This window comes from Enterobacter sp. UPMP2060 (genome assembly GCF_053709655.1).
The window spans coordinates 57,505-114,074 of sequence record NZ_JBSKJQ010000005.1; the positions used below are offsets into that span (position 1 = coordinate 57,505).

At 56.9% G+C, this 56,570-nt stretch carries 53 protein-coding genes, 1 other RNA gene, 1 pseudogene and 1 other annotated feature (2 of these 56 only partly in view); of the genes and pseudogenes, 25 read left to right on the plus strand and 30 right to left on the minus strand.

Annotated features, from left to right (window positions below; translation table 11 throughout):
* The 3 genes in view from tesA to ACWKXN_RS12610 are tightly spaced (at most 58 nt apart) and all read left to right on the plus strand, a layout consistent with a single transcriptional unit that may run on beyond the window.
* On the plus strand, positions 1-220 hold the end of the coding sequence (gene tesA / locus ACWKXN_RS12600) for a multifunctional acyl-CoA thioesterase I/protease I/lysophospholipase L1 (protein ID WP_032661743.1). The gene continues 404 nt to the left of window position 1, outside the view; 220 of the gene's 624 nt are visible here — the last part of the coding sequence; the start codon falls outside the window, past its left edge; its stop codon occupies positions 218-220.
* Positions 221-248: 28 nt separating this feature from the next.
* A complete protein-coding gene (locus ACWKXN_RS12605) occupies positions 249-1,019 on the plus strand; it encodes an SDR family oxidoreductase (RefSeq protein WP_014882827.1) in 771 nt (256 codons plus the stop codon).
* A 58-nt stretch (positions 1,020-1,077) separates the two neighbouring features.
* Positions 1,078-1,932 (plus strand): co-chaperone YbbN, encoded by an 855-nt coding sequence (locus ACWKXN_RS12610; protein ID WP_023310624.1) that lies wholly within the window; start codon positions 1,078-1,080, stop codon positions 1,930-1,932.
* A 49-nt stretch (positions 1,933-1,981) separates the two neighbouring features.
* Here ACWKXN_RS12610 and fetB read toward each other — a convergent pair whose 3' ends face one another.
* Both fetB and fetA read right to left on the minus strand, forming a co-directional pair.
* Entirely contained in the window at positions 1,982-2,764 is a 783-nt protein-coding gene (gene fetB, locus ACWKXN_RS12615; protein WP_023310623.1) for an iron efflux ABC transporter permease subunit FetB, read from the minus strand.
* Positions 2,757-3,428, minus strand: a complete 672-nt coding sequence (fetA, locus tag ACWKXN_RS12620) for an iron efflux ABC transporter ATP-binding subunit FetA (protein ID WP_094934739.1) — start codon at positions 3,426-3,428, stop codon at positions 2,757-2,759. The genes fetB and fetA overlap by 8 nt, the downstream gene beginning before the upstream one ends.
* A gap of 143 nt (positions 3,429-3,571) precedes the next feature.
* On the opposite strand from fetA, the gene ACWKXN_RS12625 reads away from it, so the two are divergent.
* From ACWKXN_RS12625 to ACWKXN_RS12635, 3 genes are read left to right on the plus strand one after another with little or no spacing between them, the layout of a single operon-like run.
* A complete protein-coding gene (locus tag ACWKXN_RS12625; RefSeq protein WP_033144808.1) occupies positions 3,572-4,423 on the plus strand; it encodes a hypothetical protein in 852 nt (283 codons plus the stop codon).
* Between the two features lie 44 nt (positions 4,424-4,467).
* Entirely contained in the window at positions 4,468-5,382 is a 915-nt protein-coding gene (locus tag ACWKXN_RS12630; RefSeq protein ID WP_023310620.1) for an SPFH domain-containing protein, read from the plus strand.
* Positions 5,379-5,831, plus strand: a complete 453-nt coding sequence (locus tag ACWKXN_RS12635) for an NfeD family protein (RefSeq protein WP_023310619.1) — start codon at positions 5,379-5,381, stop codon at positions 5,829-5,831. The genes ACWKXN_RS12630 and ACWKXN_RS12635 overlap by 4 nt, the downstream gene beginning before the upstream one ends.
* Here ACWKXN_RS12635 and cueR read toward each other — a convergent pair.
* Entirely contained in the window at positions 5,828-6,238 is a 411-nt protein-coding gene (gene cueR, locus ACWKXN_RS12640; protein WP_023310618.1) for a Cu(I)-responsive transcriptional regulator, read from the minus strand. The genes ACWKXN_RS12635 and cueR overlap by 4 nt on opposite strands.
* 108 nt (positions 6,239-6,346) lie before the next feature.
* On the opposite strand from cueR, the gene copA reads away from it, so the two are divergent.
* From copA to ybaK, 3 genes are all read left to right on the plus strand, one after another.
* A complete protein-coding gene (copA, locus tag ACWKXN_RS12645; protein WP_454543870.1) occupies positions 6,347-8,845 on the plus strand; it encodes a copper-exporting P-type ATPase CopA in 2,499 nt (832 codons plus the stop codon).
* A gap of 50 nt (positions 8,846-8,895) precedes the next feature.
* Entirely contained in the window at positions 8,896-9,690 is a 795-nt protein-coding gene (locus ACWKXN_RS12650) for a TraB/GumN family protein (protein ID WP_454543871.1), read from the plus strand.
* A gap of 199 nt (positions 9,691-9,889) precedes the next feature.
* A complete protein-coding gene (gene ybaK, locus ACWKXN_RS12655; RefSeq protein WP_023310615.1) occupies positions 9,890-10,369 on the plus strand; it encodes a Cys-tRNA(Pro)/Cys-tRNA(Cys) deacylase YbaK in 480 nt (159 codons plus the stop codon).
* Positions 10,370-10,490: 121 nt separating this feature from the next.
* Here ybaK and ushA read toward each other — a convergent pair whose 3' ends face one another.
* Entirely contained in the window at positions 10,491-12,143 is a 1,653-nt protein-coding gene (gene ushA, locus ACWKXN_RS12660) for a bifunctional UDP-sugar hydrolase/5'-nucleotidase UshA (protein ID WP_023310614.1), read from the minus strand.
* 169 nt (positions 12,144-12,312) lie between these two features.
* Here ushA and ACWKXN_RS12665 point away from each other — a divergent pair, with 169 nt between their 5' ends.
* Entirely contained in the window at positions 12,313-13,521 is a 1,209-nt protein-coding gene (locus ACWKXN_RS12665) for an MFS transporter (protein ID WP_064673428.1), read from the plus strand.
* Positions 13,522-13,750: 229 nt separating this feature from the next.
* Complete coding sequence (gene ybaL, locus ACWKXN_RS12670) at positions 13,751-15,427, plus strand: YbaL family putative K(+) efflux transporter (protein ID WP_087822111.1); 1,677 nt, start codon at positions 13,751-13,753, stop codon at positions 15,425-15,427.
* Positions 15,428-15,614: 187 nt separating this feature from the next.
* On the opposite strand, the gene ACWKXN_RS12675 is transcribed toward ybaL, so the two are convergent.
* The 9 genes from ACWKXN_RS12675 to ACWKXN_RS12715 form a co-directional block, all read right to left on the minus strand.
* Positions 15,615-16,919: an inosine/guanosine kinase gene (locus tag ACWKXN_RS12675; protein WP_029741032.1), complete on the minus strand. Its 1,305-nt coding sequence runs from the start codon at positions 16,917-16,919 to the stop codon at positions 15,615-15,617.
* A gap of 62 nt (positions 16,920-16,981) precedes the next feature.
* Positions 16,982-17,944 carry a ferrochelatase gene (gene hemH / locus ACWKXN_RS12680; protein ID WP_033144798.1) on the minus strand — a complete coding sequence of 321 codons (963 nt, stop codon included), beginning with the start codon at positions 17,942-17,944 and terminating at the stop codon, positions 16,982-16,984.
* 124 nt (positions 17,945-18,068) lie between these two features.
* On the minus strand, positions 18,069-18,713 hold the full coding sequence (adk, locus tag ACWKXN_RS12685) for an adenylate kinase (protein ID WP_454543872.1): 645 nt from the start codon (positions 18,711-18,713) through the stop codon (positions 18,069-18,071).
* 229 nt (positions 18,714-18,942) lie between these two features.
* Positions 18,943-20,817, minus strand: a complete 1,875-nt coding sequence (gene htpG, locus ACWKXN_RS12690) for a molecular chaperone HtpG (RefSeq protein WP_133550901.1) — start codon at positions 20,815-20,817, stop codon at positions 18,943-18,945.
* Positions 20,818-20,927: 110 nt separating this feature from the next.
* Complete coding sequence (recR, locus tag ACWKXN_RS12695; RefSeq protein WP_454543873.1) at positions 20,928-21,533, minus strand: recombination mediator RecR; 606 nt, start codon at positions 21,531-21,533, stop codon at positions 20,928-20,930.
* Positions 21,533-21,865: a YbaB/EbfC family nucleoid-associated protein gene (locus ACWKXN_RS12700; protein WP_003858972.1), complete on the minus strand. Its 333-nt coding sequence runs from the start codon at positions 21,863-21,865 to the stop codon at positions 21,533-21,535. The genes recR and ACWKXN_RS12700 overlap by 1 nt, the downstream gene beginning before the upstream one ends.
* Positions 21,866-21,919: 54 nt before the next feature.
* On the minus strand, positions 21,920-23,848 hold the full coding sequence (gene dnaX, locus ACWKXN_RS12705; protein ID WP_334753612.1) for a DNA polymerase III subunit gamma/tau: 1,929 nt from the start codon (positions 23,846-23,848) through the stop codon (positions 21,920-21,922).
* Positions 22,526-22,590, minus strand: a sequence feature (DnaX frameshifting element). (Overlaps the previous gene by 65 nt.)
* An 88-nt stretch (positions 23,849-23,936) precedes the next feature.
* Entirely contained in the window at positions 23,937-24,488 is a 552-nt protein-coding gene (apt, locus tag ACWKXN_RS12710; protein ID WP_104949238.1) for an adenine phosphoribosyltransferase, read from the minus strand.
* A 150-nt stretch (positions 24,489-24,638) separates the two neighbouring features.
* Positions 24,639-25,016: a DUF454 family protein gene (locus ACWKXN_RS12715; protein ID WP_454543874.1), complete on the minus strand. Its 378-nt coding sequence runs from the start codon at positions 25,014-25,016 to the stop codon at positions 24,639-24,641.
* Between the two features lie 50 nt (positions 25,017-25,066).
* Between ACWKXN_RS12715 and priC the strand changes: the two genes are divergently transcribed.
* Both priC and rsmS read left to right on the plus strand, forming a co-directional pair.
* A complete protein-coding gene (priC, locus tag ACWKXN_RS12720; RefSeq protein WP_047061255.1) occupies positions 25,067-25,594 on the plus strand; it encodes a primosomal replication protein N'' in 528 nt (175 codons plus the stop codon).
* Positions 25,595-25,608: 14 nt separating this feature from the next.
* Positions 25,609-25,807: pseudogene (gene rsmS / locus ACWKXN_RS12725) on the plus strand (pleiotropic regulatory protein RsmS).
* A gap of 11 nt (positions 25,808-25,818) precedes the next feature.
* Here rsmS and mscK read toward each other — a convergent pair.
* Together mscK and acrR are read right to left on the minus strand one after the other, a co-directional pair.
* Positions 25,819-29,166 (minus strand): mechanosensitive channel MscK, encoded by a 3,348-nt coding sequence (gene mscK / locus ACWKXN_RS12730; protein WP_096149980.1) that lies wholly within the window; start codon positions 29,164-29,166, stop codon positions 25,819-25,821.
* Positions 29,167-29,279: 113 nt separating this feature from the next.
* Positions 29,280-29,933 carry a multidrug efflux transporter transcriptional repressor AcrR gene (gene acrR / locus ACWKXN_RS12735; protein WP_033144791.1) on the minus strand — a complete coding sequence of 218 codons (654 nt, stop codon included), beginning with the start codon at positions 29,931-29,933 and terminating at the stop codon, positions 29,280-29,282.
* Between the two features lie 141 nt (positions 29,934-30,074).
* On the opposite strand from acrR, the gene acrA reads away from it, so the two are divergent.
* From acrA to ACWKXN_RS12765, 6 genes are all read left to right on the plus strand, one after another.
* Positions 30,075-31,268, plus strand: a complete 1,194-nt coding sequence (gene acrA, locus ACWKXN_RS12740) for a multidrug efflux RND transporter periplasmic adaptor subunit AcrA (protein WP_029741963.1) — start codon at positions 30,075-30,077, stop codon at positions 31,266-31,268.
* Positions 31,269-31,290: 22 nt separating this feature from the next.
* Complete coding sequence (gene acrB / locus ACWKXN_RS12745; RefSeq protein WP_029741964.1) at positions 31,291-34,437, plus strand: multidrug efflux RND transporter permease subunit AcrB; 3,147 nt, start codon at positions 31,291-31,293, stop codon at positions 34,435-34,437.
* 511 nt (positions 34,438-34,948) lie between these two features.
* Positions 34,949-35,323 carry an Hha toxicity modulator TomB gene (gene tomB / locus ACWKXN_RS12750; protein ID WP_320733236.1) on the plus strand — a complete coding sequence of 125 codons (375 nt, stop codon included), beginning with the start codon at positions 34,949-34,951 and terminating at the stop codon, positions 35,321-35,323.
* Between the two features lie 27 nt (positions 35,324-35,350).
* On the plus strand, positions 35,351-35,569 hold the full coding sequence (locus ACWKXN_RS12755; protein WP_008499287.1) for an HHA domain-containing protein: 219 nt from the start codon (positions 35,351-35,353) through the stop codon (positions 35,567-35,569).
* Between the two features lie 205 nt (positions 35,570-35,774).
* Complete coding sequence (gene maa / locus ACWKXN_RS12760) at positions 35,775-36,326, plus strand: maltose O-acetyltransferase (RefSeq protein ID WP_182071792.1); 552 nt, start codon at positions 35,775-35,777, stop codon at positions 36,324-36,326.
* A 117-nt stretch (positions 36,327-36,443) separates the two neighbouring features.
* Complete coding sequence (locus ACWKXN_RS12765; protein ID WP_045400719.1) at positions 36,444-36,911, plus strand: YlaC family protein; 468 nt, start codon at positions 36,444-36,446, stop codon at positions 36,909-36,911.
* On the opposite strand, the gene pdxR is transcribed toward ACWKXN_RS12765, so the two are convergent.
* Positions 36,883-38,343 (minus strand): MocR-like pyridoxine biosynthesis transcription factor PdxR, encoded by a 1,461-nt coding sequence (gene pdxR, locus ACWKXN_RS12770; RefSeq protein WP_454543875.1) that lies wholly within the window; start codon positions 38,341-38,343, stop codon positions 36,883-36,885. The two genes, ACWKXN_RS12765 and pdxR, sit on opposite strands and share 29 nt — an antisense overlap.
* A 101-nt stretch (positions 38,344-38,444) precedes the next feature.
* Here pdxR and ACWKXN_RS12775 point away from each other — a divergent pair, with 101 nt between their 5' ends.
* A complete protein-coding gene (locus ACWKXN_RS12775; RefSeq protein ID WP_048978929.1) occupies positions 38,445-39,155 on the plus strand; it encodes a GNAT family N-acetyltransferase in 711 nt (236 codons plus the stop codon).
* Here ACWKXN_RS12775 and ykgO read toward each other — a convergent pair.
* Positions 39,152-39,292 (minus strand): type B 50S ribosomal protein L36, encoded by a 141-nt coding sequence (gene ykgO / locus ACWKXN_RS12780; protein WP_003859006.1) that lies wholly within the window; start codon positions 39,290-39,292, stop codon positions 39,152-39,154. The two genes, ACWKXN_RS12775 and ykgO, sit on opposite strands and share 4 nt — an antisense overlap.
* Before the next feature lie 2 nt (positions 39,293-39,294).
* Positions 39,295-39,555, minus strand: coding sequence for a type B 50S ribosomal protein L31 (locus tag ACWKXN_RS12785; protein WP_010428154.1), 261 nt, complete (start codon positions 39,553-39,555; stop codon positions 39,295-39,297).
* A 219-nt stretch (positions 39,556-39,774) separates the two neighbouring features.
* On the opposite strand from ACWKXN_RS12785, the gene ACWKXN_RS12790 reads away from it, so the two are divergent.
* Entirely contained in the window at positions 39,775-41,340 is a 1,566-nt protein-coding gene (locus ACWKXN_RS12790; RefSeq protein WP_454543876.1) for an EAL domain-containing protein, read from the plus strand.
* Here ACWKXN_RS12790 and ACWKXN_RS12795 read toward each other — a convergent pair.
* Entirely contained in the window at positions 41,333-41,605 is a 273-nt protein-coding gene (locus tag ACWKXN_RS12795; RefSeq protein ID WP_023310594.1) for a metal-sensing transcriptional repressor, read from the minus strand. The two genes, ACWKXN_RS12790 and ACWKXN_RS12795, sit on opposite strands and share 8 nt — an antisense overlap.
* Positions 41,606-41,739: 134 nt before the next feature.
* On the opposite strand from ACWKXN_RS12795, the gene ACWKXN_RS12800 reads away from it, so the two are divergent.
* Positions 41,740-42,573: a nickel/cobalt efflux protein RcnA gene (locus ACWKXN_RS12800; protein ID WP_454543877.1), complete on the plus strand. Its 834-nt coding sequence runs from the start codon at positions 41,740-41,742 to the stop codon at positions 42,571-42,573.
* A 39-nt stretch (positions 42,574-42,612) separates the two neighbouring features.
* Here the strand turns inward: ACWKXN_RS12800 and ACWKXN_RS12805 are convergent, their stop codons facing one another.
* The 3 genes from ACWKXN_RS12805 to yczE form a co-directional block, all read right to left on the minus strand.
* Positions 42,613-45,702 carry a beta-galactosidase gene (locus ACWKXN_RS12805; RefSeq protein ID WP_454543878.1) on the minus strand — a complete coding sequence of 1,030 codons (3,090 nt, stop codon included), beginning with the start codon at positions 45,700-45,702 and terminating at the stop codon, positions 42,613-42,615.
* Positions 45,703-45,804: 102 nt separating this feature from the next.
* Positions 45,805-46,875 (minus strand): LacI family DNA-binding transcriptional regulator, encoded by a 1,071-nt coding sequence (locus ACWKXN_RS12810; RefSeq protein WP_211437686.1) that lies wholly within the window; start codon positions 46,873-46,875, stop codon positions 45,805-45,807.
* A 77-nt stretch (positions 46,876-46,952) separates the two neighbouring features.
* Positions 46,953-47,564 (minus strand): membrane protein YczE, encoded by a 612-nt coding sequence (yczE, locus tag ACWKXN_RS12815; protein WP_023310590.1) that lies wholly within the window; start codon positions 47,562-47,564, stop codon positions 46,953-46,955.
* A gap of 86 nt (positions 47,565-47,650) precedes the next feature.
* Between yczE and yczR the strand changes: the two genes are divergently transcribed.
* Positions 47,651-49,072 carry a MocR-like transcription factor YczR gene (yczR, locus tag ACWKXN_RS12820; protein WP_454543879.1) on the plus strand — a complete coding sequence of 474 codons (1,422 nt, stop codon included), beginning with the start codon at positions 47,651-47,653 and terminating at the stop codon, positions 49,070-49,072.
* A gap of 81 nt (positions 49,073-49,153) precedes the next feature.
* Here the strand turns inward: yczR and ACWKXN_RS12825 are convergent, their stop codons facing one another.
* From ACWKXN_RS12825 to ffs, 3 genes are all read right to left on the minus strand, one after another.
* Positions 49,154-49,369, minus strand: a complete 216-nt coding sequence (locus tag ACWKXN_RS12825) for a hypothetical protein (protein WP_023310588.1) — start codon at positions 49,367-49,369, stop codon at positions 49,154-49,156.
* On the minus strand, positions 49,366-49,617 hold the full coding sequence (locus tag ACWKXN_RS12830) for a hypothetical protein (RefSeq protein WP_023310587.1): 252 nt from the start codon (positions 49,615-49,617) through the stop codon (positions 49,366-49,368). The genes ACWKXN_RS12825 and ACWKXN_RS12830 overlap by 4 nt, the downstream gene beginning before the upstream one ends.
* A 260-nt stretch (positions 49,618-49,877) precedes the next feature.
* Positions 49,878-49,974: signal recognition particle sRNA small type (gene ffs, locus ACWKXN_RS12835), an RNA gene on the minus strand.
* Between the two features lie 170 nt (positions 49,975-50,144).
* Here ffs and ACWKXN_RS12840 point away from each other — a divergent pair.
* Entirely contained in the window at positions 50,145-50,456 is a 312-nt protein-coding gene (locus ACWKXN_RS12840) for an MGMT family protein (protein WP_029741631.1), read from the plus strand.
* Positions 50,457-50,489: 33 nt separating this feature from the next.
* Here ACWKXN_RS12840 and ACWKXN_RS12845 read toward each other — a convergent pair whose 3' ends face one another.
* Positions 50,490-51,017 (minus strand): YbaY family lipoprotein, encoded by a 528-nt coding sequence (locus ACWKXN_RS12845; RefSeq protein ID WP_008503301.1) that lies wholly within the window; start codon positions 51,015-51,017, stop codon positions 50,490-50,492.
* A 200-nt stretch (positions 51,018-51,217) separates the two neighbouring features.
* Between ACWKXN_RS12845 and tesB the strand changes: the two genes are divergently transcribed.
* On the plus strand, positions 51,218-52,078 hold the full coding sequence (gene tesB / locus ACWKXN_RS12850; RefSeq protein ID WP_058841181.1) for an acyl-CoA thioesterase II: 861 nt from the start codon (positions 51,218-51,220) through the stop codon (positions 52,076-52,078).
* A gap of 191 nt (positions 52,079-52,269) precedes the next feature.
* Here the strand turns inward: tesB and amtB are convergent, their stop codons facing one another.
* From amtB to ACWKXN_RS12870, 4 genes are all read right to left on the minus strand, one after another.
* Complete coding sequence (amtB, locus tag ACWKXN_RS12855) at positions 52,270-53,559, minus strand: ammonium transporter AmtB (RefSeq protein ID WP_023310584.1); 1,290 nt, start codon at positions 53,557-53,559, stop codon at positions 52,270-52,272.
* A 35-nt stretch (positions 53,560-53,594) separates the two neighbouring features.
* Complete coding sequence (gene glnK / locus ACWKXN_RS12860) at positions 53,595-53,933, minus strand: P-II family nitrogen regulator (protein WP_008503304.1); 339 nt, start codon at positions 53,931-53,933, stop codon at positions 53,595-53,597.
* Between the two features lie 220 nt (positions 53,934-54,153).
* Positions 54,154-55,935, minus strand: coding sequence for a SmdB family multidrug efflux ABC transporter permease/ATP-binding protein (locus tag ACWKXN_RS12865; protein ID WP_454543880.1), 1,782 nt, complete (start codon positions 55,933-55,935; stop codon positions 54,154-54,156).
* Positions 55,928-56,570, minus strand: the end of a protein-coding gene (locus tag ACWKXN_RS12870) for a SmdA family multidrug ABC transporter permease/ATP-binding protein (protein WP_033144778.1). 1,130 nt of this gene lie beyond the right edge of the window; the window shows 643 of its 1,773 coding nt (coding positions 1,131-1,773); the start codon falls outside the window, past its right edge; it ends in the stop codon at positions 55,928-55,930. Before ACWKXN_RS12870 ends, ACWKXN_RS12865 begins: the two co-directional genes overlap by 8 nt.

The following is a 56,570-nucleotide window of genomic DNA, read 5'->3' on the forward strand; positions in this document are numbered from 1 at the left end:
CGCCAACTACGGTCGTCGGTATAATGAAGCCTTTAGCGCGATCTACCCTAAGCTTGCCAAAGAGTTTGATATTCCGCTGCTGCCATTTTTCATGGAAGAGGTCTATCTCAAACCCCAGTGGATGCAAGACGACGGGATCCACCCCAATCGCGATGCTCAGCCGTTTATTGCCGACTGGATGGCAACGCGGCTGGCTCCTTTAGTTAAACATGACTCCTGATTAAGCGGAGATCCTGACAGGTAAAGTTATGCAAAAATCGGTCTTAATTACAGGATGTTCCAGTGGAATCGGCCTGGAAAGCGCGCTCGAACTGAAGCGCCAGGGGTTTCGGGTGCTGGCGGCGTGTCGCAAACCCGACGATGTCGAACGCATGAACGGGCTGGGCTTTACCGGCGTGCTGCTGGATATGGACTCGCCGGAGAGCGTTGAACGCGCCGCCGATGAGGTGATCGCGCTGACCGACAATCGTCTCTACGGGCTCTTTAACAATGCCGGCTACGGCGTGTATGGCCCGCTGGATACGCTCTCCCGCGAAACGCTGGAGAAACAGTTTTCGACCAACTTCTTCGGCGTGCATCAGCTCACCATGCGCCTGCTCCCCGCGATGCTGCCGCACGGTGAAGGGCGCATCGTGATGACATCGTCAGTGATGGGGCTGATTTCCACCCCGGGCCGCGGCGCCTACGCCGCCAGCAAATATGCGCTGGAGGCCTGGTCCGACGCCCTGCGCATGGAGCTGCGCCACAGCGGCATCAAGGTCAGCCTGATTGAGCCCGGCCCGATCCGCACCCGCTTTACCGAAAACGTGAACCAGACCCAGGCGGATAAGCCGGTCGAGAACCCCGGCATTGCCGCACGTTTTACCCTCGGGCCAGAGGCGGTGGTAGCCAAAGTGCGCCATGCTTTTGAGAGCGAACATCCTAAAATGCGCTATCCGGTGACGCTGGTCACCCATGCCGTAGGCTGGTTAAAACGCCTGCTGCCGGGCCGGATGATGGACAAAATTTTGCACGGTTGAGTTGAAGCGACGACGCTCATCCCCATGTAAAGAACAAACCGACAAAAGAGAAAGCCGCATGTCCGTACAGAATATCGTCAATATTACAGAAGCTAACCTGCAACAGACCCTTGAACAGTCGATGACCAAACCGGTCCTGTTCTACTTCTGGTCTGAACGCAGCCAACACTGCCTGCAGCTGACGCCGGTGCTGGAAAGCCTTGCCGCGCAGTACAACGGTCAGTTCATTCTCGCTAAGCTGGACTGCGACGCCGAGCCGATGGTGGCGTCTCAGTTTGGTCTGCGCGCCATCCCAACCGTCTATCTGTTCCAGAACGGCCAGCCCGTTGACGGCTTCCAGGGGCCGCAGCCGGAAGAGGCTATCCGCGCCCTGTTGGATAAAGTGCTGCCGCGTGAAGAAGAGCTGAAAGCGCAGGAAGGCATGGCGCTGATGCAGGAAGGTAAATACGACGAGGCGCTGCCGCTGCTCAAAGAGGCGTGGCAGCTGTCGAATCAGAACAGCCAGATTGGCCTGCTGCTGGCGGAAACGCAGATCGCCCTGCACCGTTCAGAAGACGCGGAAGCCGTACTCAAGACGGTTCCGCTGCAGGATCAGGACACCCGCTATCAGGGTCTGGTCGCACAAATTGAGCTGCTGAAACAGGCGGCGGACACCCCGGAAATTCAGCAGCTGCAGCAGCAGGTTGCCGACAACCCGGCCGACGCCGCGCTGGCAAGCCAGCTGGCGCTGCAGCTGCACCAGGTGGGGCGTAACGAAGAGGCGCTGGAACTGCTGTTCAGCCACCTGCAAAAAGACCTGGCAGCCGCAGACGGTCAGGCGCGTAAGATGTTCCAGGAAATTCTGGCCGCGCTGGGCACCGGAGACGCGCTGGCGTCGAAGTATCGTCGTCAGCTGTACGCGTTGCTCTACTAACAAAAAAATGCCCGGTGGCGCTAACGCTTACCGGGCCTGGAAAACAGGCTTAACCCGTTTTCTTTAATTGCGTCACCACCAGCTGGTGGCGCGCGTTGTAGAACTTCCGATAGGTCAGGTAGCAGGCAATGATGGTTGACAGGCTTGCCGTAGAGAGCAGCATAAACGTCACCATGATCTGATACTTAATCGCTTTGACCGGATCGATACCGGCAAAAATCAGCCCCGACATCATGCCCGGCAGGCTCACCAGCCCCACCGTTTTGGCTGAATCTACCGTTGGGATCAGCGATGAGCGAATGCTCTCACGGATCAGCCGCGCCGAGGCCACTTTAGGCGTCGCTCCCAGGCTTAATTTCTCCTGCAGCTGCTGCTGTTCACTGCTGAAGCGCTGGCCGAGATTGTTATAACAGAGCCCAACGGCCACCATGGCGTTCCCCGCAATCATCCCGGAGATAGGGATAACCTGCATCGGCGTAAAGGCAATCGAGCCGGAGAGCACCAGCACCGCCAGCGTGAGCGCCGTCCCGGTGGTAATGGCGATAAACGACGAGATAAACGCCTTATCTATGTATTTACTGCGTTTTTTCGCATTCCACGCCGCGTTGAAACAGATAAAGAGCACCATCAGCAGCGTCAGCACCGCGTGGTTGACGTTGAAAATATACTTCAGCACATAGCCAACGATGATGAGCTGAACCACCGCGCGGCAGATACTCCACACAATATCTTTTTCCAGCCCCAGCTTTTCCCGGTAGCTGACCACAATTGCAATCAATACCAGCACCATCGAAAACGCCAGGGATTCATTGGTAATGTTATGCTCACCCACGGTTAGCCTCCTGCATTTTCCCGCCGTGCGGCTGAAGCGTAATCACGTCATCCGCATGGGTTATTTCATTAGCGTCGTGCGTCACCCACAGCACGGCAATATTCTGCTCCCGGGCGTAGCGATGAATAATCTCATTAACGTTGCGTTTGTTGACGTCATCGAGCGCGCTGGTAATTTCGTCCAGCAAAAGCACCTTCGGTAAAAACTGCAGGTTGCGGATCAGCGAGACGCGCTGCTTTTCTCCGCCCGACAGCGCGGTGATGGATTTGGTTAACGTCTCCTGCGCCAGGCCAAAGTGGGCCAGATCGCTGATAAACTTTTCCGGCTCCGGCGTTTTATTGCGGATTTGCCACGGGAAAATCAGGTTGTCATAAACCGTATCGCCAAACAGCGCGGGGGTTTGCACGCAGTAGGAGACCTGCTGGCGATAGTTTTCCGGGGACAGGGTTGAGATATCCTGTCCTTCAAACAGAATGGTGCCCTCCGTCGGGCTGAGGAGTGAGGCCACAATTTTCAGCAGCGTGCTTTTACCGCAGCCTGAAGGGCCCGTGATTAATTTAAACTCGCCCGGCGACAGGCTAAACCCGACGTGCTGAAGAATAATGTTTTCTCCAACACGAAATCCGATATCCCTGAGATGTAATAGTTCTTTTTTATCGTTCATTACGCTTCCGTTAACCGCTTCGTGTAATAACCGCCTGTAGCATAATCCTTTCGTGCGCACAGAGCGAATAGCCTCACGCTAAAGCAAGTGTTAAACTTTTTGTTTGTCATTTGTCTCCACCATCACTACAGGAAGTAAGCAGCATGGCACATATCTTTTATGAGTTTCCTTCCCTGAAGCCTGGTGTTCCTGATGTCGAAACATTAATGGAAGTCATCAAATCGTCGGAACTCACGCGTTTTGTCATTGGCGCAGAGGTGGTGGATTTTGTTAAGAAGGCGCTCATCGTGAACACCACGATCGGCAGTTTCAAAAATTGCTATTTCGCCTTCGACAACGGGACACACTTCCTGGAATTTGACGGCAAGGGAAAATCCAAACGTTTCAATGAGGTACCCGACTGGTTCGTCTCTCCGGCTGAATTTTCTCGTACCCAGTGGCTTATCAACCACGATCTTGCGGATGTAAAGGCCACCCAATTCATTGACGTGCTGATGTCCTATCCGCTGAAAGAGCGCCGTGCGCACTGTAATTTGTTATTCGGGCTGGAGCTGGAAAAGGTGAATGCGGTTCCGGCCCCAGCGTCAGCCGCAGGGAAAATCGGCAATAAAAACGGTAAAACGACCAAACCGCGCGTCACCGATCTGGGATCGTTTGAATTGTTCAGCCAGTTCTTTGCGCGCATGAAAACCGCCGTGCTGGCCGATGAGTTTCCCACCCTGCAGGTTCTGACGGGCATGGATAACCTGACTAAAGCGCCGCATAATTTAAAGCAGGGTATCAGAACGTGGTTCAAAGCCATCGCGGGCGATCTTCCTCCCAATAACAAGCGCGTTGAAGCGGGGAATGCCGTTCTGTTCTGCGCCCCCATTCGCGAACAGATCCAGCGTATCGAAGCGCTGGGGCTGGAGAAGTACTACCAGGGATTATCCAAAGCCATTGCCGAAGCGGGTGATGGATTCATCTCTGACTTTACCTATACTTACGAGCAATAAACACACACTTTCACTCATCACAGCATGCAAAACAGGAGGTTTTTATGCTTATCGTTGTTCCTGTCCTTATTTTCGTTGCGCTGGTTATTGTGGGCGCAGGCGTCAAAATTGTCCCTCAGGGCTATCAGTGGACCGTCGAGCGTTTCGGTCGCTACACCAACACCCTCCAGCCGGGCTTAAGCCTGATTGTTCCTTTCATGGACCGGATTGGTCGCAAGATCAACATGATGGAGCAGGTACTGGACATTCCGTCTCAGGAGATCATCTCCAAGGATAACGCCAACGTCACCATCGACGCCGTCTGCTTTATTCAGGTGATTGATGCGCCGAAAGCGGCCTATGAGGTCAGCAACCTGGAGCTGGCGATCGTCAACCTGACGATGACCAACATCCGTACCGTGCTCGGCTCGATGGAGCTGGACGAAATGCTTTCCCAGCGCGACAGCATCAACACCCGCCTGCTGCACATTGTCGATGAAGCAACGAACCCGTGGGGGATCAAAGTCACCCGTATTGAGATCCGCGACGTGCGCCCGCCGGCGGAGCTGATCGCCTCCATGAACGCCCAGATGAAGGCCGAGCGAACCAAGCGCGCCTACATTCTGGAAGCCGAAGGGGTGCGTCAGGCGGAGATCCTCAAAGCGGAAGGGGAAAAACAGTCGCAGATCCTGAAAGCGGAAGGCGATCGTCAGTCCGCATTCTTACAGGCGGAAGCACGTGAACGTTCGGCAGAAGCGGAAGCCCGCGCCACCCAGATGGTGTCCGAGGCGATTGCCGCCGGTGATATCCAGGCCGTGAACTACTTTGTCGCGCAAAAATATACCGACGCGCTAAAACAGATCGGCTCGGCGAACAACAGCAAAGTGGTGATGATGCCGCTGGAGGCCAGCAGCCTGATGGGCTCTATCGCCGGTATTGCCGAACTGATTAAAGACAGCGGAAACGAGCGTAAAAAATGATTGAGCTGATCGCTGCACATCCTCATGCCTTCTGGCTAAGCCTCGGTGGCTTATTGCTGGCGGCGGAGATGCTGGGCGGCAACGGCTACCTGCTCTGGAGCGGTGTTGCCGCCGTCATTACGGGCCTTCTGGTCTGGATCCTTCCCCTGGACTGGGCGTGGCAGGGTGCGCTATTTGCCGTGCTGACGCTGGTGGCCGCGTGGCTGTGGTGGCGCTGGCTAAACCGGCGGGTTAACGAGCAAAAACCGCTGGACGCGCACCTCAACCAGCGCGGACAGCAGATTGTCGGCAAGCGTTTTACGCTCGACACCGCGCTGGTAAACGGACGCGGGCACATGCGCGTGGGCGACAGCTCGTGGCCGGTAGTCGCCGACGACGACCTCAGCGCCGGCACGCGGGTTGAGGTCATTGCGGTGGAAGGCATTACCCTGCGGGTGAAAGCCTGCTAAGCAGAGGCCTTACGATGACAGCAGCCGGCAAGATTATCGATAATCGGGCAGTCGGCGCTGTCATCCCCCGGACAGGATTCCGCGAGCTGCAGCAGCTGTTCGCGCATCGCCTGCAGCTCGATGATGTGGCGTTCAATTTCGGCCACTTTTTCCAGCGTGCGTTTTTTCACGTCGGCGCTGTGACGCTTCGGATCGTTAAACAGGTTCACCAGCTCGCCGCACTCTTCCAGATTAAAACCGACCTGTCTTGCCTGGCGCAGCAGCGTCAGTTCATCCAGATGCAGCTGCGTGTAGCTGCGGTAGCCGTTTTCACTGCGCAGCGGTGGCGTTACCAGCCCCTTCTCTTCATAAAAGCGGATTGCCTTGCTGGTTAAGCCGGTTTTTTTTGCCACGTCACTGATATTCACATTTCCCCCTTGACCTTCCCCTTGATGGAAGGTTTAACCTTCATAACAGTTAGCGAAAAGCGTTACTCCGGTCAACTACTGACCAGTTCATTATACGGGAGTTTTGTTATGTCTCACACTATCGACCTGACGCTGGACGGCCTCTCCTGCGGCCACTGCGTCAAACGCGTTAAAGAAAGCCTGGAACAGCGCCCTGACGTTGAAAGCGCTGACGTGACTATCGATCATGCCGCCGTCACCGGCAGCGCCAGCGCGGATGCGCTGATCGATACCATCAAGCAGGCCGGTTACGGGGCGGAGTTAAGCCACCCAAAGGCTAAACCGCTGGCAGAGTCATCATCCCCGTCGGAAGCACTGACAGCGGCCACTCCTGAGCTTCCGGCAGCTGATGATATTGACGACAGCCAACAGCTGCTGATCAACGGCATGAGCTGCGCCAGCTGCGTCTCCCGGGTACAAAACGCCTTGCAGGCCGTACCGGGCGTTGCGCAGGCACGGGTAAACCTCGCGGAGCGCACTGCGCTGGTGATGGGCAGCGCCTCCGCCGCAGATTTAGTGCAGGCCGTTGAGAAAGCGGGCTACGGGGCGGAGGCCATCGAAGATGATGCCGAGCGCCGCGAGCGCCAGCAGGAAACGGCTATCGCCACCATGAAGCGCTTCCGCTGGCAGGCGATTGTCGCCCTGCTGGTGGGTATTCCGGTGATGGTGTGGGGCATGATGGGTGACAACATGATGGTCACCGCCGACAACCGCACGCTGTGGCTGGTGATTGGCCTGATTACCCTTGCGGTGATGGTGTTTGCAGGCGGACATTTCTATACCAGCGCCTGGAAGAGCCTGAAAAACCGCACCGCGACGATGGATACGCTGGTGGCGCTCGGTACCGGCGCGGCGTGGCTCTATTCGATGAGCGTGAACGTCTGGCCCCAGTGGTTCCCGATGGAGGCGCGTCATCTCTATTACGAAGCCAGCGCGATGATTATCGGCCTGATTAACCTGGGCCACATGCTGGAAGCCCGCGCCCGCCTGCGCTCCTCGAAAGCGCTGGAAAGATTGCTTGATTTAACCCCGCCGACGGCCCGCGTGGTCACGGACGAGGGGGAGAAAAGCGTCCCGCTGGCGGAAGTTCAGCCCGGCATGACGCTGCGCCTGACGACGGGCGATCGCGTTCCCGTTGACGGCAAGATAACCCAGGGCGAAGCCTGGCTGGATGAAGCAATGCTGACCGGCGAGCCCATTCCCCAGCAGAAATCAGACGGCGACGCCGTTCATGCCGGTACGGTGGTGCAGGACGGCAGCGTGCTGTTTACCGCCAGCGCCGTCGGCAGCCACACGACGCTGTCGCGTATTATCCGCATGGTGCGCCAGGCGCAGAGCAGCAAGCCGGAAATTGGCCAGCTTGCTGACAGGATCTCCGCCGTTTTTGTTCCAGTAGTGGTCGGCATTGCCCTGCTGAGCGCGGCGATCTGGTATTTCTTCGGCCCGGCACCGCAGATTGTTTACACCCTGGTGATCGCCACCACGGTGCTGATCATCGCCTGTCCTTGCGCCCTTGGCCTGGCGACCCCGATGTCGATTATCTCCGGCGTAGGCCGCGCGGCCGAATTTGGCGTACTGGTGCGGGATGCGGACGCGCTGCAGCGGGCCAGCACCCTCGACACGCTGGTGTTTGATAAAACCGGCACGCTGACCGAAGGCAAACCGCAGGTGGTGGCCGTCACTACCGCAGGCATTGCGCAAGAGGAGGCGCTGCGCCTCGCCGCCGCACTGGAGCAAGGATCCAGCCATCCGCTGGCGCGCGCCATTCTCGATAAAGCGAATGCTTCTGCCCTGCCGCAGGTCAGCAATTTCCGCACCCTGCGCGGGCTCGGCGTCAGCGGTGAAGCAGAAGGCCACGCGCTGCTGCTGGGCAACCAGGCATTGCTTAATGAAAACGGTATTGATACCGCCGCGCTGGAAAGCGAGCTGAAAGCGCAGGCGTCTCAGGGCGCTACGCCGGTTCTGCTGGCGGTGGATGGCAAAGCCGCCGCGCTGCTGGCCGTGCGCGATCCGCTTCGCCAGGACAGCGTGGACGCCCTGCAGCGTCTGCACCGTGCCGGCTATCGTCTGGTGATGCTGACCGGGGACAATCCGACAACGGCCAACGCCATCGCGAAAGAAGCCGGAATTGATGAGGTCATTGCAGGCGTACTGCCGGACGGGAAAGCGGACGCCATCAAGAAACTGCAAAGTCAGGGCCGTCAGGTGGCGATGGTTGGCGACGGCATCAACGATGCCCCGGCGCTGGCCCAGGCGGACGTCGGGATTGCCATGGGCGGCGGGAGCGATGTCGCCATCGAAACCGCTGCCATTACGCTGATGCGCCATAGCCTGATGGGCGTTGCCGACGCGCTGGCCATTTCAAAAGCCACGCTGCGCAACATGAAGCAGAACTTACTGGGAGCGTTCGTCTATAACACCCTCGGTATCCCAATCGCGGCCGGTATTCTGTGGCCGCTGACCGGCACGCTGCTTAACCCGGTGGTCGCGGGTGCAGCGATGGCGCTCTCTTCCATTACCGTGGTGAGCAACGCCAACCGCCTGCTGCGCTTTAAACCGAAGGATTGAACCTTGTACCCGTACGCGCTAGCATGAACCTTTCCATTCATGGAGCGCGTATGGGTCTGTTTAATCGTATAAAAGCATCGTTTCGCGCCCTCTTTCCTCGCCGTTATGCCTGGCCCGGTCTGGATATCTCTCTCCCCGGCGGGCAGCACCTGCATCTGGTCGGCAGTATTCATATGGGTACGCAGGATATGTCTCCCCTGCCACCCGGGCTGATTAAACTGCTGAAACGCGCCGACGCGCTGGTCGTTGAGGCGGACATTTCGGGTCAGGAGTCGCCGTTTGTCGGGCTGGAAAGCGCTCTCACTCTGGCGGAACGTCTGGATGATCCCCGGCTTGCGGAACTGACGCGCGTCGCGGATGAAACCGGCGTGTCGCTCTCCATGATTGACACCCTGCCGCTCTGGCAAATTGCGATGGTGCTGCAGGCTACGCAGGCGCAGCGTCTGGGACTGCGCGGTGACTACGGCATTGATTACCAGCTGCTGAACGCGGCAAGGGCGCACAGCCTGCCCATCATCGAGCTGGAAGGGACGGACAGCCAGATTGCGCTTCTGCGCCAGCTTCCCGACGACGGCCTGATGCTGCTGGATGATACGTTGACCCACTGGCACACCAACGCGCGCCTGCTGCAGACCATGATTGGCTGGTGGCTGGACGCGCCGCCTGAGGACGGTAAGCTGGCATTGCCCTCGACGTTCAGCGAATCGCTGTATGATGTGCTGATGAATGCGCGCAACAAAGCCTGGCGGCAGACGCTGCATGCTTTGCCCGCGGGGCATTACGTGGTGGCGGTTGGGGCGTTACATTTGTACGGAGAAGGGAATTTGCCGTCACTGTTGAAATAAAAAAATGGCCAATATTTCTATTGGCCCGTCAAAGAGGAATTTCATCGTTTTTATTATGCCGAAGGAGACCTTCGGTTGAGCCGATTGTCGCTCAAAGTGACCATCACTGCCAATACTATTGCGCAAGATGGTGCTATTTTTTAGACAAACGTCAGGCGTATGCTGTGGGCATGATTTGTCTGTCGTAAGAAGGATAGCTATGACTCCCGCCGTTAAATTACTCGAAAAAAACAACATTTCTTTCCGGATCCACACTTACGATCACGATCCGAATGAGACTAACTTTGGTGATGAAGTGGTGCGCAAGCTGGGGCTGAATGCTGACCAGGTTTATAAAACGCTGCTGGTGGCGGTGAATGGCGATATGAAACACCTCGCCGTCGCGGTTACCCCTGTGGCGGGACAGCTTGATCTGAAGAAAGTCGCCAAAGCCCTGGGGGCGAAGAAGGTGGATATGGCGGATCCGATGGTGGCGCAACGCACCACGGGCTATCTGGTGGGCGGGATCAGTCCGCTCGGGCAGAAAAAACGCCTGCCGACGCTGATTGATGCCCCTTCACAGGAGTTTGAAACCATCTTTATATCCGGCGGCAAACGCGGGCTGGATATCGAGCTGGCGGCGGGCGATCTGGCGAAAATGCTGGACGCGAAGTTTGCGGATATTGCGCGCCGGGATTGAGAAAATTGCCCGGTGGCGGCTGCGAGGTAAAAGCAAAACGGTAACAGGCGTTACCGTTTTTTGTGTTCGCGCCCTCTCCCGGTGGGAGAGGGTTGGGGTGAGGGCATCAGGCCGCACACCACTACTGCCAGCTCACCTCACCTTTCGGTTCGTAGGCATTCACGTCAATCGGCGAATTCTGCTCGATAAACTGCTTCAGCACTTCCGCATCGATAAAGCCGGTATTCACGTATCCCGGTTTGTTATCAATATGCGGATAGCCGTCGCCGCCGGTGGCGTTAAAGCTTAACGTCGCCAGACGGTACGTTTTGGCCGGATCAACCGGTTCGCCTTTGATCTTCAGGTCGTTAAGCTTGCCGTCTTTCGCCACAAAGCTGACGTTGGCAAACTGCGGATAGGCCCCGGAATCCGGCTTCATCTGCGCCACGGCGGTCAGGTAGTCAATCACCTCTTTCCCGCTCATATCGGCATAAACCACCACGTTGCCGAACGGCTGCACCTTCAGGACGTCTTTATAGGTAATGTTTCCGCCCTCGATGGAATCACGAATACCGCCGCCGCTCATCACGCCGAAGTCAGCGCCGGTGCGCGCCATTTGCGCCGCCAGCACCAGGTGGCCCATGTTGGTCTGCACGAAGCGAACTTTACTGCGGTCCCCCTCCAGACGACCGTTCAGCGTGCCGATTTTCACGTCCAGCTGCGCCTTGCCCTTGTTCTGGAACGGCGTCAGCAGGGAGAGCATCTGCTGGTTTTCAGCGATCTCCGGCGTGTAGAGTACACGCTCGCTTTTCCCGTCCGGGTAGGTGACTTTCTTCTTCAGGTTGACCGGGATGAGCTGATAATGGACCAGCTTCATCTCGCCGTTACGGAACTCGAAATCCGCCCGGCCGACGTATTTGCCCCACTCGTGCGCCTGAACAATCCAGATACCGTTCTGACGGTCCGGCGCGCACGGCGTGCCCGGCACGTAGTCCACCTGCTTTTTGTTCTCGGATGCCATACACACCGGATCCTGTGAGTGACCGCCCACAATCATTGCCAGAGAGCCCGCGGGCAGGCTGCGCGCCATTTCCACGTCGCCGGGCGCGTTAGAGCCGTGCTCGCCGTTGTCGTAGTGCCCCATGTGCGTGGTGGCGATAATCACGTCCGGCTTCTCGTTTTGCTGCAGCTCCTGAATCACCAGCTTCGCTTCGTCTGCCGGTTTGCGGAATTCGATATCTGTAAAGAACTCGGGGTTACCAATTTTCGCCGTATCGTCAGTGGTTAAGCCGATGACCGCGATCTTCAGATCCTGGCGCTTAAACAGCGCCCACGGCTTAAACAGGCGTTCGCCGGTGCTTTTCTGGTAAATATTGGCGGAGAGGAAGGGGAATTTGGCCCATTTTTCCTGCTGACGCAGCACGGTCAGCGGATTGTCGAACTCGTGGTTACCCACGGCCATCGCGTCGTAGCCAATCAGGTTCATGCCGCGAAAATCAGGTTCCGCGTCCTGTAAATCGGATTCCGGCACGCCGGTATTGATATCGCCACCCGACAGCAGCAGCACGCTGCCGCCCTGGGCAGCCACCTCTTTACGAATGCCGTCCACCAGCGTTTTTTGCGCCGACAGGCCATATTCGCCGTATTCGCTGCGCCAGAAATGACCGTGGTGATCGTTGGTATGCAGAATGGTGATTTTATAGGTTTTGTCTTTTTCATACGCCTGCGCGGGCAGGCTTACCAGGCCCCATGCGGCGATGAGCGCCAGCGCGACGCCCCGCTTCATTAACTTCATCTTCTCTCTCCCTGACCAATAGACAAAGGCAAAAATTACAGTGACTAACAAGAATAGACAAATAAGTTTTCAGAATTGCGACTTTCTTCAAATGTCCCGGACGGGTATGTTAGTCGGATAATAATTACACCCTGCATCTCTAATAACGAAAAACGTGGTACTTCTCTCTATGGCAATCAGTGAATCAACCCAGCCCGTTCCGGGCGCGCCGGCGTCGCGCACCTCCTTTAAAGTCTTAGGCGCAATCAGTCTCTCGCACCTGCTCAACGACATGATTCAGTCGTTGATTCTGGCAATTTATCCGCTGCTGCAGTCCGAGTTTTCGTTAACGTTCGTGCAGATCGGGATGATCACCCTGACCTTCCAGCTGGCTTCCTCACTGCTGCAGCCGGTGGTGGGCTACTGGACGGATAAATACCCGATGCCGTGGTCGCTGCCGATCGGCATGTGCTTTACCTTAAGCGGGCTGGTGCTGCTGGCCATGGCGGGGAGTTTTGAAGCGGTGTTGGTTGCCGCCGCGCTGGTGGGCACCGGATCGTCCGTCTTCCATCCGGAGTCCTCGCGCGTGGCGCGTATGGCTTCAGGGGGCCGTCACGGTCTGGCGCAGTCTCTCTTCCAGGTGGGCGGTAACTTTGGTAGCTCTCTCGGCCCGCTGCTGGCCGCGGTGATTATTGCCCCTTACGGTAAAGGCAACGTGGCCTGGTTTGTACTGGCCGCGCTGCTGGCGATCATCGTGCTGGCGCAGATCAGCCGCTGGTATGCCGCTCAGCATCGCGTGAATAAAGGTAAACCTAAAGCGAAGGTTATCAATCCCCTTCCGCGCAATAAGGTTATCCTGGCGGTTTCCGTGCTGCTGGTACTGATTTTTTCGAAATACTTCTATATGGCGAGCATCAGCAGCTATTACACCTTTTATCTGATGCAAAAATTCGGATTATCGGTACAGAATGCGCAGATCCACCTGTTTGCCTTCCTGTTCGCCGTTGCGGCCGGCACGGTCATTGGCGGGCCTGTGGGTGATAAGATTGGGCGTAAATACGTCATTTGGGGCTCTATCCTCGGCGTGGCGCCGTTTACCCTTATTTTGCCGTACGCGAGCCTTGAATGGACGGGGATTTTAACCGTGATCATTGGTTTTATTCTCGCATCCGCGTTTTCCGCCATTCTGGTCTATGCCCAGGAGCTCCTGCCTGGCCGTATCGGTATGGTTTCCGGGCTCTTTTTCGGTTTCGCCTTCGGCATGGGCGGGCTTGGCGCGGCGGTGTTGGGGATGGTGGCGGATCACACCAGCATCTTCCTGGTTTATAAAATCTGCGCTTTCCTGCCACTTCTTGGGATGTTGACCATATTCCTGCCTGATAACCGTCATAAAGCGTAAATTACGGGTAGCCAAAGTTTTACTTTGGCTACCTGATACCCTGATGCCATAAGGGTTTCTTCTTCTTCCCCTCGCTGAATTTATCAAAACGCGCTTTTTTACGTGCATATTGCTGTTTTATTCAAACTTCAACAATAATTCATAAACATAAGGGTAAAAATTGTCATAAACTATTACTCGGTTTTTTGGTTTTCGCCAAAAAGGAACACCCACAACGAAAGGAGACGGAATGCACCACGCCACACCGCTTATCACCACCATTGTTGGTGGACTTGTGCTCGCTTTTATCCTCGGCATGATTGCCAATAAGCTGCGTATTTCTCCTCTTGTCGGCTATCTGTTAGCGGGTGTACTGGCGGGACCGTTTACGCCAGGCTTCGTGGCGGATACCAAGCTGGCCCCTGAGCTGGCGGAATTGGGCGTGATTCTGCTGATGTTTGGCGTCGGCCTGCACTTCTCCCTGAAGGATCTGATGGCGGTAAAGTCGATCGCCATACCGGGAGCGATCGCCCAGATTGGGGTGGCGACGCTACTGGGGATGGCGCTTTCGGCGGTACTGGGCTGGTCGTTAATGACCGGCATCGTATTTGGACTGTGTCTCTCAACCGCCAGTACCGTGGTGCTGCTGCGCGCGCTTGAAGAGAGACAGCTGATAGACAGCCAGCGCGGGCAAATCGCGATAGGCTGGCTGATTGTTGAAGACCTGGTGATGGTCCTGACGCTGGTGCTGCTGCCAGCCGTCGCAGGGATGATGGAAAAAGACAACGTCGGCTTTGCCTCGCTGGCGCTGGATATGAGTATCACCATCGGTAAGGTGGTGGCATTTATCGCCATCATGATGCTGGTGGGACGCCGTCTGGTGCCGTGGATCATGTCCCGCAGCGCGGCAACCGGCTCCCGCGAGCTGTTCACCCTCTCCGTGCTGGCGCTGGCGCTGGGTATCGCTTTTGGTGCCGTAGAGCTGTTTGACGTCTCCTTTGCCCTGGGCGCGTTCTTCGCCGGGATGGTGCTGAACGAGTCCGAGCTGAGCCACCGCGCGGCGCATGACACTCTGCCGCTGCGCGATGCCTTCGCCGTGCTGTTCTTCGTCTCCGTCGGGATGCTGTTTGACCCGATGGTCCTGATTCACCAGCCGCTGGCCGTGCTGGGCACGCTGGCGATCATCATCTTTGGTAAGTCGCTTGCCGCCTTCTTCCTGGTGCGGATGTTCGGTCACTCCCCGCGCACGGCGTTGACCATCGCCGCCAGCCTGGCGCAGATCGGTGAGTTCGCCTTTATTCTGGCCGGTCTGGGCATGGCCCTGAACCTGCTGCCGCAGGCGGGGCAAAACCTGGTGCTGGCGGGGGCGATTCTGTCGATTATGCTGAACCCGGTACTGTTTGCCCTGCTGGAAAAATACCTCGATAAAACCGAAACGCTGGAAGAACAGACGCTCGAAGAGGCCATCGAAGAAGAGAAGCAGATCCCGGTCGATATTTGCAATCACGCCCTGCTGGTCGGCTTTGGCCGCGTGGGCAGCCTGCTCGGTGAGAAGCTGATGGCGCAGGGCATTCCGCTGGTGGTGATTGAGACCTCACGCACTCGCGTCGACGAGCTGCGCGAGCGCGGCATTCGTGCGGTGCTGGGCAATGCGGCAAACGAAGAGATCATGAATCTGGCGCACCTGGACTGTGCGCGCTGGCTGCTGCTGACCATCCCGAACGGCTATGAAGCGGGCGAGATTGTGGCCTCCGCGCGCGAGAAGTGCCCAACGATTGAGATTATCGCCCGGGCGCACTATGACGACGAGGTCGAGTACATTACCGAGCGCGGGGCGAATAAGGTGGTGATGGGCGAGCGCGAGATTGCGAATACGATGCTGACGCTGCTGGAGAATCCGCCGGTTGAAGAAGGGGTGACGGGGTAAGTTTGGTGCGGCCTGATGCCCTCACCCTGACCCTCTCCCACAGGGAGAGGGAACGAACACTAAAAACGGCAACCACAGGTTGCCGTTTTGCTTTTACCTTGTGCGGCCTGATGCCCTCACCCTGGCCCTCTCCCACAGGGAGAGGGAACAAACACTAAAAACGGCAACCAGGGTTGCCGTTTTGCTTTTACCTGTCCCAGTAAGCCTCTTCGAGGCTGTCTTCACGTTCCGGCAGCCCACGCGTTAAGCGCGGGGAGTGCTGGTTCAGTACCTGATAGCTCACGCGGTTGGCATATTTACACACCTGTGCCAGCGAGGAATAGGTCAGCCAGCTGAACTTGTGCTTGCTGGAGTTCGGCACGTTGGTTTTATGGTAGGCATTAGCGGTGATGTCGTGCAGCAGTGCGGCCAGCGCGCCGTCGCCCGCACCGTTGGTGTTCATGATCTTCTCCGGCCCGCCCATATACGGCGCGATATGAGAGTAGATTCGCAGCGGATTCACGCAATCTTTGTAGCGCATGCCGCGGCTGAACTCGTACTGGTTGAACTCGGCAATCGCACCGGGCAGCAGCGGGTGCTGGGTTTTGCGCTTGCTCTCTTCTTCCGTGAAGCCCGCCATGTACAGCCCAACCGGGCCGGCGGTACAGAGCACCAGATCCACCCAGTCCAGCGCTTTGTCAGACGCCAGCAGCGGATCGCTTTCGCCGGTCAGCGCTTCGGCCTCTTCTTCGTTCATCGCCAGAATCGAGACGTGCTCTTTCAGGAACGCCTGCCACCACTCCGGGTTATCGGCGATAACGAATTTTGTGCCCAGCGTCAGAACGACCGGCACGTTGTATTTCTTCGCGTACTCGATCGCTTTCATGGTCGCTTCCGGCATCGGCTCGCCCGGCTTACAGCGCACCAGATAGGAAGTCAGCACCAGCGCCGAGGCGCCCGCGATCACCTCTTCCGGAATACTCTCGGCGCGCAGCTTGTTCATATGACCCGGGCTGATGGCAAAAGTACGCTCGCCGGAATCGCTAATCAGCGTAAAGCAGCGGCCAATAGGCCCGTCGACGCCCTGAAGGTAGTTCAGATCGGTACGGCTGGAGGTGTTGCAGAGATAGCGGTAGGCATAGCCACCGATTTCGATATTGCTGCACATCACGCCGAGCAGCACCGAGCGGTCGTCGGCCAGCACGGAGTAGTTATGCATGGTATTGCCGATGGTGCCACCGGCGAACTGATGGGTAATCAGGTTTTCGCGCACCAGCTCCTGATACAGCGCTTCGGCAACGTCGTCCTCAATCACCAGCGAGTGACCGGCGCTCAGACCGTAACGGGCGACAAACGCATCATCCACTTTCGCTTCAATGTCCACCAGCGTCTGATCGATACCGACGACCCATGCCGCGCTGGTTTCGTTTTCTGGCTGGATTTGCTGCAGGAGCGGGTCGCGGGCATCGACGGGGAAGTAGTGTTTGGATTTGCGTTTACCGGGAAATTTCATGGTCTGAACTGTACGAAGAATATGGGCCGGGAATGGTAGCACAAACCCGGCCCGGAGTGCGATCAGCGGCTGTTCGTTACCAGCGAGACCATCATGTCGATATGCTCAGGCGAGTCGTTAAGCGCCGGAATGTACTCGTACTTTTCGCCGCCAGCCTCAAGGAAAAATTCCCGGTTTTGCACCGCGATCTCCTCCAGCGTTTCCAGACAGTCAGCCGAGAAGCCCGGCGACATCACCTGAATGTGCTTTACGCCCTTCTCACCCAGCATTTTGAGGGTTTCATCGGTGTACGGCGTCAGCCACGGCTCGCGACCGAAGCGCGACTGGAAGGTCATCATCACCTTCTCCGGCGGCAGGCCAAGGGCGGAAACCAGCTCGCGCGTGGTATCGCGGCAGCGCTGCGGATAATCATCCCCTTCATTGGCGAAACGCTGCGGGATCCCGTGATAGGAGAGCAGCAGCAGATCCGGCTCGCCGTGCTTTTCAAACGACGCGCGCGCGCTGTTGGCAAGCGCCTGGATGTAGAGATCGTTATCCGCGTAGTCGCGAATAAAGGTCACGCCCGGAATGCGGCGGCGGGTCGCCAGAATGCGGGCCAGCTCGTCCCAGACGGCGGCCACCGTCGAGCAGGAGTACTGCGGGTAGAGCGCCAGCACGACGATATGGTCCACGCCCTGCGCCAGCAGTGATTCCACCGCGCTTTGCAGGGACGGTTTTCCGTAGCTCATGCCAAGCGCGACGGGCATATCCGGCAGACGGGCGGCCAGCGCTTTTTCCTGACGACGGCTGTATACCATCAGCGGCGAGCCCTCTTCCATCCAGACGGACTGATAGAGTTTGGCGACGCGCGGAGAACGAATCGGCAGAATGACGCCACGCAGCAGCGGCCACCACAGCAGTCTCGGGAAATCCACGACGCGCGTGTCGCTTAAAAATTGTCGCAGGTAGCGTTTTACCGCGTCTGATGTAGGTGCTTCTGGAGTGCCCAGATTGGCAAGCAGGATGCCGGTTTTCGCCTGACTCATTCACGCCTCTTAACCATTTGATAGGTTGTCAATTGTAGCGGAAATGCGTTTAAACGAAACCCATTGCTGTAATAGGTAAGATGAGAATATTTCTCACCCGGGAGCCCGGGTGAGAGGCGCGCGATTAGCCGAGGATTTTTTCCAGCTCTGCACGTACGTCAGCCACGGCTTTGGTGCCGTCAACTTTGGCGTATTTGGTGTTACCCGCCTGCGCTTCTTTGGTGTAGTAGCCGATCAGCGGCGCGGTCATCTGATGGTATTCCACCAGGCGTTTACGCACGGTCTCTTCCTGATCGTCTTTACGTGTAGTCAGCTCTTGGCCGGTCACGTCGTCTTTGCCTTCAACCTTAGGCGGGTTGAATTTGATGTGGTAAACGCGGCCAGAAGCAGCGTGTACGCGACGGCCAACGATACGGTCAACGATCAGCTCGTCCGGTACGTCGAACTCCAGAACGTAATCCACGTTGATGCCCGCTTCTTTCATGGCGTCAGCCTGAGGAATGGTGCGTGGGAAGCCGTCCAGCAGGAAACCGTTACGGCAGTCTTCCTGCGCAATGCGCTCTTTGACCAGAGCAATAACCAGCTCGTCGGTCACCAGCTTGCCTGCGTCCATGATGTCTTTCGCTTGTTTACCCAGCTCGGAGCCAGATTTAACAGCGGCGCGCAGCATGTCACCGGTGGAGATTTGCGGAATACCGTATTTCTCCATGATGAACTGAGCCTGAGTTCCTTTACCCGCGCCCGGAGCGCCAAGCAGAATAATACGCATTGCGAAAATCCCCTCAAAAGTCGTTTCAATTTTTCAAAAGCGCTAAACAATACCACCAGAACGGGCATCGCTCAAGGAAGGCGGGAAGGCTGAAACGGTTAACGGGGGGAGATTATTTGCATTAGTGCGGTTGTTTCCCCTCACCCTAACCCTCTCCCCAAAGGGGAGAGGGAATTTGAACACCCTCTCCCCTTTGGGGAGAGGGTTAGGGTGAGGGGCAGGTGTTTAATTACGCCAGCAGTAGCGCATTCACACGTTTAATGAACAGGTTAGGATCTTCCAGCGTGCCGCGCTCGGCCAGCAGGGACTGATCCAGCAGCAGTTCAACCCACTCGGCAAAGCGGGCGTCGTCCTGGGTATCCGCCGCGCGTTTCACCAGTGGATGATCCGGATTAAGCTCAAAGATATATTTCACTTCCGGCATCGCCTGGCCCGCCGCCGCGAACAGTTTCGCCATCTGGGTGCTCATTTCGTCCGCATCGGTGGTGACAATCGCCGGAGTATCGGTCAGACGGTGCGTGAAGCGCACCTCTTTCACGCGATCGCCCAGCAGGGTTTTCACGCGCTCAACGAACGGCTCCAGCGCCTTCTCGGCTTCTTTCGCGCTTTCGTCCACTTCATCCGCCAGCTTGTCGATGGACTCGTCGGCCTTGGCTACGGACTGGAACGCCTTACCGTCGAACTCGGTCAGGTAGTTCATCATCCACTCGTCGATGCGGTCAGAAAGCAGCAGCACTTCGATGCCTTTCTTACGCAGCAGCTCCAGGTGCGGGCTGCTCTTCGCCGCCGCGTAGCTGTCGGCGGTGATGTAGTAGATCTTCTCCTGCCCTTCTTTCATGCGGGAGACGTACTCTTCCAGCGACACGGTCTGCGCGGAGGAGTCGGTGTGCGTAGAGGCGAAACGCAGCAGTTTGGCGATCGTTTCAACGTTCGCGGTGTCTTCTGCCGGGCCTTCTTTCAGCACCAGGCCAAACTGTTTCCAGAAGGTCTGATATTTTTCCGCATCGTCTTTCGCCAGTTTTTCCAGCATCTGCAGCGCACGTTTGGTCAGGGCGTTGCGCAGGTTACGGGTGACGGTGCTGTCCTGAAGGATCTCACGGGAGACGTTCAGCGGCAGATCGTTAGAATCGATCAGACCACGCACGAAGCGCAGGTAGTTCGGCATGAACTGCTCGGCGTCGTCCATGATGAATACGCGCTGCACGTACAGCTTCAGGCCGTGCTTGTGATCGCGGTTCCACATGTCCCACGGCGCCTGTGCCGGGATGTACAGCAGGCTGGTGTACTCCTGCTTACCTTCCACACGGTTGTGGCTCCAGGTCAGCGGGTCGGTAAAGTCGTGGGCGATGTGCTTGTAGAACTCGTTGTATTCGTCGTCTTTAATTTCAGACTTATTGCGCGTCCACAGCGCCTGCGCCTTGTTGATCTTCTCCCAGGACACCACGGTTTCACCGTCTTTCTCTTCCTGTTTTTCAATCTCTACCGGCAGGGCGATGTGATCGGAATATTTGCTGATGATGGAGCGCACGCGCCAGTCGTTCAGGAAATCGTCTTCCCCTTCGCGCAGGTGCAGGGTGATTTCGGTGCCGCGATCCGCTTTGGTGATGTCATCAACGGTGTATTCGCCTTCCCCTTTGGACTCCCACAGCACGCCGTTCTCGGCGCTGTCGCCTGCAGCACGGGTACGGACGGTAACTTTGTCGGCCACGATAAACGCCGAGTAGAAGCCCACGCCGAACTGGCCGATAAGCTGACTGTCTTTCGCCTGGTCAGAGCCCATGGACTCAAGGAACGCTTTGGTGCCGGATTTGGCGATGGTGCCGAGGTGGTCGATCACCTCGTCGCGGTTCATCCCGATGCCGTTATCGGCGATGGTCAGGGTGCGGTTCTCTTTATTGAACGAGACGCGCACGCGCAGCTCGCCGTCGCCTTCGTACAGGTCCGGGTTAGACAGCGCGCGGAAGCGCAGCTTGTCCGCCGCGTCCGAGGCGTTGGAAATCAGCTCACGCAGGAAAATTTCTTTGTTGGAATACAGGGAATGGATCATCAGGTGCAGAAGCTGTTTTACTTCTGACTGGAAACCACGGGTTTCTTGTCCTTTCATCTATGTCGACCTCAACAATGCCATTTAATGGGGTTTTAAAACGTTGAGTGAGAGATGGGGATAAGGGGGGAAATTTTCAAGCGGAGGCCGCGCGCGCAGCCTCCGTTTGGTCAGAAAATAATCTTGTGACGCCCTGCCAGAGAGTGCGACAGCGTGGTGCCGTCGACCATTTCCAGCTCGCCGCCCACCGGCACGCCGTGGGCGATGCGGCTGGCGTCAACGCCGTACTGCGAGCACAGTTCGGCAATGTAGTTGGCGGTTGCCTCCCCTTCCACCGTCGGGTTGGTGGCGAGGATCACCTCTTTGATGGTTTCGGACTCAAGACGCTGTTCAAGGCGGTCAAGACCGATATCATCCGGGCCAATGCCGTCCAGCGGGGAGAGATGCCCCATCAGCACGAAGTAGCGACCGGAAAACTGCCCGGTTTGTTCGATGGCGTAGATGTCCGCCGGACTCTCCACCACGCAAATCTGACCGTTTTCCTGACGACGCGAGTTCGTACAGATGTTACACACGTCCTGCTCGGTAAAGGTGCGGCAATCCGCACAGTGACCAATTTCTGACATGGCGCGGGTTAAAGCCTGCGCCAGGCGCATCCCGCCGCTGCGGTCGCGCTGCAATAGCGTAAACGCCATGCGCTGCGCCGACTTCGGGCCAACGCCCGGCAGGCAGCGCAGTGCTTCCATTAACTGCGTGAGCAGCGGACTGGTTTGCATCAGAATGGCATCTTGAAGCCAGGCGGAAGCTGCATACCGCTGGAAACAGAGGCCATTTTCTCTTTCTGAGTTTCGTCGATACGGCGAGCGGCATCGTTAAACGCGGCTGCAACCAGATCTTCCAGCATCTCTTTGTCGTCTTCGAGCAGGCTCGGGTCGATTTCCACGCGACGGCAGTTGTGCGCACCGTTGATGGTCACTTTGACCAGACCGGCACCGGACTCACCCGTGACTTCCAGCTGAGCGATCTCTTCCTGCATCTTCTGCATTTTTTCCTGCATCTGCTGAGCCTGCTTCATCAGGCCACCCAGACCGCCTTTTCCACCAAACATAGGCTTCTCTCTTCTTTCACGTTTAAGGATTACAACCGTAAGTCAGACTCACGATCAAATGGGGCGAATACTCTCTTCATCCAGATCGGCGTCGAAGAACCGGCGCAGGGTCTGAATGTTGTTATCCGCAATAATCGCCTCGCGCGCCTGCGCGAGCTTTTCTTCATAAATGGCCTGACGCCACTCGAGCGGCGTTTTCACTGCCGGATTATCATCTTCAATGATAGTCAATTCAACCGGCGCACCCTGTAATGCGGTGAGCGCCTCGGCCAGCGCCTTTTGCGCGCCAGGGGAATTGAGGTGCCGCTGGCCCGGACGCAGGTGTAAACGCACCTGATTACCGTCCTGCTCTTTCCAGGCATTCAGCGCGACCTGCTCGACCAGCTTCGGCAGCTGGAGTTTGCTGACCTCGGCGGCCCAGGCGTCGCGCGCAATGGACTCTTCGGCAAGCTTCGCGGAAAGCTCCGGCGTTTTCTCATGCTCCAGCGCCTTTTTCAGCGCTTTCGGCGTGGCGACCTCTTCCTTCACCTCTTCGGTGATGGTGGTTGCCTTCCAGCGGTAAGCCTCTTCTTTCACCGGGGCTTTCTGCTCGAGCGCGGACGGTGCCGGACGCGACTGTACGCGCTCCGTTACCGAGGCCAGTCGTTCAAGCGCGGCGTTGTTCACCGGCCGCGCTCTTCCTGGCGCTGCCGGTTCACTCTTTTTTGGTTTGGTTACTCCCTGCGCACGCTGCAGCTGGCTGCGTGCGGCAAGCACCGAACTGGTGGCATCCGACAGCGGCACGTTTTGCGGCGGCGGCGGTGTCGGCTGCGGTGGCACCTGCTGCGGCGACATCACCGCCGTAGGGGCGACCGGCGCGAAAGACTGCCGCGGCGCTTCCGGCTCCGGCAATGGCATGCGCGGGTGGAACGCCAGCGCGCGCAGCAGCGTCATTTCAACGCCCATTCGTGGATCCGGCGCGAACGGTAGCTCTTTGCGGCCAATCAGCAGCGTCTGATAGTACAGCTGCACGTCGGCAGGCGGCACGGTGCGGGCAAGCTCACGCATCCGCTGTTCAATGGCGGCCATATCCGCACCGATGGCGGACGGAGAAAGCTGCAGCATCGCCACGCGGTGCAGCAGGCTGAGCATCTCAACCAGCAGCCCTTCCCATTCGATACCCCGGGCAGCGGCCGCGTTCACCTGCGACATCACGCGTTCGCCGTTGGCAGCGATCATCGCCTCGATAAGCGACAGCGCCTGATCGTCATCCAGCGTGCCGAGCATGGTGCTGACCGCCTCGGTGGAGAGCTTGCCGTCACCGCTGGCAATGGCCTGGTCGGTCAGGCTGAGCGCATCACGCAGGCTGCCGTCCGCCGCGCGTGCCAGCAGCTGCAGGGCGCGCGGCTCGTGAACGATCTTCTCTTCATCAAGAATGTGCTCAAGCTGCGCGCGGATCTGCTCAACGTCCAGCGCCTTCAGATGGAACTGCAGGCAGCGCGACAGGATCGTGACCGGCAGCTTTTGCGGATCGGTGGTCGCCAGCAGGAACTTCACGTGCGCGGGCGGCTCTTCCAGCGTTTTCAGCAGGGCGTTGAAGCTGTGGCGCGACAGCATGTGCACTTCATCGATCAGGTAGACCTTGAAGCGGCCACGCGCCGGGGCGTACTGCACGTTATCGAGCAGATCGCGGGTATCTTCCACTTTGGTACGCGAGGCGGCGTCGATCTCGATCAGATCGACAAAACGCCCCTGCTCGATCTCCCGGCAGTTATCACATACGCCGCACGGCGTGGCGGTGATCCCGGTTTCGCAGTTGAGACCTTTTGCCAGCAAACGGGCAATAGAGGTCTTACCGACGCCGCGGGTGCCGGAGAAAAGATAGGCGTGATGGATGCGACCTAGCGACAAGCCGTTCGCCAGGGCCGTCAGCACATGTTCCTGACCGACAACGTCAGCAAAGGTTTGTGGTCGCCATTTACGGGCTAACACCTGATAACTCATGGGCAGGCTCTGCAACGCTGGAAGGTGAATTTATGGAGGGGAATGCTATCACAACCTCACTCATTGAGCGAGGTTGTGAAAACCGGGATTAATGACCCGGGAAAGGCACCAGGCTGTAGCTGGTGATGCCCTGTTTTTCCAGGCGCTGTTCACCGCCGAGATCGAACAGGTTGATGATGAATGCCGCGTCGGTCACTTCACCACCCAGACGACGGATCAATTTCACGGTCGCTTCAATGGTACCGCCGGTTGCCAGCAGGTCGTCCACCACCAGCACTTTGTCGCCAGGCTTGATCGCATCAACGTGGATCTCCAGCTGATCGGTGCCGTACTCCAGCTCATAGCTCTCAGCAATGGTTTCACGCGGCAGTTTGCGCGGCTTACGCACCGGCACAAAACCCACGCCTATTGCCAGCGCAACCGGTGCGCCAAACAGGAAGCCACGGGCTTCGGTACCTACTACTTTGGTGATCCCGGCGTTTTTATAACGCTCGACCAGCAGTTCAATGCTGAGCGCGTACGCTTTCGGGTCTTCCAGCAAGCTGGTGACATCACGGAAAAGAATGCCAGGCTTTGGATAGTCCTGGATGCTTTTGATGCTGTTTTTCAGATATTCAAGCTGCTGTGCAGTTGCGGTCATCGGTTTTGCCTAAATGAAACAGTGTTACTCACAGCGCGCAACGAGTCGGCCAAGGCAACAATTGTTTAACCTTTGACCAGGCGCACCTGTGCTCGAAAACGGTCGAATTTACTGGCTGCGCGTGATAATTGCAACAGCCATGATGAGGCTTCAGTGCTTTTGTTGCTTTTCATCAACCACGGGGATCCGCCACATGAAGAAAAGCAGGCAGGAGAGGATCGCCAGCAGCAGAATACGTACCCACATCATTTTCACCAGCCATAATGAAATAGCGAAGGTGATGAGGATCACCGCGATCGCGCGCGGCTTCGCGCCGGGCGGCATGGCCCGGTGTTTTTGCCAGTGCCGCAGATAGCCGCCAAACCATGAGCGATAGAGCAGCCATTGGTGAAAACGCGGCGACGAGCGGGCGAAGCACCAGGCCGCGAGCAGGATAAACGGGGTGGTCGGCAGCAAGGGTAAAAACACACCCAGCGTGCCAAGCACTACCGCGAGCCAGCCAATGATGATTAAAATAGTACGCTTCATAATGCGAATCGTTATCAAACTGAACGGCTACTTTACCACTGGAGAGCGCCTTGAAAACAGCACTGCTTCTTGAGAGGCTGCAAAATCAGCTTAGTGCTCTGCGGGAGCAGGCTACACCGCTGATGGGCCACGCCACGCTGAAACCGCGCTTTGACCGGCAGCTTTTTCGTACCCGCAGCACCGTCATTCAGGATTACCTGGCGGAAGCGCAGACCAACCTCGACGAGCTTCGCCATGCGGTTGAGAGTGAACAGCAGGAACAGGTGGCGTGGCTCGCAGAGCATCTCACAGAGCAGATCACCGCTCTGCATCGCGAAATCGCCGCCTGGCCGCTGCGCGCCTGGGACAGCGCCTCGCCGGGGCTCGGTAAATGGCAGCGCAAGCGGCTGGAGAACCAGGAGTTTGAGCGCCGGCTCTTTGAGATGAAGCGCGAGCGCGAGACGCGGCTAAACAACAGCGAGACGCTGGAAGAGCAGCAGCTATTGATGCGCGAGATTAGCGCGCTGGAAGGACGTATCGTCCGCTGCCGTCAGGCGCGGGACGAGATTGAGCGCGTCATTGAACGTTTGACCCGTTAACAGGAGCCACACCCATGTCACTGGAAAATGCACCCGATGAGGTCAAGCTGGCCGTCGATTTGATTATGCTGCTGGAGAATCATGAGATCCCCGCCGAGACGGTGCTTAAGGCGCTGGAGATTGTGCGGCGGGATTTTGAAGGTAAATTACCCTCACCCCAGCCCTCTCCCTGAGGGAGAGGGGGAAAATCGTTCCCTCGCCCCTGAGGGCTGAGAGAAAATAGATTAAGCAGGTGTAGGATCGTCACCCTTAATGTCGCGCTTCACTTCCGTATGCTCATCACCTTTCTCGTTGCGCAGGTGAACCTCGAGCTGGTTGAAGGCGATATTAATATCGTTTTCACGGCACAGACGATCGATAGAGCGGTTAAGCTCATCCACCGTGTAGCTGCGGTCACGCAGCTCGCGCACGTATAAACGCAGCTCGTGATCCAGCGTGCTCGGCCCAAAGGTGGTGAAGAAGACCGCCGGAGCCGGATCGTGCATCACTTTCGGGTGTTCTGACGCCGCCTTGAGCAGCACCTCTTTCACCTTCTCCAGATCCGATCCATAGGCTACGCCCAGGCGGATCACCACGCGCGTCACCGTATCGGAGAGCGACCAGTTGATCAGACGCTCGGTCACGAACGCTTTGTTCGGGATGATCACCTCTTTGCGATCGAAGTCGGTGATGGTGGTGGCACGAATACGGATCTTGCTGACCGTACCGGAGAAGGTGCCGATGGTAACGGTATCGCCGATTCGTACCGGACGTTCGAACAGGATGATCAGGCCGGACACGAAGTTACCGAAGATCTCCTGCAGGCCAAAACCAAGACCGACCGAGAGGGCGGCCGCCAGCCACTGCAGTTTATCCCACGAGACGCCAAGCGAGCCGAAGACCGTCATCGCCCCAACAATAATGATCACGTAGTTGAGGATCGTGGTAATGGCGTAGGACGCCCCCTGGCGGAGATTCAGACGTGACAGGAGCAGCACTTCGAGCAGGCCTGGCAGGTTGCGAATTAGCGCCCAGGCCACCACCGACGACACCAGCGCAAACAGCAGACTGCCCATGGTCACGCTTTTCATGACCGCCGCGCCCGCTTCGGTACCGTTGTATTGCCAGAGGGTAATACTGTCGAGATAGGCGAAAACGGTAATAAGATCGGACCAGATGGCCCAGAACATCACCGCAAACAGGGCGATCATCACCAGCATGGTGATGCGCAGCGTCTGCTGGTTAACCTGCTCCAGGGCGATGGTCGGCTCTTCCTGCGGCTCCGCGCCTTCGGCCCCCTCTTTCACCTGATGCTGACGACGCGCGATAGCACGGCGATAGGCAATGCGGCGAGCCGCCACGCTCAGGCCGCGCAGCACGGTCTGATAGAGCAGGTTCCAGACGATCACCAGATAGACCGTTTCAATCCAGCGCCCGGACAGGCGCAGCGTGGTATAGAAGTAGCCCGTTGCCGTCAGCACCATTAGCGCCAGCGGAATGATCGCCAGCACCGTCACGGTGGCCAGGCGAATATTGTGGGACTCTTTATCACGCCAGCTGTCGCGGCACATCGGCCACATCAGGATCGCGATCAGCAGCAGGTTCAGCAGGATAACCAGCTGGCCCAGCACGTCATCCATCAGGTGCAGCGGAGAAAGCTCAGAGACAACCGACCAGAAGTGCAGCGGCAGGAGCGCCAGGCTGATGCGCACAATCTGACGACGCCAGTGGCTGGTCAGCTGCGCAGGCATGTTGAAATGACGCACCGCCACGCCGTCTTTTTCCAGCACCTTCCAGCACACGCCAAAGACCAGCCAGAACAGCGCCAGTTTTTTACTGAACGCCCACAGCAGATCGCTGACGTTGAGCTGCATGGTGAGCAGAATCAGGCCCACGGCCAGAATAATCAGACATACCGGCAGGGCGCGGATGAGATCGATCAGAATCGCTTTTGGCGTATGGAGCTGGCTATCGTTGCGCAGCTGACCCACTTCGGAGGCCAGCTTCGCCTGGTATTTTTTCAGCCAGCCCAGACGCCAGCGGATCAGGCCGGCAATCAGCAGCAGCGGTAATCCAGCCAGCAGGGCAATCGTCACCGCGGGCCAGGCTTTCTCCCAGTTCACGGTGATCTTCATGCTCTTAATCTGCGTTTTCAGCGTCTCCGGGAAGGATTTAATCCAGTCCCAGTCCATCGGTTTGTTGCTGTTCACCCAGAAAATCTGCTGGGTCAGGATCTCCTGCAGACTTTTCGAGACGCTCACCAGCTGCTGCTGGTTGATTTGCAGGTTAATGGCCATCATCAGCTGGTTGCCCAGCTGTTTGTTGAGCTGGTCCAGCAGCTCGCGACGCATATCGACGACCTGGAGCAGCGCGTCGTGCACTTCCGGGTTCACGTCGCTGGAATGCCCCTCTTCAATTTTGGCGACAAAGGCATCGCTCTGGAAAAGGGCATCGCGCTGCTGGTTGACGTCAAACTGTTCCAGACGTAAATCCGCAATGCGGTTGGTCATGTCCTCCAGCTCATCGGCGGACGGGAGCGTCTGCTGCTGCTGGTAGAGAATACGCGACAGCAGGAGGCTGCCCTTCAGGACCGCAATCTGCTCTTTGATGTTGCGCTCAGCCTGCAGCGCGCGATCCAGCCAGTTCTTCACTTTGATATTTTGCTGAACCAGCGAGTTGCCGTTTTCCGTCGCCAGTATCAGGCGCTGGCTAAGCTGGTGGTTGGCCTCGAGCTCCTGTTTCACCAGCGGATTCGCCTGAATGCGGGCGGTTTCGTCAGGCGATACGGCCTCCTGGGCGGTTTTTTCCGTCAGGGTCAGGCGTTTGCTGTTTACCGCCTCCTGCAACAGCTGAAGCTGGTGTTCCAGGCGGTTAATATTCGCGGTGACGTAATCACGCTGTTTCTGAAGCGTGTCCTGCAGCACCGTATTCCCTTCCAGGCTTTTACGCTGCTGTTCAATCTGTGCATTGAGCAAGGTCTGCTGAACCAGCAGCAGGGTTTGCTGCGTCGGGCGCAGCGTGCCTTCGCCGACCGTCGTGCCGTTCAGACGGTTGCGGATCTGCTGCAGCTGCTGAGACGCGGCGTACATCGCGTTTTGCACGCGCTCGGGCTGGGTCTGCAGCGAGACAAGCTGGCTGTTATAGGTTGCGAGATCCGACTGCGCGGTTTGCAGGTCGTCGAGCAGTTGCGCGACGCGGGACTCCAGCTGGCGTAAAGAGAGCGTCGAGAGCGTCTTGCGCGTCTCGTCGTCGTTATCCACATCGCTGAGGGCATTCAGCGCGTCGGTGGCCTTACGCATGTTTTCAGGCGCCTGCGCCACCTTCTGACGAAGCTGGACGGTTTCCGCTTTGATGCGTTCAATTTTATCCAGCGTTTCCAGCGTTTCCGTCAGATCCTGCTGGACGAGTTTCTCCTGAGGGGAGAGATCTTTTTGTTTGTTCAGCGTGTCGAGCTGCGACTGAACATCGCTGCGCGAGGGAATATCATTGCTGTTATCGGCGCGGGCCCAGGTCAGCGGCGCCGTGGCGAAGAAAAACAGCATCGCAAAGAGCAATGCAAAAACAGGATGTTGCGAGCGATTGATGGGCAGCATAGTTGTGAATGATGTCAGAAGATGACCGAAAATAGTCCGGCGTGAAGAATATCACGCTCGCTGAAAGCAGAATAGCGCGAACGTTATCCTCTGAGATAAATCCTGGAAAGGGATCAGGCCGTTAGCGAAGGCGCGTCGCTGCGCAGCGTGGGGCAGAGCTGTAGCATTTCCAGTAAAATCGCCACGTAGCTGCGGGCTTCCTCTTTGAGGTCAAAGGATTGCGGCGAGAAAAGCCAGTTTTCCATCAGACCTGAAATGTAGCTGCGCATCAGGATTGCCGCCCGTCGGGTCAAGAGATTGGCCGGTAAGAGTTTTGCCTGCATACACAGGTTCAGATTCTGTTCAATACGATCATAGCTCTCCAGGCTAAGGCTGCGTTGCGCCTGCTGCACCACCGCCATCTCGCCCACGAACTCGCATTTATGAAAAATAATCTCCATCATTAATCTGCGACGTTCTTCAACTACCGTTGCTTCAAGGATATATACTAATATTTCTCTCAATACTGAGAGTGGATCGTCAGGGAATTTTGCCCGATACTCACTCTCGAGATCGCTAATGCTGGACTCTGAAAGCTCCCAGATTTCACTGAACAGATCTGACTTATCTTTAAAATGCCAGTAAATCGCTCCTCGCGTCACACCGGCAGCCTGAGCAATCTGCGCCAGCGAGGTGGATGAAACACCCTGCTGCGAGAACAAACGTATTGCCACATCCAGAATGTGTTGTCGGGTTTCCAGCGCTTGTTGTTTAGTTTTTCGTGCCATAGGTGGGTGAATTTACAGGAGTCAGATTTACATACATTTGTGAATGTATGTACCATAGCATGACGATAATATAAACGCAGCAATGGGTTTTTAGACTCAGGACCCTTGATCAATTTGAAATCGGACACTCGAGGTTTACATATGAACAAAAACAGAGGGTTAACGCCTCTGGCGGTCGTTCTGATGCTCTCAGGCAGCTTAGCGCTAACAGGATGTGACGACAAACCAGCTCAACAAGGAGCTCAGCAGGCGCCAGAAGTAGGCGTCGTGACGCTCAAATCTGAACCTCTACAAATCACCACCGAATTACCAGGCCGTACCAATGCTTACCGCATTGCGGAAGTGCGTCCTCAGGTCAGCGGCATTATCCTGAAGCGTAACTTCACCGAAGGTGGTGATGTGAAAGCCGGTGAGTCTCTGTATCAGATTGATCCAGCAACCTATCAGGCCTCTTATGAAAGTGCGAAAGGCGACCTGGCGAAAGCACAAGCCGCGGCCAAAATTGCTCAGCTGACGTTGAACCGCTACCAAAAGCTGCTCGGCACCAAGTACATCAGCCAACAGGATTACGATACCGCTCTGGCCGATGCACAGCAGGCTAACGCGGCCGTGGTGGCAGCCAAAGCGGCCGTCGAAACCGCGCGCATTAACCTGGCCTATACCAAAGTGACCTCCCCTATCAGCGGTCGTATTGGTAAATCTTCCGTCACGGAAGGGGCGCTGGTGCAGAACGGTCAGACCAATGCGCTGGCAACCGTGCAGCAGCTTGATCCGATCTACGTTGACGTGACGCAGTCCAGCAACGATTTCCTGCGCCTGAAACAGGAGCTGGCTAACGGCACCCTGAAACAGGAAAACGGCAAAGCCAAAGTGGAGCTGATTACCAATGACGGTATCAAGTTCCCGCAGGAAGGAACCCTGGAATTCTCTGACGTGACGGTCGACCAGACCACCGGTTCCATCACCTTACGTGCGATTTTCCCGAACCCTGACAAAAATCTGCTGCCAGGTATGTTCGTTCGCGCGCGTCTGGAAGAAGGAACGAATCCAACCGCACTTCTGGTTCCACAGCAGGGTGTGACCCGTACGCCACGCGGCGATGCGAGCGCGCTGGTTGTTGGGGCTGATGACAAAGTCGAAACGCGCAATATCACCGCCACCCAGGCGATTGGCGATAAATGGCTGGTGACGGAAGGTCTGAAAGATGGCGATCGCGTGATTGTTACTGGTTTGCAAAAAGTTCGTCCTGGCGCGCAGGTTAAAGCACAGGAAGTGAAATCTGACGATAAACAACAAGCTTCGGCCGCTGGCCAGTCAGAACAAACCAAGTCTTAACTTAAACAGGAGCCGTTAAGACATGCCTAATTTCTTTATCGATCGCCCCATATTTGCGTGGGTGATCGCCATAATCATCATGCTGGCCGGGGGACTTGCGATCCTGAAGCTGCCTGTTGCGCAATATCCAACGATTGCGCCACCGGCGGTGACAATTTCCGCAACCTACCCGGGGGCTGATGCGAAAACGGTGCAGGACACCGTCACCCAGGTTATCGAACAGAACATGAACGGTATCGATAACCTGATGTACATGTCCTCAAACAGTGACTCCACCGGTACGGTGCAGATCACCCTGACCTTCCAGTCAGGTACGGATGCTGACATTGCGCAGGTTCAGGTGCAGAACAAACTGCAGCTGGCAATGCCTTTGCTGCCGCAGGAAGTACAACAGCAGGGTGTGAGCGTCGAGAAATCGTCCAGTAGCTTCCTGATGGTTGTCGGCGTTATCAACACCAACGGCACCATGACGCAGGAGGATATTTCCGACTACGTGGGCGCCAACATGAAGGACGCTATTAGCCGTACTTCCGGTGTGGGTGACGTGCAGCTGTTCGGTTCCCAGTACGCGATGCGTATCTGGATGGATCCGAACAAGCTGAACAACTTCCAGCTGACGCCGGTTGACGTGATCAGCGCGATTAAAGCGCAGAATGCCCAGGTAGCGGCCGGTCAGTTAGGCGGTACGCCGCCGGTGAAAGGCCAGCAGCTTAACGCCTCGATCATCGCGCAGACCCGTCTGACCTCTGCCGATGAATTCAGCAAAATTCTGCTGAAGGTGAATCAGGACGGTTCGCAGGTTCGCCTGCGCGACGTGGCGAAAGTTGAGCTGGGCGGTGAGAACTACGACATCATCGCGAAGTTCAACGGTAAACCGGCTTCCGGTCTGGGTATCAAACTGGCGACCGGCGCTAACGCCCTGGACACCGCCACGGCGATCCGCGCAGAGCTGAAGAAGATGGAACCGTTCTTCCCGTCAGGTCTGAAAATCGTTTACCCATACGACACCACGCCGTTCGTCAAAATCTCGATTCATGAAGTGGTTAAGACGCTGGTTGAGGCGATCATCCTGGTATTCCTGGTGATGTACCTGTTCCTGCAAAACTTCCGCGCGACGCTTATCCCAACGATTGCCGTGCCGGTGGTATTGCTCGGGACCTTTGCGATCCTGTCGATATTCGGCTACTCGATAAACACCCTGACGATGTTCGGGATGGTGCTCGCCATCGGCCTGCTGGTGGATGACGCCATCGTCGTGGTCGAGAACGTCGAACGCGTGATGGCGGAAGAAGGTTTGCCGCCGAAGGAAGCGACCCGTAAATCAATGGGCCAGATCCAGGGCGCGCTGGTCGGTATCGCGATGGTGCTGTCTGCAGTATTTATCCCGATGGCCTTCTTCGGGGGCTCTACCGGTGCGATTTACCGTCAGTTCTCCATTACCATCGTTTCCGCGATGGCGCTGTCGGTACTGGTCGCGTTGATCCTGACCCCTGCCCTGTGTGCCACCATGCTGAAGCCAATTCAGAAAGGCGGTCACGGCGAGCACAAAGGGTTCTTCGGCTGGTTTAACCGCATGTTCGATAAGAGCACGCATCACTACACAGACAGCGTGGGCAACATCCTGCGCAGCACCGGTCGTTACCTGCTGCTCTATATCATCATCGTGGTGGGCATGGCCTTCCTGTTCGTTCGTCTGCCAAGCTCGTTCCTGCCAGATGAAGACCAGGGCGTGTTCCTGACGATGGCACAGCTTCCGGCGGGTGCCTCGCAAGAGCGTACCCAGAAAGTGTTGGATGAAGTGACGGACTACTATCTCACCAAAGAGAAAGACAACGTTGAGTCCGTGTTTGCGGTTAACGGCTTTGGCTTTGCGGGTCGTGGTCAGAACACCGGTATTGCCTTCGTTTCTCTTAAAGACTGGTCTGAACGTCCAGGCGAAAAGAACAAGGTTGAAGCCATCACCGGTCGTGCAATGGGCACCTTCTCGCAGATTAAAGATGCGATGGTCTTTGCCTTTAACCTGCCAGCGATTGTTGAACTGGGTACGGCGACCGGTTTCGACTTCCAGCTGATTGACCAGGGCGGTCTGGGTCACGAGAAACTGACTCAGGCGCGTAACCAGCTGTTTGGTGAAGTCGCTAAACACCCTGACCTGCTGGTTGGCGTGCGTCCAAACGGCCTGGAAGATACGCCGCAGTACAAGATCGATATCGACCAGGAGAAAGCCCAGGCGCTGGGCGTATCCATCAGTGACATCAACACCACGCTGGGCGCTGCCTGGGGCGGTAGCTACGTTAACGACTTCATCGACCGCGGTCGTGTGAAGAAAGTGTACGTGATGTCCGAGGCGCAGTACCGTATGTTGCCTAACGATATCAACAGCTGGTTCGTGCGCGGCAGCAATGGTCAGATGGTACCGTTCTCGGCGTTCTCAACCTCACGCTGGGAATACGGTTCGCCGCGTCTGGAACGCTATAACGGTCTGCCATCGATGGAGATCCTGGGTCAGGCTGCTCCGGGCCGAAGCACCGGTGAAGCCATGAACCTGATGGAAGAACTGGCAAGCAAGCTGCCTGCGGGTATCGGCTATGACTGGACCGGTATGTCCTATCAGGAACGTCTGTCCGGTAACCAGGCCCCTGCCCTGTACGCCATTTCACTGATTGTGGTCTTCCTGTGTCTGGCGGCACTGTACGAGAGCTGGTCGATTCCGTTCTCCGTTATGCTGGTGGTTCCACTCGGGGTTATCGGTGCGCTGCTTGCGGCAACGTTCCGTGGACTGACCAACGACGTTTACTTCCAGGTAGGCCTGCTGACAACCATTGGCTTGTCGGCGAAGAACGCGATACTAATCGTTGAATTCGCCAAAGATCTGATGGAGAAAGAGGGCAAAGGCCTTATTGAGGCGACGCTTGAAGCGGTTCGTATGCGTCTGCGCCCAATCCTGATGACGTCGCTGGCGTTTATCCTCGGCGTACTGCCGCTGGTTATCAGCTCCGGCGCAGGCTCCGGCGCGCAGAACGCGGTAGGTACAGGCGTGATGGGCGGTATGGTTACCGCGACCGTACTGGCTATCTTCTTCGTACCGGTGTTCTTCGTGGTGGTTCGCCGCCGCTTTAGCCGCAAGAATGAAGATGTTGAACACAGTCATTCGGTAGAACCTCACTGATACCGGTTCCACATGATAAAAAGGCCGCATTAGCGGCCTTTTTCATTTTCAGAAAAAATCATTAATTACGCTTATTGTGGCTCTATTTATTTTCTGCCATCTTAAATAGACATATCATAATTAACTGATACCTTAATCGGTGAATTCAGGATTTTTTTAATTTCATTTCCCCGCTTAAGCTATTAGGAATATTCCTAATAAGAAGTTCTTACAAAGATAAGTCTGAATCTGAACTTTTCTCATCATTTTTGCTAAGCCGATGAAACGTAAGGAAGCGATAAAACCCCGTCGTTAATTTGGATAAAAACGTTGAGACCAGGGTGACCATTTGCGTGCATGCTCCCAGCCTGCGGTTTTTATTTGTAATTTTTCGTAATAGCGCGGTGAAATCCAGGAAGGAGTGGCTTATAGTTAGGTTATCAGGAACACAGCACTCATGTAGCTAAGTCAGTTGTATCCATCCCGACAATGATGTTCGGTGAGTAAGAAATCACTCAGAAGGGGATGCGCTATGGACGAGTACTCGCCAAAAAGGCATGATATCGCGCAGTTGAAATTTCTCTGCGAATCCTTGTACTATGACTGCCTTGCCAATCTTGATGAAAGTAACCATGGCTGGGTAAACGACCCAACGTCTGCCATCAATTTACAGTTGAATGAGCTGATAGAGCATATCGCAACCTTCGCACTTAATTATAAAATTAAGTACAATGAAGATAATAAGCTCATTGAGCAAATTGATGAATACCTGGACGACACCTTTATGTTGTTCAGCAGTTACGGCATTAACGCTCAGGATTTGCAAAAATGGCGTAAATCGGGAAATCGGCTATTCCGCTGTTTCGTCAACGTGAGCAGAGCTAACCCGGTGAGTCTTTCCTGTTAAAATTATTACAATTACTAAGGTGAATTTATGTCTGATAAACCACTCACAAAAATCGATTATTTGATGCGCTTACGACGTTGTCAGTCAATTGACACGCTTGAGCGCGTCATTGAAAAGAATAAATACGAGCTTTCTGATAATGAGCTGGCGGTATTTTATTCAGCCGCTGACCATCGTCTTGCTGAACTGACAATGAATAAACTGTATGACAAAATCCCTACTTCTGTGTGGAAATTTGTCCGTTAATCTTTGAAGGGTGTCTGTAGAGTTCTACGCCTCGTTCTGAGTATTTACCTGTCCCGTTATGCTCCCTGTGCCCAGGCCAGGTCTCCGTGTAAAACGTGTTCATCAGCAGCAATGTTGTGACGTCAGTCACATCGGCTTTTCGGGAACGTTCCCCTACTGGCCTGTTCCGATTACCCTTCGGTAATAACATCCAGAGAGGTTTCCAATGAGCTTAGAAAAACAGAAAATGATTGCCGGTGAACATTACCGCCCCGGCGATGAGACGTTACGGGCTGACCGACTGCGGGCCCGACATCTGGTTTACCGCTATAACCACACCGCGCCTGATGAAAAAACAGAACGCCAGAACATTCTGGCGGAACTTCTGGGACAAAGCGCAGACGCTTATATTGAGCCGAGCTTCCGCTGCGACTACGGATACAACATTTATCTGGGCAAAAACTTTTACGCTAACTTCGACTGCGTGATGCTGGATGTCTGCCCTGTTCATATTGGCGATAACTGTATGCTCGCACCGGGTGTTCATATTTATACGGCTACCCATCCCCTGGACGCGGAAGAACGAAACAGCGGCGTGGAGTTTGGAAAACCCGTCAATATTGGCAATAACGTCTGGATTGGCGGCCGGGCTGTCATTAACCCTGGCGTCACCATTGGTGATAATGTGGTGGTGGCCTCCGGCGCCGTCGTGACGAAAGACGTCCCGGCTAACGTCGTCGTTGGTGGCAATCCGGCAAAAATCATCAAAACGCTGTGAGGTTGCGGGGAGTCAACTGTTATAGTCTTTTAGCGCCAGACTGTTACTTTTTTCAGCCTGATGGCTCCCCTAAAATTGGCAGACCCCCTGTATTGTCAACTCTTATGAAGGCAAAAAATGACCGAGATACAGCGCCTGCTTACCGCCACCATCGACGATCTTAACCTCCGCGAAAAGCGCGACAATCGCCCGCGCTTTAGCATTAGTTTTATTCGCAAACATCCTGGACTGTTTGTCGCCATGTATGCCGCCTGGCTGGCGACGCTTGTTGTGATGCTGAAGTCAGAAACGCTGGTGGACTCCGTCTGGCTGCTGGTTGTACTGTTTGTCGTCTTTAACGCCTTTTTCTTTTTCGACGTGAATCCGCGCTACCGTTACGAAGATATCGACGTGCTCGATTTTCGGGTCTGCTATAACGGCGAATGGTACAACACGCGTTACGTGCCAGAAGAGCTGATCGAAAACATCATGCACTCACCGGCGGTTGAAGCCGGGCAAAAAGAGAAGCTGCAGAAAATGGTCTCCACCAAAGGTCAGCTCTCTTTCTATGATGTCTTTACCCTTTCCCGCCCTGCTGCTGCGTAATTAACGCCTGCAGGCGTCGGATCCCCGGCGCAAACTGAGAAGCAGAGGTATTGCCGTAACCTAAAACCAGACCGGTTTGCCCCTGCTTCGCCTCCAGGTAGTACCCGCTCAGCGCAGCGGGTGCCAGCTGAAACGCCCTCGCCTGCTCCACCAGCTTCTGGTCGTCAATACCGTCTATCGCCAGCGTCAGATGCATTCCCCCTTCGCCTGCCAGAATGCGGTGCGGAGAATAAAGCTCTGCGCCCAGCACCTCACGCAGCTGGCGGTAGCGTTTACGGTAGAGCCGACGCATGGCGGCAAGATGACGGGCGTAATGACCTTCTTCAATAAACAGCGCCAGGGTACGCTGCTCCGCACGATGCCCTCCGCGCAACAGCGAGCCGATAGCCGGGCGAGCCGCTTTCGCCAGCGCTGGCGGTAAAACCATAAACCCCATTCTGAGCGAGGGAAACAGCGTTTTACTGAACGTCCCCAGATACACAACGGGCGCATTGTTGACCATTCCCAGCATCGCCGGTACGGGCTCACCGGCATAGCGGAACTCGCTGTCGTAATCGTCTTCAATGATCCACGCGTTATGCTGCCGGGCCAGCTCCAGCAGCGCCAGCCGCCGCCGCGCGCTGAGCACGCTCCCGTAAGGGAACTGATGCGAAGGTGAGGTAAAAATCATTGAGGGCGCAGGCGCATCCAGCCCTTCCCAGCACATTCCCTCGTCATCTACCGGTATTCCCGTCATTGCCAGGCCAGTTTTAACAAACGCACTCTTTGCCCCGCTATAGCCGGGGTTTTCTACCCAGGCGACATCGGCAGGCTCGCTTAACAGCATCGTGCAGAGGTTGACGCCTTCCAGCGCTCCCTCGGTTATCACAATCTGGCTGGCGTCGCAGTCGATACCGCGGGACAGGGCGAGATGCCGGGCAATCGCGGCGCGCAGCGACGGCTCGCCGGCCGGGTCGCCATAGCCTAACAGGGCGCTTCCCTCCTCGCGCAGGACGCGATCGTACAATCGCCGCCACAGCGGCAAGGGGAAATAGTTAATGGCAGGCGTTCCCGGCGTAAACGCCATCACCGGGGTGTCGCGCGGCACGGGCGCGGGCAGCAGGGCGACCCGTTTTGTCAGACTGACGTCAGGATCCGGCAATGTCCGGGCAATCGTACGATGAGCGAATTGCCCCACCCGCGTCCCCTGACGGTTACGCAGTAAATAACCTTCGAGCGTGAGCTGGTCCAGCGCCGCATTGACCGTGTTTCGGGAAACCGAGATCTGCTGCGCCAGCGTTCGCGAACCGGGCAGCTGGCTGCCGGACCGAAGCCTTCCGCTCAGTATGGCCTCCCGCAAAGCGAGATAGAGCGCGCGCTGAAGCGTCTCCTGCCCACGCTTTTTCAGCGCAGCATGGAGCAAAGTGTAAAGCTCATCACCCGGTATATTCATCTTCCCTCCTTCTGGTACCAGAAAAACATAGCCTGGTGGTTCTTTTTAAGGAACCAGCAATTCACTAATCTGGAGATCTTTTCAACGTCATGGAAATAAAGATGAATACATTCAACGAGTTTGGACAGCCTGTAGGCGAAGCCCTTATCGACTGGCAGCCTCGTCAGCACCCGTCCCGGGTGGTCCTTCAGGGTCACTATTGTCGGCTTGAGCCGCTGCGCGTGGAGCATGCCCACGCGTTGTTCTCCGCCTATTCACTGGCCGAAGATACCCGCAGCTGGACGTGGCTGCTGCGTGAACCCGATGCCACCGCAGAGGAGTTTGCCGACTGGGTGGCGAGCGTAAGTGAGTTATCCGATCCCATCCACTTTACCGTTATGGACAACCGGACCCAGTCTCCTGTCGGGACGCTGTCCCTGATGCGGATCGATCCTAAAAACGGGGTCGTGGAAGTGGGGCACGTTCACTTCTCTCCTCTGTTAAGCCGCACGCCAGGGTCGACAGAAGCGCAGTATCTGCTGATGCGATACGTATTCGATACCCTGGGGTACCGGCGTTATGAATGGAAGTGCAATAGCCTGAACGAGCCTTCCCGTAAAGCGGCGCTGCGTCTGGGCTTTCAGTTTGAAGGACGCTTTCGCCAGGCGCTGGTGATAAAAGGCCGTAACCGGGATACCGACTGGTTTTCGATTCTCGACAAAGAGTGGCCGGCGCTGGCTAACGCCTTTGAAAGCTGGCTTGCCACCGACAATTTTACTGCCGATGGCAAACAGAAAAGATCCCTGGAAAGCTGGCGAGAAACGCGCGTTTAGCGTCTTTTTTTACGTCCCTGAACCGCCTTAAAGCGCGGATTAGATTTGCAAATCACGTATAAGCGTCCCTTGCGTTTGACTATCTGGCAATCCGGGTGACGCTGCTTTGCACTGCGTAATGAGTTAAGTACCTGCATGGTTAGCCCCGCTTCGCATTGAGAAAACCGCCAAAACGCTTACGGAAGCGCGCTGCGCTGCCGTCCGTGGAGAACGTTTTCTGCTTACCGGTATAAAACGGGTGCGATTTTGAAGAAACCTCGATGGTGATGTACGGATACGTTTCACCGTCGAGTTCAATTTCGCGGTCGGTTTTAATGGTTGAGCCGACTTTAAAGTATTCATTAGCGCTGGTGTCGTGGAATACCACGGTGCGATAGGCTGGGTGAATATCGGGTTTCATCGTAAATCCTTTATGTTTTGTTATAACATAACAAAATAATATCCAGGCAAGATTGAAAAAACAACCCCTCTCTTCTGACGATAATTTCTCGTATGCCTGAGATAAAATGAAAACCATGCCAACCACGTGCTATAACTATATCATTTCGCGGTAAAATCTTTCTCTTCAGGCAGGGAACTCAATGCCCAGGAATGGGCATACGAGGAAGGACACGACAGCATGAAAACCCGACATCTGGTCAGTCTGGTGACTGGCGTACTTATCTTTTCTGTGCTGGTCCCCATTTGCCTGAGCATCTGGCTGGCCCATCGCCAGGCGGAAGATAAATTCGCCGATGCGCTGGATAACTATGCCTCCCGCGTGCTGGTTCGCACCGACAGGGTTGTGGATCAGGCAAAAGAAGCGCTCGATCACCTGCAGGCCTTTGAGGGCGTGCCGTGTAGCCCCTTGCAATTGCGGGAAATGCGCCGGGTCGCTTTCTCGTGGCGATATGTCCAGGAAGTGATTTATATCGACAATCTTCGACCGCTCTGCTCCTCCCTGGAGCAAACTAGCCATGCGTCCCCTTTCCCTCCTCCAATGCGCATTACCGAAGATGGTTACAGCGCGTGGCTGACAACGCAGAACGATCTTGGGTTTAACCGCTACATGACGGTGCTGGGAAAAGGCCACTACCTTGTCATGATCGATCCTGCCTCGCTGGTGGACGTGATCCCTTTCGGCGAGATAGCGATTGATGCCGCCCTGGTAGGAAGCGCAACGCACCGCATATTTGCCAGCAGCAGCAAGCTCGACTCTCACATCCGCGACATGGTTCAGGAGCGGGGTGTGAAAAGCGTGCAGTACAACGGTTCAATGTACGTCATGAAGTCTGTACCTGAGCTTGGATTTACCGTCGTCGCATGGGCAACGCTCAAACCGCTGGCTGAAACCTGGCACCGGCAGCTTCTTTTCTGGTTACCGTTCGGCATGTTGATAAGCCTGCTCGCCGCACTGTTTGTCCTGCGGATCCTGCGGCGTATCCAGTCGCCGCGCAATCGCCTGCTTGACGCCATTAACAGCCGGGATTTTGTGGTGCACTATCAGCCCATCGTGGCGCTCTGTAGCGGAAAAATTGTGGGCGCTGAGGCGCTAACGCGCTGGCCGCAGCCAGACGGAAGCTGCCTCTCGCCGGATATTTTTGTCCCCCTTGCCGAGCAAACGGGGCTCATCTCGAAGCTGACGCAGTTAGTCATCGAAAAGGTGTTTGAAGATATGGGCCACTGGCTGCAACGCTATCCGGATCAGCATATCTCCATTAACCTCGCCCCTGCCGATTTAACCTCCGGCATCCTGCCGCCTCTGCTGAGCCAGCTCCTGAACAAGTGGCAAATCCATCCCCGACAAATCGCCCTTGAGCTCACCGAGCGCGGCTTTGCCGATCCCAAAATTAGCGCACCGGCTATCGCCGCATTTCGCCGTTCAGGCCACCCTGTCTATATAGATGATTTTGGCACGGGCTATTCCAGCCTGAGCTATCTGCAGGATCTGGACGTCGACACGCTAAAAATTGATAAATCGTTCGTGGATGCGCTGGAGTATAAAAACGTGACGCCGCACATCATTGAAATAGCGAAGTCGCTGAAGCTGGCGATGGTGGCGGAGGGCGTCGAAACCGCAGGGCAGCTCACCTGGCTACACCGCCACGGCGTGCAGTACGGGCAGGGATGGTACTACAGCAAAGCGCTGCCAAAGACGGAATTTATTCTCTGGGCAGAAAATAACCTCGGCACGCACGCTACTTGAGATAGGATTTCATCACCCGCAACACCACGCCAAGATCGGCTTCACGCTGCGCTTCTTCAGGCTCTTTCACCACATGATCGGTTAAATGCCCTTCGATCACCTGCATCATCATGCCATTCACCGCCCCGCGGATCGCCGCCAGCTGCTGTAACACCTCGGCGCATTCGTGATCGCTGTTGAGCATTTTTTCCAGCGCGGTGCTCTGCCCCTGAATTTTCTTCAGGCGAGTCAGTAACATCTTCTTGTCGCGAACGGTATGTGACATCTCTGTATCCCTTATTTTTTGGCTTTTAAAGCATACCACGCTCTACTCCCCCTGAGTATTTTTCTACTGGGGGGTAGTATTACGCTACTGGGGGGGAGTAGTATCTCCGCACGCTTTCCACTCCGGAATTTCCCATGACCGATTTTGCTTCACTCCTTCAGCAGGGCAACGCCTGGCTGTTTGTTCCCAGCGCTATCCTGCTCGGTGCGCTACATGGCCTGGAACCGGGCCATTCAAAAACAATGATGGCCGCCTTTATTGTTGCCATCCGAGGCACGCTGAAACAGGCGGTGCTGCTCGGCCTGGCGGCAACGCTCTCCCATACGGCGGTGGTCTGGCTCGTTGCGATGGCGGGATTATGGTTTGGTCGGGGCTGGGATGCACACACGTCCGAACCCTGGTTCCAGCTGATCTCCGGAGTACTGATCGTTGCGATCGCCCTGTGGATGGCGTGGCGAACCTGGAAAGAGAGCCAGCCGCACGATCATCATCACCACCACGACCACCATGACCATGACCATGACTATGACCATGACCACCATCATAATCATCATCATCACCACGAACACACGCTGGTTGAAGAAGAGTGGCAGGATGCCCACCAGCGCGCTCACGCGCAGGATATTAACCGGCGCTTCAGCGGTCAAAACGTCACCACCGGCCAGATCGTGATGTTTGGCCTGACCGGCGGGCTTATCCCCTGTCCGGCGTCCATCACCGTGCTGCTGATCTGCCTGCAGCTGAAGCATTTCGCCCTCGGCGCGACGCTGGTGTTCAGCTTCAGCATTGGTCTGGCGTTAACGCTGGTCGCTTCTGGCGCGATTGCGGCCTTAAGCCTCAAGCACGCGACCAAACGCTGGCCCGGGTTTAGCGAATTCTCCCGTAAAGCGCCGTGGATCTCCGCTGCGCTGATTACCGTAGTAGGGATTTACATGAGCCTGCATGGCCTGAGCGGCATTCTGGCGTAAGACTGCGGCCACGCTCTGTGGCCGCATCTTCATGGTCAGTTAAGGGTTCTGCTGCCAGCTGAAGGTATAGCGAAGCTGGCGTGTCTGCAGGAGGAATTCCGGAGAGACGCTGGGGCTCCAGGAGTCGTCGCCGCCCACGCCCATATGGAACGCATCGAGATTGAGCCAGCATCCCGGCTCTTCGCGCAGCAGATGATGATGGGTTGTCTCACGCAGCTGCTGCTGGCCGTAGCGGCTCACCGAGAAATGGAACCGGCCGTTCAGCTGATGCGTTCCCACCACAAGTTCCCGGGTATCGCAGCGCAAACCATTTTCCGTCGGGAAGATATACGGCGTGTGCATGGCCTCGAGAGGTAATGTCCAGCGACCCTGCTGCGCCGCCAGCTTTCTGTCCGGGTAGTTTTCATGCGGCCCCAGCCCCAGCCAGTGAACGTTTTCCGGCGTTTCGGCAAGATGAACGCTCAGGCCAACGCGCGCGGGTTCAGGGATATCAGACGCAACGTCAATCTGAATATCGCCATGCAGAACGCCACGATCGTCCACCCGCCAGACTTTACGGCTCATGAACAGGGCTTTGCCGCGATACTCAAGCACGTGCTGGGTTGTGACCACCACGTCGCCTGCGTGCTGCCGTGCCTCACAGTGCAGAACGCGCGAGGTGAGTTCATACATGCCCGCCGCTTTCCAGCGTTCAACCCAGGCGTTCGGATCGATCTGCGTCGCTTCACTCACGCCAATGTCGTTATCCAGCGGCGCGCGGCTGACGTTGTCCGTCAGAGGTGAAAGCAGCGTTTCAACACCATTTCGCCACCATTGGGACAGGTTTCCGGTTGCGCGATCGAACTGCCAGCGCTGTTGACGATGGGCGATCTCCAGAATGCGATCGCTTTGCGTTAACACCGGCGGCTCGCCCGCCGGGACTGGCGGAGCAATAAAGAGGGGAGCCGGAAGCGGCCACTGCTCCCACGCGCAGCGATGGTCAGCCGGAGACCACGGCGTTGCCCGCGGCTGACGTACTTCAACGTTCAGCCAGACCTCACCCGGCACGGCTTTCAGCGCCGGCAGGTCAATTTCCAGACGCTGGGTGCCTTCAGGCGCCATCGAGAGCGTCACCTCGCCCGCGGCCAGCACGTCCCCGTCCCGGGCAACCGTCCAGTTCAGCACTTCGTTATCGGTGTGGCGGAACAGGTAGCCGCTTTGCACCTCAATCACCAGCGGAGAAGTGCTGACCTGCGTAAAGGTAAAGAACTGCTGGGCGCGCTGCGCCTCGAACAGCGCCGGGTGCGGCGAGCGATCGGGGAACACCAGCCCGTTAAGACAGAACTGCCGATCGTTCGGCTTATCGCCGAAGCCTCCGCCGTAGGCCCAGAACAAGTTGCCCTTTTCGTCCCGTTTCGTCAGGGCCTGATCGACCCAGTCCCAGACAAACCCACCCTGCAGGCGAGGATGGCTGCGAAACGCTTCCCAGTATTTCGCAAACCCGCCAAAGCTATTTCCCATCGCGTGGGCGTATTCACAGAGGATCAGCGGGCGCGTTTCGTCCGGCATGCCGATCCATTTCTTGATTGACCATTTAGGCACTGCCGGGAAGGGCTGATCCCGATCGACCCGGGCGTACATCGGACAGACAATATCGGTCGCCGCCGTGTTCGCGCCGCCGCCTTCATACTGCACCGGACGCGTAGGATCGGTGGTTTTCAGCCAGCGGTACAGCGCATCGTGATTCGCGCCGTGGCCCGACTCATTGCCCAGAGACCAGATGATAACCGAGGGATGATTACGATCGCGCTGCACCATGCGGGTCACGCGTTCGCTCATGGCGGGCAGCCAGCGCGGATCGTCAGCAAGGCGGCTCATCGGCACCATGCCGTGCGTTTCGATATTGGCTTCGTCAACGACGTACAGCCCGTAGCGGTCGCAAAGCCGGTACCACATGGGATGGTTCGGATAGTGCGAGCAGCGCACGGCGTTGAAGTTGTGCTGCTTCATGATTTCGATATCGCGGCGCATGGTCGCTTCGTCCATCACCTGGCCGTTTTCCGGGTGATGCTCGTGCCGGTTAACCCCGCGGATCAGCAGCGGTTTACCGTTAAGCTTCAGTAGGCCATTGCCGATCTCAACGCGGCGGAAGCCCACGTCACACGCCTCAACCTCCAGCACCTCACCCTGCGGGTTAAGAAGCGCAATCGTCAGGCGATACAGTTCTGGCGTTTCAGCGCTCCAGAGCGCGGGCTGGTCAACGGGGATCGCCGCCGTTAGCCGCTCTGCCCAGCTGCCGCGCTCGTCGACGATGGCAGATCCTGGACGCCGGGAAACGCTGGCGCATTTTTCACCCGTGCGCCACAGGGTCATGACCACCTCGCAGTCTGCAAAGCCAGCGCCTGCCAGCGCGACATCCACCTTCAGCACCGCGCGGTCCAGCTCCGCATTCAGATCCGTCACCACGTGATAATCGGCAATCTGCGTCTCGGGTTTATGCAGCAGCGCCACATCGCGGAAGATGCCGCTCATGCGCCACATGTCCTGATCTTCCAGATAGCTGCCGTCGCACCAGCGCAATACCATGACCGCCAGCCGGTTCTGCCCGGGGCGCAAGGCCGCCGAGAGGTCAAATTCGGCGGGCAATCGGCTGTCCTGGGAATAGCCCATCCACTGCCCGTTGCACCAGAGATGGAACGCCGAGTTCACGCCGTCGAAGATGATGCGGGTCTGCCCGCTTCGAAGCCAGGCGTCATCCACCTCAAATGTGAGCGAGTAACAACCGGTCGGGTTTTCCTGCGGCACGAAAGGCGGGTTAACGGGAATAGGATAGGTGACATTGGTATAGATGGGCGTGTCGAACCCCTGCATCTGCCAGTTAGACGGCACGGGCATCGCAACGGCATCCGCGCAATCTTCGGTTACCCATGCCTGAGGAACCCGTTCCGGCGCGGTAAAGAAGCTAAACTGCCACACTCCGTTCAGATAGTGCCTGCTGGTCGATCCAGCGTCCTCTCTGGCAGAGGGCTCATTGCGCCAGCTGTGTAACGGCGCGTGTGCGGCCAGACGGTTCCACTGGGTGACGCCAGGATTTTCCCAGTCCCGACGGGCCAGAATGGCGCTGAGGGTCAGCGGTGAAGTGGTGGACATAGTAACCTCTTTGCGAAGCGCTCACAATTTTGGTTAACATGCCCTGGCACCCGACAACGGTAAAGCGTTCAATCGCGGGGTAGCGAGTCCGATCACAAAGTTTTATTTGCGGGCAATCTGCTCGGCAAGGAGTGCCAGGCTTCTGAGCTGCTGCGCCAGATCCTCGCGTTCGGCCTGCTTCGGATTGCGGCGCGCGCTGGAATGACGGGTAACCAGCGTCACCGGCAGCTGAACCTGCCGGCACGCTTCGCCCCCGGAAGGTGCCAGCAGCCACTCCACGCTGCGTTCGCCCGCCTCGCGAAACGCCTGACGAATGGTTGTCAGCGGCGGGGAAAACCAGGCGCTGTCAGCGGTATCGTCAAACCCAACCACCGAAAGCTGGCCAGGGATCGCGATCCCTTTTTCCGCGCAGGCGCGCATCACCCCGAGCGCCATCTGATCGTTCGCCACCAGAATCGCGTCCGGTAATGCCGCACCCGACAGCAGCACGTGTCCCTTCTCATAACCGCTGGCCGCGCTCCAGTCACCGTAGGCCACAGCCGTCGCGTTAAGACCCGCCAGCGCCAGCGTCGCTTTCCAGCCCGCCAGGCGCGCCCGCGCAGAGACCGAGCTTTCCGGCCCGCTCAGCAGGGCAATGCGCTGATGCCCCAGAGAAAGCAGATGCTCAACGCCCAGACGCGCCCCCTGCTCCGCGTTAAACACGAGGCTGTTTACCCGCGCTGAGGGCGCCACATCGAGGAACAGCACCGGGACGGGCGACGCCAGCGCCCCGAGCTCTTCGGCGAGCGGATCGTCAAGCGGCACATTCACCAGCAGCGCGTCCACCCGCTGTGCCAGCAGCGCCTGAAGCGCGGCCTGACACTGCTGGGGTTGCTCTACCATGGAGATAAGGACGCTCGCCCCCTGTTCCGCCGCACGCGATTTGACCGCCGACACAATTTGCGAAGGCGCGTGCAGGGCCAGATCGGTGGTGATGAGGCCCAGCGTACGGGTGCGTTTCCCCGCCAGCTGCTGCGCCCGAAGGTTAGGAACGTAGTGCAGCTCCGCCATCGCCTGCTGCACCTTTTCTCGCGTGCGGGCAGACACATGTTCCGCGTCGTTAATGACGCGGGAAACGGTCTGATAAGAAACCCCCGCAAGGAGGGCGACATCATAGAGAGTGATTGCTTTCATGCTTTCTGGCATCGCGATTTTCGAAGCGTCTATTCTGGCACAGCGACGCCGTTAAAACATGTGAGCGCTTCGCAAAATCAAACAACCCGCTCCGGCTGGGGTATTTCCGCAATGCGTGGCTTCTGGCGGAACCAGGGCAGGCAAAGCTGGATAAGCGGGCCAATGGTCAGGGCATACAGTACGGTTCCCACCCCAAACGTGCCGCCAAGCACGCACCCAATCAGCAGAACGGACACCTCAATTGAGGTACGCACGCTGCGAATGGACCACCCCAGCCGGGCGTGAATGCCGGTCATCAGGCCGTCGCGCGGGCCTGGCCCGAAACCGGCCCCGATGTACATGCTGGTCGCAATCGCGTTCATCACGATGCCCGACACCAGGAAAGCAATTCGAACGGGTAACGAATCCAGCTCCGGGATAAGCGCCATGCTGGCGTCCGCCGCCAGGCCGATACAAATCACGTTGCTGATCGTGCCAAGGCCCGGCATCTGGCGCAGCGGGATCCACAGCAGCAGCACCGCCGCGCCGGTCACAATGATCACCGTCCCGATAGTCATCCCCAGCTGCATCCCCACCCCGAGGTGAAAAACATCCCAGGGATCGACACCCAAATCGGAACGAATAAACATTGCGGTGGAAAGGCCATACAGTCCTAAACCGACATAGAGTTGTAGCAGACGACGTACCATTTTTATCTTCTCCAGTGAACCAGGCTTTCATCCTGACCTAAAATGGCACTATGATTAATGTCCAGTTTTCAAATTGTGGACTGCATATGTCATCACGTCGCTTCGGAAGCCAGTCTCTGGTACGCCTTTTAGGCCACTGGCAGCAAGCCTCATCCCGCACCCCGCTCTGGCGACAGCTGGCCGACGCGCTGCGTTTGTTAATTCTTGATGGGCGTCTGGCACTGAATACGCGGCTGCCGGGCGAGCGTGAGCTGGCCACGGCGCTGGACGTGAGCCGAACCACCGTCAGCAGCGCGCTCGCCCACCTGCGCGAGGAGGGTTACCTTGAAAGCCGCCACGGCAGCGGGTCACGGGTCATTCTCCCTGACACGCGCGCCGTTCCCACCCTTTCCGCGGCGAGCGCCGCACTGGATCTCTCCACTGCCGCCCTGAATGCCGGGCCGGAGATCCATCAGGCTTATGCCCATGCGCTCACGGCCATTACCCCGCATCTCTCGCTGACGGGCTACGATCAGCTGGGGCTACCGACGCTGCGGGAGGCCATCGCTGCGCGCTATACCGCGCGGGGCCTTCCCACCCGCGCAGACGAAGTGATGGTGGTTAATGGCGCCGTCAGCGGCTTTGCGCTGATACTGCGGATGATGACCGGGCCGGGGGACCGCGTCGTGGTCGATCATCCCACCTATCCGCTGGCGATTGCCGCCATTCAGGGGGCGCAGTGTCGGCCAGTCGGGGTGTCGCTGCCGGAAACCGGCTGGGATACGGATGGCTTTGCCGCAACGCTTGCCCAGACGGCGCCGCGCCTGGCCTACCTGATGCCAGATTTTCATAATCCGACCGGGCGCTGTATGGATATCCCCACCCGTCAGGCCATCACGGATATTGCAGCCCAAACCCGCACGGCGCTGGTGGTGGATGAAACGATGGTGGATCTCTGGTTTGATGCGCCTCCCCCGCCACCGCTGGCCGCCTTTAACCCGCAGGCCACCGTCATCACCTTAGGCTCTGCCGGAAAAAGCTTCTGGGGCGGGCTGCGTCTCGGCTGGATCCGTGCCTCATCGCGCATCATCGCCACCCTTGCCCAGACGCGGGATACCCTGGATTTAGGCTCGCCGCTGCTCGAACAGCTGGCAATGCAGTGGCTCATTAACAACAGCGAGACGTTTCTGCCCGCACGCCGGAAGATGCTGGCGGAACGGCGCGATCGATGCGGTGACCTGCTGCGCGAACATTTCCCGGAGTGGAAATTCCACGAGGCGGAAGGCGGGCTATCTTACTGGATAGAGCTCCCGGGCATGCTGGCGACACAGCTTGCCGCGCGGGCAGAAATAATCGGGATTAACCTGGGAACCGGGACGCGGTTTGGTTTATCGGGGGCGTTTGACCGCTATTTACGGATGCCCTTCTCGCTCGAATCGACAGAGCTTGAGCAGGCGTTGCTGAGGATCAAACCGTTATGGCTCGCTCTGAATAAAAACGTGCCATCGTTAAAACGCAGCGTGATCTAATATTAAAATATTTGAAGCAGATCATAAAATAAAAACTGCTGACTGTAATATATGCAGTCAGCAGTTTTCACTGGTCAGGATTTAATGCTGAGGAGGAATAGGAAAGCCTTTTAGTGAAATAACGAAGTTATCACCGTCTTTCTTTATTTTTGCACCGGTATCACACCAGTCAGACGCAATACGAAAGAACTCATCGCTTCCAACATTCCAGCCAAGACGTACATGCTTCACGTAGCCTGAACGCAACAAATCGCAGGCCTCGTTGTAGTCACTGGCGGTTGACAGTTGTTGTTTCATTTTCTCTTCTTCAGAAGTTTACGTAGAGCCTTGATTTCTTTAGGAGTAAAAGGAGAAACGCTCTCTTCTTCCGTATGCTGATTATCAATATCCTCTTCCGATACTCCCGCCTCTTCTACTGCTTCGAACGCCAGCAGCAGCAGTTTCTCTGTCGTCACGCTTAAATTCTCGTTATTGACTTCCGCATAGTGGCGAAGCCTTTCTTTTAGCGCGTCATCAATCTTAACGTTTAATACCGCTGTAGCCATGTTTGTCACTTCCCTTCGGAATAAGTACTTTATTTAATACACGAACTTAACAATGTTATCCAGATATATATTTTTTTGAGTTATGGAAGAAAATAACCGTCCGATTATAAAATGACAGTCTATTATTACAGGTTTATGACAATAATATTTCAGTGCAATGAAATATATATTACACGATACAGGCGTAGTTTTATTGTGGAGTAATGATGTAAGGGAGAGGTGAAGCAGAAGAATCTTATGAGGCCACAAATGGGTGGGGGCCCTGCCAGCTACATCCCGGCACACACGTCGTCTGCCCTGGCTGCTTCCTTCCGGACCTGACCTGGTGAACAGAGTAGCGTTGCGGGAGAACCAACAGAGCCCCCATTGAGAGCGTTGATAACCAACGCGCTGGCGCATTATCCCTGTGCTAAAGCCCAATTGCAAGCGACCAGCAACCGGATGCTGGTTTCTTGCGCAAACAGGCGCAGCAATCATGAAGATCTTCGTTTACCATAGCTTTCCAGAAACTCCCCACAGGTAAAGGTATGGACGAACACGACTCCTTTCCACAGCGCGTATGGCAAATCGTGGCCTCAATCCCGGAAGGCTACGTCACCACCTATGGTGATGTCGCGCGTCTGGCCGGTTCCCCGCGCGCGGCGCGACAGGTTGGAGGCGTCCTGAAACGGCTGCCGGAAGGCAGCACGCTGCCCTGGCATCGGGTGGTGAACCGTCATGGTGCCATCTCGCTCACCGGGCCGGATCTTCAGCGTCAGCGTCAGGCATTACTTTCAGAGGGTGTGCAGGTGTCAGGGTCGGGTCAGATCGATTTGCAGAAGTTTCGCTGGGTGTATTGACCCCTCTCCCGGAGGAGAGGGGAAATGCAGAAATTACATCTGAGTCGGTGGAGTTGGCAGAGACGGCTGATTGGTCTGCGGTGCGACCGGCACTTCGGTCTGCTGCACCGGCACCAGGTTCAGATCGATTTTTGTCCCACCGTTGTTGATCGCTTCCTGGACCGTATCGGTGATAAAGACCAGCTTGCCGTTGATGGTTACCGCTGCGCTCAGCAGGATACGGGCGTTAGGCTGCACGTCCGACGGGTTATACGGCAATACGAAGCTAAACGGCGCCTGCTTGCCTTCAGTACGAACGGCACGCTGGGCAACGACTTTCGACGGCGCGTCGGCCAGAGAAGCATCAGACAGCGTTACGGTTAATACCGCATCCGGCGGCAACGCCACTTTCTGTTTAATCCAGATGGTACCGGAAACATTAGGCTGCTGAATGGATTGCTGTGAAAGGGTATTAATCCCGTTCGGGTCGGCTGCTGGTACTGGCACTTGGGCACTTTTACCGGCACAGGCGGACAACGCCACCGCAATAGCTACACCACTTAGCATGGGCACGAGTTTCATTGAAGTCTCCTTATCAATGCACCAGCGGGATCGATCCCACCCGATGTCGTTTCAATCACATAACGTATTCAAGTGTGGCACAGATCACCGATTTATGCCTGAAAACGTGCCGATATTCAGATTATTCTACCCATCGGACCACTTTCATTTCTGCGTTATACTCTGCCTATCTTTCGCTACGGCGTTTATTGAGGACAACTATGAGTCAGGCACTGAACAATCTGCTGACATTACTGAATCTGGAAAAAATTGAGGAAGGACTCTTTCGCGGACAGAGCGAAGATCTCGGCTTACGCCAGGTCTTCGGGGGGCAAGTCGTTGGACAAGCGCTGTACGCAGCAAAGGAGACTGTCCCGGCAGACCGTCTGGTGCATTCGTTCCACAGCTACTTCTTACGCCCTGGCGATAGCGCAAAACCGATTGTGTATGACGTTGAAGTCCTGCGAGACGGCAACAGCTTCAGCGCGCGCCGCGTAGCAGCTATTCAAAACGGCAAGCCGATCTTTTACATGACCGCCTCTTTCCAGGCGCCGGAACCCGGCTATGAGCATCAAAAAGTGATGCCCCCGGCTCCGTCGCCCGACTCTTTAAAATCAGAGACGGATATCGCCCGCGCGCTGGCGCATCTGCTTCCGCCGCAGGTCAAAGAGAAGTTTCTCTGCGATAAGCCGCTGGAGATCCGCCCGGTTGAGTTCCACAACCCGATGAAAGGCCATACCGCCGAGCCGAAACGCCAGGTCTGGATCCGTGCCAACGGGAGCGTGCCGGAAGATTTCCGCGTGCATCAGTATCTGCTCGGCTATGCGTCAGATTTCAACTTCCTGCCGGTGGCGCTGCAGCCGCACGGGGTTGGTTTCCTGGAAAAAGGGATGCAGGTCGCGACGATCGATCACTCCATGTGGTTCCACCGTCCGTTCAACATGAATGAGTGGCTGCTTTACAGCGTGGAGAGTACGTCAGCGTCGAGCGCGCGCGGGTTTGTGCGCGGGGAGTTTTATACTCAGGACGGCGTGCTGGTCGCGTCTACGGTGCAGGAAGGGGTGATGCGTAATCGCGGGTGATTGTGTACGGCCTGATGCCCTCACCCTGACCCTCTCCCACGGGGAGAGGGGATACACATTAAAAACGGCAACCAAAGGTTGCCGTTTTGCTTTTGCCTTGTACGGCCTGATGCCCTCACCCTGACCCTCTCCCACGGGGAGAGGGAATACACATTAAAAACGGCAACCAAAGGTTGCCGTTTTGCTGTTTATTATGCGTTATACGCATTCTCGCCGTGGCTGTTGACGTCCAGGCCTTCGCGCTCCTGCTCTTCCGGTACGCGCAGACCCACCGTCATATCCGCCAGCTTATAGCCAATGAAGGCCACAACGGCAGACCAGACAACGGTGATTGCAATACTTTCCAGCTGCACCAGCACCTGATGAACCATGGTCACGCCTTCTGCGTAGCCCACGCCACCGAGCGACTTCGCGGCAAAGATACCGGTCATGATACAACCTACGATGCCGCACACGCCGTGAACACCAAACACATCGCATGGGTCGTCAACGCGCAGCACACGTTTCAGTGCGGTCACGCCCCACAGACCCGCCAGACCGGACACCAGACCGACCAGCAGCGCGCCACCCACGCCGACATAACCACACGCTGGCGTAATGCCAACCAGACCGGCAATGGCACCCGAACAGGCACCCAGCAAAGAAGGTTTACCGCGTACCGCCCACTCGCCAAACACCCAGGAGAGGATTGCACCCGCCGTGGCCACAACGGTGTTCACGAAGGCCAGCGCGGCGATTTCGTTTGCTGCACTTGCCGAGCCGGCGTTGAAGCCAAACCAGCCAAAGTAGAGGATAGCCGTACCGGTAAACACCATCGGCAGGTTGTGCGGTTTAAACGCTTCTTTACCGAAGCCCACGCGTTTGCCAATCAGGTAGGCACCCACCAGACCCGCTACCGCGGCGTTGATGTGTACAACGGTACCGCCCGCGAAGTCCAGCGCGCCGTGCGTTGCCAGCAGACCGCCACCCCAGACCATGTGCGCAATCGGCACATAGGAGAGCGTCATCCAGACCACCACGAAGATCAGCACGGCAGAGAAACGAATACGCTCGGCGAGCGCGCCCACAATCAGCCCGACGGTAATACAGGCGAAGGAGCCCTGGAACGCAACGTGGATGTACTGATAGAAACTGCCCATCAGCGCGGTCAGCTCAATATTTTTCAGCATCACCCAGTCGAAGTTACCAAAGAACGCGTTGCCCGTACCGAAGGCCAGCGAGTAACCGTAAACCACCCATAGGACGCAGACCAGTGCGAACGTCACGGCAACCTGCGTCAGCATGGAGAGAACGTTTTTGCCACGGATCAGGCCGCCGTAGAACAGCGCAATGCCCGGAATTGACATGAACAGCACCAGCGCGGTGCTGATCATCATAAAGGCGTTATCGGCTTTGTCGACCACCGCAGGGGTAGCAGCCAGCGCCAGGCCCGGCAGCAGCGCCAGCGAACCCAGACCCGTTTTAAGTGTTGCTATCTTCATTTTCTCGATCCCTATCACTGTGTGCCAGGCGTTATTTACAATGCCGCTTCGTCAGATTCGCCGGTACGGATGCGAATGACGCGCTGCAGTTCGGCAACGAAAATTTTGCCGTCGCCAATTTTGCCGGTATAGGCCGCTTTGCTAATGACATCAATGACTTCATCAAGCTGATCGTCAGCAATCGCGACATCAATTTTTACTTTTGGCAGAAAGTTAACGCTGTATTCCGCCCCGCGATAAAGCTCGGCATGACCCTTCTGACGACCAAAGCCTTTCACTTCGGTGACAGTCAGTCCCTGAATACCCATTGAAGACAACGCTTCACGCACGTCTTCGAGTTTGAATGGTTTGATTACAACCGTAACCAGCTTCATAGATCCCCTCCAGTCAGAATTCGGTAATGGCCGCAGCTTACGCAGAAGGTATTGCAAGGGGTGTGCCAGAAATGAAAACGAGGGGGAACGGCGGCGCACAGAGCATTACGCGGCCGTAATAAACGAACAGGTGAAAAAAAACGCACCATGCCGGTGCACGGTGCGTTTCAGTTTTGCACCAACAGGAATGACTGTTAGCGCGTCGCCTCATTTTGGTGCATCAGGCGCTAAGCGACTCTTCATCACGCACGCTGGCCGCCAGCTCTTCGCCCGCCAGCTGCAGCTGGTACATCTGCCAGTAGCGCCCTTTGGCTTCCAGCAGTTCACGGTGCGTACCGCGTTCAACGGCCTGTCCGCGATGTAACACCAGAATGGTATCGGCATCGACGATGGTGGAAAGACGGTGGGCAATCACCACCAGCGCCGTATGGTCGCGTACGGCGGCCAGCGCCTGCTGAATGGCCTGTTCGGTGCCGGAGTCAATACTGGCCGTGGCTTCATCCAGAATCAGTATCTGCGGCGTTTCAATCAGCACCCGCGCCATCGCCAGGAGCTGCTTTTGCCCGACGGAGAGATTGTTCCCCTGCTCGCCCAGTTTGGTATTGATCCCATCGCTAAACCCGCGCGCCAGCTCTGCCAGCTGCACTTTTTCCAGCACGTCCCAGACCTGCTCCTGGGAGTAGTCTCGCCCCAGGGTCACGTTGGCGTAGAAGGTATCGGCCAGCACGACCGGATCCTGCTGCACCATCGCGACGCCTTTACGCAACACGGTGTGGCTGAGAGACGCGAGCGGGCGCCCATCGAGGCGGATTTCGCCGTGCGTGACCGGGTAATAGCCCATCAACAGGCTGGCAAGCGTGCTCTTACCGCTGCCGGTATGCCCTACCAGCGCCACGAAACCGCGCGACGGAACGTCAAGCGTGATGTCCTGCAGCACCAGCCGGTCTTCGCGATAGGCAAACGAGACGTTATCAAAGGCGATAGTCCCGCTTTGCAGAGGTCGCTCGTCATTGCCGTAGGCCTGGCGCGGCCTGTCCATCAGCTCAAACACGCGCTCACCGGCGACCACCGCCTGCTGCAGCATCGATTGCTGGGTGGTAAGCTCGATCAACGGCTCGTTAAGACGCCCGAGATAGCTGATAAAGGCGTACAGCACGCCCACTTCAATCGTACCGTTTGAGCTCAGCCCGAAGAGCATCAGCAGCCCGCAAAGCACCAGCGCCGAGAAAAGGCTCAGCAGCGGACGCAGCAGGAAACCATCAAGCCGCAGCGTCTGCATACGCGCCATGTAGTGCGAACGGCTGGCTTCCCCCATGCGTTCGCCAAAGCGCGCCTGCTGGCGGAACTGCTGGATGACGCTCATGCCGTTGATCACTTCGTTGAAGCCATCGTTAATGTCGGCCAGATACGCGCGCACCCGACGCACGATCGGCGTGCTGTAGCGCTGGTAAATGATCATGACAATCAGCACCGCCGGGAAGATGGTGATCGCCACCAGCGCCATGCGCCAGTCGAGGCTGAACATCGCCACCAGCATCGCGCCAATCAGCGCCGCGCTGCGTAACACCGTCGCGACCACGGTAACGTACAGATCGCGGATTACCTCGGTATCGTTGGTCACGCGCGAAATCACCTGCCCGACCGGCTGGATGTCAAACTCGCTGAGCGGCTGGCGAAGCGCCGCGTCCATCACATCCGTACGCAGCTGCTGAACGACGCCCACGGCTGCGCGGTTAAACAGCAGCGACTGCGCATAGTGCAGCCCTGCCGCCGCCAGCTGCAGGCCAACGTAGGCCACGCCTAAACCCGCCACCAGCCCCAGCGGAAGGTAGCTTTTGGCGACCATGTTGTCGATAAAATAGCTGATGAGCAGCGGACCGCTCACTTCAGCAATCGCCGCAATCCAGAGTAGAAGCACGGCCACGGAGAGCGGTTTACGCCACGGCGAGCCGTAGGCCAGCAGACGTTTGAGCGTCGGCCACATCGTTCCGATCTTACGCATTGGCGGCCTCCTCATCCTGCTCCGGCGCATCGTCCAGCGCCGCCTCAAGCTGTTGATAGCGGTACATATCGCGATACCAGCCCGGCTGCTCGGCAAGCGTTTCATGCTGCCCGCGCTGGGCAATGTGCCCGTGCTGTAAGACCACAATTTCGCTGGCTTCGGTGAGCGCCGACAAGCGGTGGGCGCTGATAATCACCGTGCGTCCGTCGCCCCACTGGCGCAGGTTATGCAGAATTTGATGCTCGGTACGGCCGTCCACGGCGGAAAGCGCATCATCCAGGATCAGAATTTCAGCATTCAGCAGCAGCGCGCGGGCAATCGAGATACGCTGCTTTTGCCCGCCGGACAGCATGACGCCGCGTTCCCCGACTTCCGTTTCGTACCCCTGCGGCAGACGCAAAATATCATCATGAACGCTGGCCAGACGCGCCACATGTTCAATCTCTTCCTGCGTCGCCCCGGGGCGTCCCAGGGCAATGTTGTTTGCCACGGTGTCCGAAAATAAAAACGGCGTCTGGCTGACGACCGCCAGTCGACCGCGCCACTCGTCCAGCAGCAGTCTGGTCAGGGGGATATCGTGAAAGCGGATATCGCCCTCGGTGACGTCAAAGTGGCGCTGAAGCAGAGAGAGCACA

What these genes read in the sequence shown, in the direction of transcription:
- ACWKXN_RS12790 (WP_454543876.1), top strand. Translation starts at nt 39,775, where the DNA reads ATGAAAACCCGACATCTGGTCAGTCTGGTGACTGGCGTACTTATCTTT.
- ACWKXN_RS12800 (WP_454543877.1), top strand. Translation starts at nt 41,740, where the DNA reads ATGACCGATTTTGCTTCACTCCTTCAGCAGGGCAACGCCTGGCTGTTT.
- apt (WP_104949238.1), bottom strand. Translation starts at nt 24,488, where the DNA reads ATGACCGCAACTGCACAGCAGCTTGAATATCTGAAAAACAGCATCAAA.
- pdxR (WP_454543875.1), bottom strand. Translation starts at nt 38,343, where the DNA reads ATGAATATACCGGGTGATGAGCTTTACACTTTGCTCCATGCTGCGCTG.
- ACWKXN_RS12840 (WP_029741631.1), top strand. Translation starts at nt 50,145, where the DNA reads ATGGACGAACACGACTCCTTTCCACAGCGCGTATGGCAAATCGTGGCC.
- acrB (WP_029741964.1), top strand. Translation starts at nt 31,291, where the DNA reads ATGCCTAATTTCTTTATCGATCGCCCCATATTTGCGTGGGTGATCGCC.
- ACWKXN_RS12625 (WP_033144808.1), top strand. Translation starts at nt 3,572, where the DNA reads ATGGCACATATCTTTTATGAGTTTCCTTCCCTGAAGCCTGGTGTTCCT.
- yczR (WP_454543879.1), top strand. Translation starts at nt 47,651, where the DNA reads ATGTCATCACGTCGCTTCGGAAGCCAGTCTCTGGTACGCCTTTTAGGC.
- ykgO (WP_003859006.1), bottom strand. Translation starts at nt 39,292, where the DNA reads ATGCAGGTACTTAACTCATTACGCAGTGCAAAGCAGCGTCACCCGGAT.
- acrA (WP_029741963.1), top strand. Translation starts at nt 30,075, where the DNA reads ATGAACAAAAACAGAGGGTTAACGCCTCTGGCGGTCGTTCTGATGCTC.
- glnK (WP_008503304.1), bottom strand. Translation starts at nt 53,933, where the DNA reads ATGAAGCTGGTTACGGTTGTAATCAAACCATTCAAACTCGAAGACGTG.
- ybaK (WP_023310615.1), top strand. Translation starts at nt 9,890, where the DNA reads ATGACTCCCGCCGTTAAATTACTCGAAAAAAACAACATTTCTTTCCGG.
- ybaL (WP_087822111.1), top strand. Translation starts at nt 13,751, where the DNA reads ATGCACCACGCCACACCGCTTATCACCACCATTGTTGGTGGACTTGTG.
- ACWKXN_RS12665 (WP_064673428.1), top strand. Translation starts at nt 12,313, where the DNA reads ATGGCAATCAGTGAATCAACCCAGCCCGTTCCGGGCGCGCCGGCGTCG.
- adk (WP_454543872.1), bottom strand. Translation starts at nt 18,713, where the DNA reads ATGCGTATTATTCTGCTTGGCGCTCCGGGCGCGGGTAAAGGAACTCAG.
- dnaX (WP_334753612.1), bottom strand. Translation starts at nt 23,848, where the DNA reads ATGAGTTATCAGGTGTTAGCCCGTAAATGGCGACCACAAACCTTTGCT.
- recR (WP_454543873.1), bottom strand. Translation starts at nt 21,533, where the DNA reads ATGCAAACCAGTCCGCTGCTCACGCAGTTAATGGAAGCACTGCGCTGC.
- ushA (WP_023310614.1), bottom strand. Translation starts at nt 12,143, where the DNA reads ATGAAGTTAATGAAGCGGGGCGTCGCGCTGGCGCTCATCGCCGCATGG.
- tomB (WP_320733236.1), top strand. Translation starts at nt 34,949, where the DNA reads ATGGACGAGTACTCGCCAAAAAGGCATGATATCGCGCAGTTGAAATTT.
- yczE (WP_023310590.1), bottom strand. Translation starts at nt 47,564, where the DNA reads ATGGTACGTCGTCTGCTACAACTCTATGTCGGTTTAGGACTGTATGGC.
- hemH (WP_033144798.1), bottom strand. Translation starts at nt 17,944, where the DNA reads ATGAGTCAGGCGAAAACCGGCATCCTGCTTGCCAATCTGGGCACTCCA.
- ACWKXN_RS12650 (WP_454543871.1), top strand. Translation starts at nt 8,896, where the DNA reads ATGGGTCTGTTTAATCGTATAAAAGCATCGTTTCGCGCCCTCTTTCCT.
- ACWKXN_RS12635 (WP_023310619.1), top strand. Translation starts at nt 5,379, where the DNA reads ATGATTGAGCTGATCGCTGCACATCCTCATGCCTTCTGGCTAAGCCTC.
- mscK (WP_096149980.1), bottom strand. Translation starts at nt 29,166, where the DNA reads ATGCTGCCCATCAATCGCTCGCAACATCCTGTTTTTGCATTGCTCTTT.
- ACWKXN_RS12610 (WP_023310624.1), top strand. Translation starts at nt 1,078, where the DNA reads ATGTCCGTACAGAATATCGTCAATATTACAGAAGCTAACCTGCAACAG.
- ACWKXN_RS12845 (WP_008503301.1), bottom strand. Translation starts at nt 51,017, where the DNA reads ATGAAACTCGTGCCCATGCTAAGTGGTGTAGCTATTGCGGTGGCGTTG.
- ACWKXN_RS12810 (WP_211437686.1), bottom strand. Translation starts at nt 46,875, where the DNA reads ATGAAAGCAATCACTCTCTATGATGTCGCCCTCCTTGCGGGGGTTTCT.
- ACWKXN_RS12795 (WP_023310594.1), bottom strand. Translation starts at nt 41,605, where the DNA reads ATGTCACATACCGTTCGCGACAAGAAGATGTTACTGACTCGCCTGAAG.
- ACWKXN_RS12675 (WP_029741032.1), bottom strand. Translation starts at nt 16,919, where the DNA reads ATGAAATTTCCCGGTAAACGCAAATCCAAACACTACTTCCCCGTCGAT.
- tesB (WP_058841181.1), top strand. Translation starts at nt 51,218, where the DNA reads ATGAGTCAGGCACTGAACAATCTGCTGACATTACTGAATCTGGAAAAA.
- ACWKXN_RS12805 (WP_454543878.1), bottom strand. Translation starts at nt 45,702, where the DNA reads ATGTCCACCACTTCACCGCTGACCCTCAGCGCCATTCTGGCCCGTCGG.
- acrR (WP_033144791.1), bottom strand. Translation starts at nt 29,933, where the DNA reads ATGGCACGAAAAACTAAACAACAAGCGCTGGAAACCCGACAACACATT.
- ACWKXN_RS12785 (WP_010428154.1), bottom strand. Translation starts at nt 39,555, where the DNA reads ATGAAACCCGATATTCACCCAGCCTATCGCACCGTGGTATTCCACGAC.
- ACWKXN_RS12630 (WP_023310620.1), top strand. Translation starts at nt 4,468, where the DNA reads ATGCTTATCGTTGTTCCTGTCCTTATTTTCGTTGCGCTGGTTATTGTG.
- ACWKXN_RS12700 (WP_003858972.1), bottom strand. Translation starts at nt 21,865, where the DNA reads ATGTTTGGTGGAAAAGGCGGTCTGGGTGGCCTGATGAAGCAGGCTCAG.
- copA (WP_454543870.1), top strand. Translation starts at nt 6,347, where the DNA reads ATGTCTCACACTATCGACCTGACGCTGGACGGCCTCTCCTGCGGCCAC.
- fetA (WP_094934739.1), bottom strand. Translation starts at nt 3,428, where the DNA reads ATGAACGATAAAAAAGAACTATTACATCTCAGGGATATCGGATTTCGT.
- ACWKXN_RS12775 (WP_048978929.1), top strand. Translation starts at nt 38,445, where the DNA reads ATGAATACATTCAACGAGTTTGGACAGCCTGTAGGCGAAGCCCTTATC.
- ACWKXN_RS12825 (WP_023310588.1), bottom strand. Translation starts at nt 49,369, where the DNA reads ATGAAACAACAACTGTCAACCGCCAGTGACTACAACGAGGCCTGCGAT.
- ACWKXN_RS12865 (WP_454543880.1), bottom strand. Translation starts at nt 55,935, where the DNA reads ATGCGTAAGATCGGAACGATGTGGCCGACGCTCAAACGTCTGCTGGCC.
- amtB (WP_023310584.1), bottom strand. Translation starts at nt 53,559, where the DNA reads ATGAAGATAGCAACACTTAAAACGGGTCTGGGTTCGCTGGCGCTGCTG.
- maa (WP_182071792.1), top strand. Translation starts at nt 35,775, where the DNA reads ATGAGCTTAGAAAAACAGAAAATGATTGCCGGTGAACATTACCGCCCC.
- ACWKXN_RS12765 (WP_045400719.1), top strand. Translation starts at nt 36,444, where the DNA reads ATGACCGAGATACAGCGCCTGCTTACCGCCACCATCGACGATCTTAAC.
- ACWKXN_RS12755 (WP_008499287.1), top strand. Translation starts at nt 35,351, where the DNA reads ATGTCTGATAAACCACTCACAAAAATCGATTATTTGATGCGCTTACGA.
- ACWKXN_RS12715 (WP_454543874.1), bottom strand. Translation starts at nt 25,016, where the DNA reads ATGAAGCGTACTATTTTAATCATCATTGGCTGGCTCGCGGTAGTGCTT.
- htpG (WP_133550901.1), bottom strand. Translation starts at nt 20,817, where the DNA reads ATGAAAGGACAAGAAACCCGTGGTTTCCAGTCAGAAGTAAAACAGCTT.
- ACWKXN_RS12605 (WP_014882827.1), top strand. Translation starts at nt 249, where the DNA reads ATGCAAAAATCGGTCTTAATTACAGGATGTTCCAGTGGAATCGGCCTG.
- ACWKXN_RS12830 (WP_023310587.1), bottom strand. Translation starts at nt 49,617, where the DNA reads ATGGCTACAGCGGTATTAAACGTTAAGATTGATGACGCGCTAAAAGAA.